The organism is Achromobacter sp. ACRQX (assembly GCF_022346505.1).
In the GTDB taxonomy this organism is placed as follows: Bacteria; Pseudomonadota; Gammaproteobacteria; order Burkholderiales; family Burkholderiaceae_B; genus Achromobacter; species Achromobacter animicus.
The window spans coordinates 1-54,939 of record NZ_JAKRML010000034.1; the positions used below are offsets into that span (position 1 = coordinate 1).

Here is a 54,939-nt window from a genome sequence, read left to right on the forward strand (position 1 = left end):
CCCGATCGCTTTCACCAGCGACAAGACCCGCGCTCAGGTCAAGCAAGAACTGGCTGCTGCCCGCGCTCAAGGTCTGACCGACGGTGGCGAACTGGACTACCCGCCCGTTCAAGGCTGATTTATTCGACCAAACCTCTATCTATAGATAGATAGCTTCAACCCAACAACGCAACACTGCATTTCAAACCAACCTGACTGGAGATTTCTCATGAAGACCCTCGTTTCCGCCCTGATCCTTTCCGCTTCCTTTATCGGCGCTGCCCAAGCTGGCGAGCTGGACTATCCGCCCGAGCTGAACACCCAAAGCACGGTGACCCGCGCTCAAGTGCAGCAAGAACTGGCCGCCGCTCGCGTCAACGGTGAACTGGCATTCGGTGAAGAAGGCTACGCCGCTGCCCCGATCGCTTTCACCAGCGACAAGACCCGCGCTCAGGTCAAGCAAGAACTGGCTGCTGCCCGCGCTCAAGGTCTGACCGACGGTGGCGAACTGGACTACCCGCCCGTTCAAGGCTGATTTTTTCGACCAAACCTCTATCTATAGATAGATAGCTTTAACCGACAACCACGCAGCAACTGCAGCAACTCAACCATTCTGGAGATTTCTCATGAAGACCCTCATTTCCGCCCTGATCCTTTCCGCTTCCTTCATCGGCGCTGCCCAAGCCGGCGAACTGGACTATCCGCCCGAACTGAACACCCAAAGCACGGTGACCCGCGCTCAGGTGCAGCAAGAACTCGCCGCCGCCCGCGCCAATGGCGAACTGGTGTCCGGTGAAGAAGGCTACGCCGCCACCGCCTTTGCCCACGCTGGCGACAAGACGCGCGCTCAGGTCAAGCAGGAACTGGCAGCCGCCCGCGCCCAAGGCCTGACCGACGGCGGTGAACTCGACTACCCGCCCGTGCAAGGCTGAAGCAGATGGCAATCAAAGCGGACCCCGGGGGCGGGACTCTTGTCCCGGCCGGAGTCCGCTGGCACGGTCGGTGACATGGAATGGCCCGCTCGGTAACTGCCGATAAGGGACCCTCCCAATGACGAACCGATCTATTAGTAGGTAATATGCCGCCATGGATACCCCGACTTCCAATACCACTCGCGAACTGCTTCTGGCGCACGCCGAGAAGCTGATCCGCATGCGCGGATGCAACGGCTTCAGCTACCGCGACCTGGCTGAGCATGTGGGCGTCAAGACGTCCAGCATCCATTACTACTTTCCAGGCAAGGACGACCTGCTGTACGAAGCGGTCGAGGCCTACAGCACGCGCGCACTTGGCGCGGTGCGCGGGATCGACACCGCGCAGCCGGCGCAGGCGCAGCTTGAAAAATATCTGTCGATGATGGAATCCGCCGCCTGCGGTTCCGGTGAACTCTGTCTGGGCGGCATGTTGGCCGCCGACGTGATGAGTTTGTCGGAACGGGTCCGCGGCGCGCTGCAGGGATTCTTCCGCGCGCACGAAGCGTGGCTGGCCCGCGTGCTGGCCGAAGGCGCGGCGCAGGGTACGCTGAAGTTTTCCGGGACGCCCGAAGCAGCGGGGCGGGCGGTGTTCGCGACGATCCAGGGCTGTTTGCTGGTGTCTCGCCTGTTCCAGCAGCCGCCCGCGTTGTGCGAAGCGATCAGCGCGCTTTACGTCGAATGCGAAGGCAAGACGGGACACGGCGCCTGAACGCCACGCGCTGACTTCGCTGTTCACCGTTTCACGGCCGCTTTGCTGACGCAAGCGGCCGTTGTGTTTGGGCGCGCCGACTGCGCGTCGCCGTCTTACGCCAGCGCGCGCGCCATGTCGGTGCTGGTACGTTCCTGCACGCCGAGATCCCGCATGCGTTGCAGAAAGCCCGACTGTGCGTTCGCAAAGCCCGCGACGGGACTCATGCAGTCCGTCAGCAGCACGATGCGCGACAGGTTGCCGCCGGGCAGGTGCTCGGCCAGGTGTTCGACGGTGGCCTTGACGCAGTGGCTGCCGGCCTCGCCCGCGATCAGGATCAGATCGGCGCGGTCCAGCGAGTCCAGCAAGCCGCGGTTGAGCTGGCTGCGCGGATCGTCGGCGTCGGGCACCTCGGCCATCAGCGCGCTGTAGTGTTCGGTCCAGGGATTGGCGCCCTTGGGCACCTTGCGCACGATGAACTGGCGCTCTTCTTCCCAACGACCATACGCGGCGCGCACGTCGGGATGCACGTTATGACCCCACGTGCCGATCTCGCAATGCACCGGCCACGCCATCAGCGTGTAGCGGCCGCGTGCTTCGAGTTCATCCAGATAGTTGAGCGTGCGCGGCAGGTCGTCGTCATGGCGCGGCACGAATTCGCCGGCGCGCAATTGCGCCGCCGTGATCGGCGTGAAGGGCGCGACCGGGTCGCCATTGCCCGCGCGCCAGAATGTGGGGTGCGCAATGTCCAGACGATGATGTGAATCCAGCGTGACCGTGATCGAGGAGAGCACGGGGGCCGTGGCGTCGATGAACCGCGCCAGCCGCTGCATGTCTGCGTGGGCGCCTGCGATGGGCAGCGCGGGCGCAACCGCCAGGCCGGTCAGCGGGTCGAGGGGCCGGTACGACTCGGGCAAGTCGCAGAAATCGTTTTGCGGGTCGACGATCAGCAGGTGAATGGTGCGCGGCATGGTGGGGGGGCGGGGTCTTAGAACAGCACGAGGTGTTCGGCGCGGTCGGGCAACTGGCGCAGCAGCAAGCGCCATTGGCGCCAAAGGATGGACGATACGCCTAACGCGCCTAACGGAATAAGAATCCACATGGCCTGCTCCTGTCAATATTCGCACGGTCGTGCGAAATTAATCGAAAGTAAAGCCGGCACAACGCCGGCTCCGGGGGGATTACTCGATGTACTTGAAGCTGCGATACGTGGAGATAAGACGTTCGTAGCCGGCCTTCACGCGTTCGTGCGCCTTCGGGTCACGCAGGAACCGGGCGTCGTGCATCAGGCCGATCATCAGGCTGTAGACCTCGAATACGAGCTGTTGCGGGTCTGTGTCGGGGCGCAAGTGGCCGGCTTCGAGCGCCTGGTTCACCGTGCGCACCATCGCGGCCCGCCAGCGCTTCAGGTTGTGTTCCAGCACCGACCGCAGCGGCGAGTCGACGTCGTCGTATTCAAACGCGCCGGCCACGTAGATGCAGCCGGTCAGCGTTTCGACATTGCTGGCGCGGTCGATCCACAGCGACACCAGCGCGTTCAGGCGCGGCAGACCGCGCGGGTAGGCCATGGCAGGCGTGAAGACCGCTTCGACAAAGCGCCGGTCGTATTCGTCCAGCACGGCCTGCTGCAGGGCTTCGAGCGAGCCGACGCGCGAGAAGACGCCGCTCTTGCTGATGCCGAGCCGCTTGGCGACCTGGCCCAGCGAGAGGCTTTCCATGCCTTGCGCGGCGGCCATGTCGAGCGCCGTGTTTACGATGGCCGCGAAGGTGAGTTCGCTTTTCTCGGTTTTTGCTGTCATGGCGGAAATTTAGCACGACCGTGCGAAAACCAAGGGGTTTTTAATCGGGGAGGGATGAGGCAGCAAGACACCCCCCGCCCGGATCCAAACCCAAACCCGAAAAAAAAAGCCGGACGGCATTGCCGTCCGGCTTTGGTCAAGCGTGGCGCTGAATCAGGCGCGCGCCGCCTTGTACTCCAGGCGGTACTTGTGCAGCAGCGGCTCGGTGTAGCCGTTGGGCTGGGTCAGGCCTTCGAACACCAGGGCGCACGCGGCCTTGAATGCCAGCGACGTGTCGAAGTTGCCAGCCATCGGCTGGTAGAGCGGGTCGCCCGCGTTCTGGCCGTCGACGACCTTGGCCATGCGCTTGAAGGTCTCGGTGACCTGATCGCGGTTCGTGATGCCGTGGCGCAGCCAGTTGGCGATGTGCTGGCTGGAAATGCGCAGCGTGGCGCGGTCTTCCATCAGCCCCACGTTGTGGATATCGGGCACCTTCGAGCAGCCCACGCCCTGGTCGATCCACCGCACCACGTAGCCAAGAATGCCCTGCACATTGTTGTCCAGTTCCTGCTGGATGTCGGCGGCGGACCATTTGGCGGGATCGCCGACCGGCACCGTGAGCAGGCCATTGAGCAGGTCGTCGCGCACGCTGTCCAGCTTCGTGCGTTCGAGTTCCTGCTGGACCGCCTGCACGTCGACCTGGTGGTAATGCAGCGCATGCAGCGTGGCAGCGGTGGGCGAAGGCACCCAGGCGGTATTGGCGCCGGCCTTGGGATGCGCGATCTTTTGTTCGAGCATGGCGGCCATCAGGTCGGGCATGGCCCACATGCCCTTGCCGATCTGGGCGCGGCCGCGCAGGCCGGCGTCCAGGCCCACCAGCACGTTGTTGCGTTCGTAAGCGGTGATCCACGCGCTGGACTTCATGTCGCCCTTGCGCAGCATGGGACCGGCTTCCATGCCGGAGTGCATCTCGTCGCCGGTGCGGTCCAGAAAGCCGGTGTTGATGAAGGCCACGCGCGAGGCGGCAGCTTCGATGCAGGCCTTGAGGTTGACGCTGGTGCGGCGCTCTTCGTCCATGATGCCCATCTTCAGCGTGTTGCGCGGCACGCGAATCAGGTCTTCGACGCGGTCGAAGAGTTCGCTGGCGAATGCGGCTTCGGCGGGGCCGTGCATCTTGGGCTTCACGATGTAGACGGAGCCCGTGCGCGAATTGAGCTTGTGCTTGCGGTCCTGCACCGCAGCCAGGCTGGTGACGACGGCATCGAGAATGCCTTCGGGGATTTCCTGGCCGTCGCGATCGAGCACGGCCGGGTTGGTCATCAGGTGACCCACGTTGCGCACGAACATGAGCGAGCGGCCATGCAGCGTCAGCGCCGAGCCGTCCGGCCGCGTGTAGTTGCGGTCGGCGTTGAGCTTGCGGGTGAAGGTCTTGCCGCCCTTGGTGACGTCCTCGGTCAGGTCGCCCTTCATCAGGCCCAGCCAGTTGCGGTAGATCTGCACCTTGTCGTCGCCGTCGACGGCCGCGACCGAGTCTTCGCAGTCCATGATCGTGGTGAGCGCGGCCTCGACCACCACGTCTTTCACACCCGCCGCATCGGTGGCGCCGATGGTGCTGGCGCGGTCGATCTGGATTTCGAAATGCAGGCCGTTGTTCTTGAGCAGGATCGCGGTGGGAGCGGACGCGTCGCCTTGGTAGCCGACGAACTGCGTGCCCGTCTTCAGGCCGGTCGCGCCCGTGGCAAGCGCCACGCGAAGCTGGCCGCCTTCGACCGTGTAGCCCTTGGCATCCGCATGCGAGCCCTGCGCGAGCGGCGCCGCGGTGTCCAGGAAGCTGCGCGCGCGGGCGATGACGGCGGCGCCACGTTCCGGGTTGTAGCCGCGGCCCGTGTCGCCGGGCGTGGCAGGGATGGCGTCGGTGCCGTACAGGGCGTCGTACAGGCTGCCCCAGCGCGCGTTGGCGGCGTTCAGCGCATATCGCGGATTGGACATCGGCACGACGAGCTGCGGGCCGGCCTGCTGCGAGATCTCGGTGTCCACGTTGTCGGTGGTGGCGCGCACGGTGGCAGGCTGCGGCAGCAGGTAGCCGATGCCTTCGAGGAACTTGCGGTAGGCGGCGGGATCCGTGATGGGACCGGGATGGGCGCGATGCCAGGCATCCAGTTCGGCCTGCAGGCGATCGCGTTCGGCGAGCAAGGCCCGGTTCTTGGGCGCCAGATCGTGCACCAGGGCCGCGAAGCCTTGCCAGAAGTCGTCGGCCTCCAGGCCGGAACCGGGCAGCGCTTCCTGTTCAATGAATTGACTGAGATTGGCCGCCACTTGCAGGCCGTGGTGCTGGATGCGTTGAGTCATGCGGTTCTCTGGCGTTGAGTCAGGCTGACCGGCGCGGCGCGCCGGGTGAGGGGTGCTGACATCATCGTCCGCGACCGCGCCGATGTCCATACGGAAACCCGCTGGTCATACCAGTTTGTGCGGCGCACCCCGGGCGGAACATAAATTTTTATGGTTTGATATCAGCCACTTACCAAGGCAAGGCCGATCCGCGAGAGCGCCGACCGCGCATGGTCATACCACTGGTCGCGGAGAATGCATGCACGCGGAAACTGAAGAAAAGCCCCGTCAGGTGGCCGATGAAGTCGCCGAACGGATCGAGTGTCTGATTCTGGACGGCGTCCTCAAGGCGGGCCAGGCCCTGCCGTCCGAGCGGCGCCTGACCGAAAAGCTGGGCGTATCGCGCACGGCGCTGCGCGAGGGCCTGAAGCTGCTGCGCGCCCGCGAGATCATTCACACGGCGCAGGGCAAGGGCTCGTTCGTTGCGCGCATCTCGAAGGTGGACGCCGGGCCGCTGATGCACCTGTTCAATTCGCAGCCGCGCACGCTGTATGACCTGCTTGAAGTGCGGTCGCTGCTGGAGGCCGAATCGGCACGGCTGGCCGCCATCCGCGGGACCGAGGCCGATTTCATCATGATCCGGCGCCGGTATGACGAGATGGTGTCCGCGCAGGGCGCCGCCACCGATACCGCCACCCACGCGCATCTGGACCACGCCTTTCATCTGGCGATCTGCGAGGCCTCGCACAACCCTGTGCTGGTGCATACGCTGCAATCGCTGACGGATCTGCTGCTGGGATCGGTGTTCGCGTGCGTGAACAACCTGTACCACCGCGAGCCCGAGAAGCGCCAGATCGACCGCCAGCACACGCGGCTGTTCAACGCGGTGATCGGGCGCCAGCCAGAGCAAGCGCGCAAGGCCGCGGCCGATCATGTGGACAGCGTGCGCCAAAGCCTGTCGGATATCGAGCAGGAAGAGCAGCGACTGGTGCGCGCGACGCTGCGTCTGGAAGGCTGGACGTAGCGCCGCGCGCTGGTGGCGACGAGGCCGGCTGTGATGACGGCGGTGATGACGGACTCAGCGATCGGCCACCGCGCACGCGGCCAGCGCCAGCGGTTTGCCCGCGTAAATGCGGCCGAATCGGTTGTTGAGCAATGCCTCAAGGCCAATCGCCTCTTGCCCCACGAAGCCCTGCTGCGGCAGAACGCCGTGCGCCACCAGATCTAGGGCCGCGCAAATGCCTGCGGCCGTGGACAACTGTATTGCGCTCAGGCGGTGGCCGTCGACTTCCGCGCCGAAGACACGAATCGGATACGACTCTTCTTCCAGACGGCCGTGGCGGTAGCCGGACGCCGATGCCTGGATCACGATCACGTCCTGTTCGGTAGTGGGGATGGCCGACTCGAAGATGTCCTTGAGCAGGTCGCGGCGGTCGCGCAGGCGCAGGTCAGTGAGCAGCAGCTTCATGATGTTGCAATGGCCGGGATAGCGCACTGACTTGTAATCGACGTTGCGCGCGCGGCCCAGCAGCGTCGCGGGCAAGGTGCCCAGGCCGCCGGAGGTGTTGAAGGCTTCGTACTCCACGCCGTCCAGCGCAAAGGTTTCGTAGCCTTCCAGTGCGGGCACGCTGGTCAGTTGGCCGTCCACGATCGCCTCGCACGGATTGCAGTATTCGTTGATTAGCCCTTCGGTGCTCCACGTCAGGTTGTAGCGCAGGCTGTTGGACGGATAGCGCGGGAGTGCGCCGACGCGCATGCGCAGATCGAGCAAGGTGTCGAAGCGGCGCGCCAGCGCGTTGCCGACGATGCCGATGAAGCCGGGCGCCAGCCCGCATTGCGGCATCAGCACGCTGCCGGTGTCTTTTCCCAGCGCCTGGATCGCGTGCGTGCTGGCCACGTCTTCGGTCAGGTCGAAATAATGTACGCCGGCCTTGGCGCACAAGCCCGCCACCGCAATCGCGCGATGAAAGGGCAACGCATTGACCACCGCGTAGGCCCCTTCGATGCAGCGCGCCACGCCGGCATCGTCGCCGACCTGGCGCGTTTCGCAGCCCAGTTCGGCAAGCACGGCCAGCCGGCTGGCGTCCTGGTCCGCGACGAGGACGGAATAATCGCCGCTGCGTTCCAGCATCAGCGCGATCGCAAAACCGATTTTTCCGGCGCCCAGCAGAACGATGGGCTTGGTGTGCGTGGACATGGTGCGGCTCCTGCAATGAGAGGGAAGGGAAGTGGCCCCATCCTATGCGGGAGTGCTGTCGATTTGTAGCGGCTAAACCGTCGAATCGGCTTCAAGTTACGTCGGTATGACCGTTGAAGTGGTCGAAGCGTCAAAGAAAAAGCCCTCTGGCTTGTGGCCAGAGGGCTGCCTGGTAGCGATTCACGGCCGGCGTGGCCCGTGGATTAGCTGCCCAGGTGGGGGGGATAGTCCAGGTTGCCGAAGGTCACCAGGCCTTCGGTCTTGGCTTGTGCCAGTTGCGATTCGACTTGGGCGCGGCTCAGCGACGTGGCGGAGGCCGAGGCGGCGACGGGCGGGTAGTCCATATTGCCGAAGGTCACTTGGCCGGCATTCTTGGCCTGGGCCAGATCGGCTTGAACTTGCTGCGAGGTCAGGCTGGAGTGTTGAGCGATGGGGGCGGGGTAGCCTTCTTCGCCGAACGTGTATTGGCCCGAAACCTTGGCTTGTTGCAGCTCGGCTTGAACTTGAGCGCGGGTGGGGGCTTGGTCGGCTTCGGCGGCTTGAGCGCCGGCAGCCAGAACGGACATGGACAGCATCAGTGCGGTAGCAAGGGTTTTCATGGCAGACCTCCGAGTCTTGTGAGCTTGGGATTCGAGCCCCAGGCCTGACTGCCTGGGGCTCGCTTGCTGTGTCCCGATGAGAGGCATTCTGTGCCTAAACAACCCTGGGATAAACCCTTATTACCTGAAAACATCTTTCCAAAATCATGGCTAATCGGTTTGGATTGTCCATGTTGGCGCCATGGGTGGCGATATTTCCATTGTGTGACGCGTCAGATTTCCGGGCCTCGGAGGTCGGCCCGCCGGCGAAGGGGAGGGCAACTGCAAGAATGGGCGCGCGGCCGGCTCGGGGCAGGCAGAGGCAGACATCGGAGGGGGCGCGGCGAGGGAGCGGCCGCAGGAGAGTGGGAGATAAGCGGCGGCCAGCGCGCGCGACGCCCTGGCTCGCGGGCACGTCAGGTCAGCGGTTCAGGTCGGCCAACGCGTCGTTGTATTCGGCCTGTGCTTCTTCAAGCTTGCGTTGGGCCTTGTCGATCTTGTCCTGCTTGCCCTTGGCTTTCGCCTCTGTCAGCTCTTGCTGGCGTTCGGCCACTTTGGATTGCTTCTCGCGCACGTCAGCCTCGCGCTGCGACTGCAGGCGGCTGTCGGTGCAGCTTGCCTTGGCTTCGGACAACGCCTTGCGCAGGCCCGCCTCGCGGCGCGAGTTGTTCTGCGCCTGCGCGGCGGCAATGTCGTTTTCGATGTGGCAGAACTTGGCCGCGCAACCGCGCAGCGGGGCGCAATCGGTGGCGGCTTGTGCGGGCAGCGTGGCGAAGAGGGCGCACACGGCGGCGGCGGTGGTCAGGGATTTGATCATTGCAGGCATGCGGTGACTCCGTGACGTGGGGCGGAAGGCCCATCATCGCCTGAGGCCGTCAATCCCGCAAATGCACGGCCCGAAAGTGCCGCCCGAAAGTACCGCTCGAAAATACCGCCCGAAAGTGCGGCTCGAAAGCGCGGGACGCGCAGACGTCGCCATGTCGCGTTTGCGCGCCGCTTCATCCGCGCCGCATCAGCGGATCAACGTGCCCGCCAATGCCGCGGCAACCAGCAATGCGCCCAGCCACAGGTTGGCGCGGAACAGCATGAAATTGCGGTGGGGATGCTGGATGTCGAACACCTTCAACTGCCAGGCCAGATGCGCGGCCACAGCGACCATGCCGACCTGATAGGCCCACGACAGGCCGATGGCATAACCGCCCCAGGCCCACAGCAACACGGTGCCCAGATAGAACCCGCCGATCCAGAGCTTGCCCTGATCGCCGAAACGCATGGCGGTCGAGTGCAGGCCCACGCTGCGGTCGTCGCGCACGTCGACGTAGGCATAGATGCTGTCGTAGCCCACCTGCCACAGCACCGCGCCCAGCCACATGGCGATGGCGGCGAGCGGCACGTGGTTCTGCGTGTCCGACCAGGCCATCAGCATGCCCCAGTTGAAGCAGATGCCCAGCACGACCTGCGGCCAGTAGGTGACGCGCTTGCACAGCGGATAGATGAAGACGAAGGGCAGCACGGCCACGGCCAGCCAGCGGCTCATGTCATTCAGGAAGAACAGCAGCGATCCGCAGACCAGCAGCTGGCCCAGCAGGAACCACACGGCGTTCTTCATCGACAGCTGGCCGCTGGTCAGCGGACGGAAGCGCGTGCGCTCGACGTGCTTGTCGAAGTCGCGGTCACACATGTCGTTGACGGTGCAGCCGATGCCGCGCATCAGCAGGGCGCCCAGCGAGAAGACGATAAGGCGTTGCAGGTCGGGCAGGCCGCCCGCGGCCTGGACCAGCGCGGCAATGGCCGGCAGCAGGGTCAGCCAGGTGCCGATGGGGCGATCCAGGCGGCACAGCCGCGCGTAAGGCCGCCACGACTTCGGCAGCCAGCGTTCGACCCAGTCGGTGAAGACGATGTCACTGAGATCGGCGGGGGATTGTTGCGAAGCGCTCACTGTCACGGTCACAAGTGGTCGGGAAAGCCGACAGCATAAAACAACGGCCGGGCATCGCGCCCGGCCGATCGGTCATCAAGGCATGCGCGCCGCCCCTTCAAGGGACGACGGCGGACGTTGTCATTCCGCCTTCAGCAGCTTGCCCAGGATGGCGATGCCGGTGCGGATCTTGTCTTCCGGCACGGTGGCGAAACTGAGGCGCAGCGTGTTGCGCTTGCCTTCGCCGCTGTAGAACGGCGCGCCGGGCACGAAGGCCACGTTCTGCGCGATGGCCTTTTCGAGCAGCTTGGTGCTGTCGATGTGCTCGGGCAGCGTCAGCCAGATGAACATGCCGCCTTCCGGCTTGGTCCAGGTGACGGTGGACGGGAATTCCTTCTGGATGGCGTCCAGCATGCAGCTGCCCTGGGCGCGGTAGATCTCGCGCACGTTCGGCAGGTGCTCGGCCAAGAAGCCGTCCTTGACGATCTCGTACACGGCCATCTGGGTCAGCGTGGGCGTGTGCAGGTCGGTTGCCTGCTTGGCCTGCACCAGCTTGTTGATGAGCGCGCGGCCGCCAGCGATGTAGCCCAGGCGCAAGCCCGGGGCCAGCACCTTCGAGAACGTGCCCAGACGCACGACGTTCGCGCCGTATTCCTTGGCCAGCGCGATGAGGCCGGGCTGCGGCTCGCCGGCGTAGCGCAGTTCGCCGTAGGGATCGTCCTCGACGATGGTCAGGCCCAGTTCGGCGGCGCGCTTGACCAGCGCGATGCGGCGCTCCAGGTTGAGCGTGCGGCCGGTCGGGTTCTGGAAGTTGGGCAGGGCGTACAGGAAGCGGGCGCCGTCAGCCAGTTCGGGCGTGATGGCTTCGGGGATCAGGCCGCCTTCGTCGGTGGGCACCGGCACGAAGTTCGGCTGGTACAGGCTGAACGATTGCAGCGCGCCCAGGTAGCTGGGGTCTTCGACCAGGACCTTGCTGTCCTTGTCGATCAGCACCTTGCCCAGCAGATCCAGCGCCTGCTGCGAGCCGGACACGATCAGGACCTGGTCCGGGGCGATGTCGGCGCCGGCCGCGGTCAGGTCATCGGCGACCCACTTGCGCAGCGGCGCGTAGCCCTCGGTGGGACCGTATTGCAGGGCCGCGCGGCCGTTGGTGGACAGGACCTTGTCGAATGCCGCACGCACCACTTCTACCGGGAAGCCGCCGGGCGCGGGCAGGCCGCCTGCGAACGAAATGACTTCGGGGCGCTCGGTTACCTTGAGAATCTCGCGGATGGCGGAGCTGGTGAGTTGCAGGGCGCGTTCCGAAAAGGAAAACGCAGGTTCGAGGGGCTTGTCCATGGAGTGCTTCTTGATCAAGAAGGGTGGGTCGGTTGATGCGTTTGACAACAAAGTATTGTCCCACACGGTAACAGCCCGGCCCTTTTATCGGGTGGAACCCCTAAAATCACCTGCATCGATAACCGCCAGTACAGTTACATTTTCATGTTCGAAGCCGCTCCCATCGTCGCCGATTCCAAGGCCGCCCTGTATGCCGAACTGACCGTGCAGGCGCGCGCGCTGCTGGAAGGCGAACCCGACCGCATCGCCAACGCCGCCAACCTGAGCGCGCTGGCGTTCCAGGCACTGCCCGACCTGAATTGGGTGGGCTTTTACTTCTTCGACGGCACGGAACTGGTCCTGGGCCCGTTCCAGGGCAAGCCCGCGTGCGTGCGCATTCCGCTCAATCGCGGCGTGTGCGGCGCGGCCGCCAGCCAGCGTCAGACGCAGCTCGTGCCGGACGTGCATGCCTTTCCCGGCCACATCGCCTGCGACGCGGCCTCGCGATCCGAAATCGTGGTGCCGTTGGTGCACAAGGGCGAACTGATCGGCGTGTGGGACGTGGACAGCCCCGTGCCCGACCGGTTCGACGAAGACGACCGCAAAGGCATGGAAGCGCTGTGCGCGGTGTTCCTGGCGGCGCTCAGCTGAACGCCTGCCTGCGGCGCGGCCGGCAGTACGGCGTGCCGCCGCGTTGACACCGCCGCGCCCGCCCGGTAGATTTCTGCATCCGCCGCATATCGCGTCCCGCTCATCCATGATTCATCAGGCCCACCAGACTGCTAGCCACCTCCGCGCCCTTGGCGTGGTGCTGGCTGCCGCCGGCCTGAAATCCAAAAAACAGCCGCTCATCTGACCGGAGCATGCTGTTCCGTCAGATGGGCGACGGAACAGCGGCCTCCTGGCGGCGCTTTGGCGCCTCCGCGCGCACCCCCTGACCTCCCGAGCACTTCTGTACGGTCCCCCAACGGTCCATACGAAGGAGTGTTCTCATGCAATCTCAACAATCTCTGTTCCAGGGCGTCTGGGTGCCGCTCGTCACGCCGTTTTCCGGCGGCCATGTCGACGGCGGGGCGCTGCGCCGCCTGGTGCGCCACTACGTGACCGCGGGTGTGGACGGACTGGTCGTGTGCGGCAGCACGGGCGAGGCCGCGGCACTGGACGATGCCGAACAGCTTGCCGTGCTGGATACGGTGCTGACGGAGGCGGGCGACCTACCCATCATGATGGGGCTGGCGGGCAATCATCAGGGTCACGTGCTGCATCGGCTGACGGCGTTTGGCACGCGTCCCCTGGCCGGCATCCTGGCGCCCGCGCCGTACTACGTGCGGGCGGGCCAGGAAGGGGCCGCGGCCTACTTCCGCTGCCTGGCCGATGCCTCGCGCTTTCCGCTGGTGCTCTACGACATTCCGTACCGGACCGGCACCACGCTGGAGACGCCCACGCTGCTGGCGCTGGCCGCGCATCCCAACATCTCCGCCATCAAGGATTGCGGCGGCTCGCTGGACAAGACGGTGGCGCTGATCAGCGATGGGCAGATGAATGTCCTGGCCGGCGAAGATCTGCAATCGCTGTCCGCGATGTGCCTGGGCGCCACCGGCATGATCGCCGCGGCCGCGCACGTGCGCCCCGATCTCTTCGTGGCGATGCACCGCGCGGTGCGGGCGCAGCGGCTGGACGAAGCCCGTTCGCTGTTCCATGCGCTGGCGCCGGTGATCCAGCTGGTGTTCGGCGAGCCCAATCCCGGTCCGCTGAAGGCGGAGCTTGCGCGGCAGGGGCTGCTGTCGAACGAACTGCGCCTGCCCATGCTGCCGGCCAGTGAAGCCCTCGCGGCGCGATTGGGCGCCGCCGTGGACGCGCTGGACCGCCAGTTTCCGGCGCAAGGCGTCACCCTGCGCGCGGCGTGAGCGCTTTGTGGCGTCCGGATTCAATTGGTAATAAATCGCCTACCGGGAAGCTGACGGATTGCTTATGATGCGGCCATTCTTCGGGGTGACATAAAACCTTCATGGGCCAAGCTTTTGAAGCCTTGTCCGCCTGGCAGGTCATGCTGGCGGGGCTGCTCTTCTTCGGCGGCATCTACCTGGTCTTTGGCGCGGCCACCTGGTTGCTGACCCGGCACATCCTGCCGGCTCTGGGGCTGGGCCGGCCGCTCGATCCGCGGCCGCTTGCGCCGGGCCAGTTGCGCCGCGAGCTGGCACAGTCAGGGCTGTCGATCCTGTTGTTCGGCACCGGCATGATCTTTCCGTGGGGCCTTCTGCAATTAGGGTGGGCGCGTCTGGACCCGGACGCGAGCTGGCAGCAGATCGTGCTGGAAATCTTGGCGCTGGTGGCCTGGAACGACGTGCATTTCTGGATCAACCACCGGCTGCTGCACACGCGGCTTCTGCGCCGCTTTCACCTGCCGCATCATCGCTCGGTCGTGACGACGCCGTTCTCGACGTACAGCTTTCATCCCATCGAGGCGCTGATGTTGGGCAACGTGATCCTGCTGCCCATGGTGGTGCACGATTTCAGCTTCTGGTCGTTGTTGTCGGTGCCGCTCTTTAGCCTGTTCTTCAATTGCATCGGTCACGCCAACTACGATTTCTTTCCCAAGGTCTCGTACGCGCACTGGTTCGCCGCCAGCCGCCGGCACCATCTGCACCACGCCTGCTACAACGGCAACTACGGCTTCCAGTTCACCTTCATGGATCGCCTGTTCCGCACGCGGCTGGGGGCGGAAGCCGCCGAGCGACAGCTGGAAGCCTACCGGCAGCGCGAGTCCGGCGCCGGCCTGCGAGGCTCCGCATAGTGGCGGCAAGGATCGGCCCGAATGGCCAGAGCGGCCCGCGGCGTGCGCTGCCCACGCTGCGCAACCGGCGGGACTGGCAGAGCCTGACCTATCTGGCTGCGCTGCCCCTGCTGGCGGCCTGGCAGTGGTTCAACGGGTTCTGGTGGCCGGCCTATGCGCTGATGCTGTTTCTGACGCTGGGCATCGGCGTCATCCATCACAACCACACGCACATCCGGATGTGGCGCGGCCGCTGGGCCAACCGCATCACCGACTTCTGGATCACGCTGCTGCAGGGCCATCCGACGTTCGTGTTCTATCCGGCCCATGTGGCCAATCATCACCGCTACAAGCATGGCGAGCGCGATGTGGCGCGCACGTACCGGTTTGGCGGCGACACCAACCATTTGTGGGGCTACGTCATCCATCCCGTGCAAGCGGCCTGGGTGCTGTATCCCCTGTTTTTCGCGTGGCTGGGCCGGCTGCGCAGACACTGGCCGGGCGCCTTTCGCTATTGCATGGCGCAGTACGGCGCGTGGCTGGGCCTGTGGGCCGGGCTGATCGCGGTGAACCCGGTCAAGGCGCTGGTGTTCGTGATCGTGCCGCAGCTGCACGGCCTGCATTGGCTGCTGGCCACCAATTATCTGCAGCACGCGCATGCGGACGGCGGACCGCGGCACGTTGCGGGCCTGAACTACGCGCGCAATTTCGAGGGGCTGGTCAATCCGCTGCTGTTCAACATCGGCCTGCACACCGCGCACCACGAGCATCCGCGCGCGCACTGGTCCGAGCTGACCGGCCTGCATCGTGACTACTACCGCAGCCGCGTGCGTGCTGAATTGAACGAGCGCGGCCTGGTGCCCTATATGTTCCGCACCTTCGTGCTGGGCGCTTTCGTGCCGCGCTTTCGCAGCCGTTCCTGCATGGCGCCCGAGCACCTCCGCTAGCGCCGTACACCCCCATTTCCCAACCAGAGATCCGTCATGCCCATTGCGTTTCATCGTGTCTACCTGGAGAGCGCCGGCTATTTCATGCCGGGCGAGCCCGTGTCCAACGAAGCCATGGACGACTACATCGCGCCGCTGAACCGCATGTCCAGCCGGATCAAGAGCCGCATCCTGGCCGAGAACGGCATCAAGCAACGCTACTACGCGATCGATCGGGATGGCGCGACCGTGTTCTCGAATGCGCAGCTTGCAGCCAACGCAATTCGCGATTGCCTGCGGCGCCATGACACCGACCTGTCGGCCGTGTCGATGCTGGCCAGCGGTTCGTCCGGCGGCGATGCGCTGATGCCGGGCTTTTCCAACATGATCCAGGGCGAGCTGGCCGCGCCGCCGATGGAGACGCTGTCAGTGCATGGCATCTGCGCCGCGGGCGTGTCGGCGATCCAGGCGGCCGCGCAAGGCGTCGAGTTGGGCGCGCATGCCAGCGCGCTGGCCGTGGCCAGCGAACTGCCGTCGCGCCTGTTCAAGCGCTCGCGCTTTGCAGCGCGCGGCTACGACGCCGACTTCGACGCGCACTTCCTGCGCTGGATGCTGTCGGACGGCGCCGGTGCGGTGCTGCTGGGAAATGGCCAGCGGCCGCTGCCCGGCGCGTCGCAGGGCGTGCGCCTGCGCTTGAAGTGGGTGCATCAGCGCTCGTTCTCCGGCGACTATCCGGTGTGCATGCAGTTGGGGCTGTCGGCCGACCGGAGCAAGGGGCATCTGGACTACCCGTCCTGGAACGAGGCCGAGGCCGATGGCGCGTTGTCGCTGCGCCAGGACATCCGCCTGTTGCCGCATCTGTTCGACATCGGCATCCACGAGTACGCCAAGCTGGTGCGCGACGGCTGGGTGGATCCGGACCAGGTCGATCACTTTCTGTGCCATTACTCATCGGAAAAATTCATCCCGGTCGTGGAAGACCTGATGGAGAAGGCCGGCCTGGTGATCCCGCGCGAGCGCTGGTTCAGCAACCTGGCGTGGCGCGGCAACACAGGCGCCGCCTCCATCATGATCATGCTGGCCGAGTTCCTGGAGACGCGGGAGGTCAAGCTCGGCGAACAGATCTTCTGCTACATCCCCGAGTCCGGGCGCTTCATGGCGGCCTACATGCTGCTGGAAGCCGAAGCGGTGCACGCCCAGCCGGCGGTGGCCGCAGACGTGTCGGGCGTCGCCACTCCGGGCGTCGTTACTCCTGGCGTCGCTACGCCGGGCGCCGCTGCGCGCGAAGACGCGGCGTCCGCCGACGCCGACGCTATCGCGCCGCCGCACGATCCCGACATGGCGCCGCAAGGCCTGGGCCAGCTTCTGACCGAACTCGCGGCGATCTGGCACGACTACCGCTCGCGCGTGTGGCGCACGCCGGTGGTCCGCCGCCTGCGCAACCGCCAATTCCAGACCACGGATTACCTGACGTGGATGGAGAACTGGATTCCGCAGGTGCGCGAAGGCAGCAAGTGGATGCGCGAAGGCGCCGCGTCGCTGACCGAGCAATACGCGCCGCTGGCCGCGCTGATCGACATGCACGCGGGCGAAGAGCAGAACGACTTCCAGATACTGTTCGACGACTACCGCACCGCGGGCGGCACGGTGGACAGCATTGATGCCCTGCGCCGCAATCCCGGCGGCGAGGCGCTCAATGCCTACCTGCACAGCCTGGCCGCCACGCGCGATCCGATCGGTCTTTTGGGCGCCATCTACATCATCGAAGGCACGGGGCAGCGCATCGTGCCGGCGCTGCTGCCGCTGCTCAAGGCCAGCCTGAAGCTGCCGCCCGACGCCTTCCGCTTTTTGGAGTACCACGGCCACAACGATGAACACCATCTGGCGCGCTGGCTGTCGGCCGTGGAACTGGCGCTCGATTGCGACGAGGATGGCCGCGCCGAGCAGCGCATCGTTGACACCGCGCGCCGCACGGCGGCGCTTTACCTGATGCAGTTTCATCACGTGATGGAGGCGGACGCGGCATGAACAAGGCGCCCGAATTCCTTGCCCGGGAGCACGATCCGGCGGATCCCAGCCCCTGGCTCGCGCTGTACCTGGACCGCAGCACGCCGCTGCCCGACAAGGTCAAGAAGGCCTGGCTGACGGATTCCAGCTGCGCGTCGCGCCAGTACCTGCTGCCGTTCCTGCGGCCGCTTGCGCGGGCCTTCATCATCCTGATCCAGATCGTCAAGACGTTCCTGCCGCGCCGCTGGTCGCATTCCCGGGTGCTGCACCGCATCCTGGCATGGGGCTTGAAGCGGTTCGTGTCGCCCGAGGCCAACTGGCTGATCCTGCGGCATTTTCATCTGGGGGCGCAGGCGCTGGCGTTCATCGCGGCGAACTCGCCGGTGCCGATCACCACGACGCCGCTCGAGCCGATGACGATCGACGACCTGAAGGACGATCTGTTCGTCAAGCACGACCTGAATCTCTTCAACTTCGTCATCCGGCTGAACCAGGCGCTGCGGGATGCGGGCGTGGAGATGCATGCGCCGCAGACCGTGGACTTTTCCATGCTGCGCGACCCGCCGATCCGGCTGGAGGACATGCCGCAAGGCAAGCTGAACTTCCTGGACCTGCAAAGCGCCATCGAGCTGTTCACGCCGCTGTATCAACTGCTGCTGACCGACAACGACTTCTGGCGCGCGGCCAATTCGCTGCAGCTCGATGAGACCGTGGGCATCTATGCGGCCAAGCTGCTGGGCGCGCCGCAGCACCTGATCCTGGTCAACAACAGCCATCCGCTGGTGCCGATGTCTACGCTGCGTGCAGGCTACCGGCTGGTGCTGCACGGCCTGTCCACCGAGATGCTGCACAGCCTGCTGATGGAGATGAAGGCGGCCCAGGCGGGCGCCGAACCGCCGGCCCCGATCGCGTAGAAAAGGCGGCAGGGATCAGTGTTGACCCTGCGTTACACCGGCCAGCCGCTGGGCTATATTGCGACGCTTGTCCGACAAGCCCGCCGGAACACCCCTCCGCCGGGCGTCATAGGAATTGCCGCAAATGCCCCAGACGCTAGAGGTCATCGCCACCATCCTGTTTGCCGTGGCGGTCCTCCACACCTTTTCGGTTCCCTTCTTTGCGCGCCTGGCGCATCGGGGCGGGCCGCACGCGGGCTTCTGGCATCTGTTTTCCGAGGTCGAGGCCGTCTTCGGCGTCTGGGCCTTTGCGCTGATCGTGACCATGGCCGCGCTGGCCGGACCGTCGGCCGCCATCGATTACATGGACACGCGCAACTTCACGGAGCCGCTGTTCGTCTTTGTCATCATGGTGGTGGCGGCCAGCCGGCCGATTCTTGAGCTGGTGGGGTTGCTGGTCCGCATCGTGGCGCGGGCGCTGCCCATGCCGCGCGAGCTCTCGACCTTTTTCGTGGTGATGGCCCTGGTGCCGCTGGGCGGCTCGTTCATCACCGAACCCGCCGCGATGACGCTGGCCGCCATCCTGCTGCGCGACGCGTACTTTCGCAGCAGCGGCCGGGCCGGGTTCAAGTATCTGACGCTGGGCGTGCTGTTCGTGAACGTGTCCATCGGCGGCGTGCTGACCTCCTACGCCGCGCCGCCCGTCCTGATGGTGGCGGGCACGTTCGGCTGGGATTCGGCCTTCATGCTGCAGCACTTCGGCTGGCGCGCGGCGCTGGCGGTGTGCCTGAATGCGGGCCTGCTGACGTTCATCTGCCGCAAGGCGCTGCTCGAAGGCGCGGTGGGCACGCGCGGCGGCGTCGATGCGCCGGACGGCGCGGGCAAGCGCGCGCCGGTGCCCGCCATCGTGATCCTGGTGCATCTGGTGTTCTTGGTCGCCATCGTGCTGACCGCGCACCATCCGGCCATCTTCCTGGGCCTTTTGATGATGTTCATCGGCTTTTCCGAGGCCTACAAGCGGCACCAGGACCGCCTGATGATCAAGGAGGGCCTGATGGTCGGTTTCTTCCTGGCCGGTCTTGTGGTGCTGGGCGGATTGCAGAAGTGGTGGCTGCAGGGACTGCTTGGCGGGCTGGAGCCCTTCGTCCTGTTCTGGGGCGCGACGGCCCTGACAGCTATTACCGACAACGCGGCGCTCACCTATCTGGGGTCGCTCGTGGAAGGCACCAGCGAGGCCTGGCGCTACATGCTGGTGGCCGGCGCGGTCACGGGCGGCGGGTTGACGGTGATCGCCAACGCGCCCAATCCGGCCGGTTTCGCGATCCTGAAGAACCATTTCCCGGATGGCAGCATTTCGTCCGGGCGCCTGTTCCTGTGCGCCTTGGGACCGACCCTGGTGGCCGCCGTGATGTTCCTGCTTCCCGTGTAGGGAAAGGCCGCCCGCACCGGGCAGGCCGTGCCCCGGGCGCCGGCTTGCGGCCGGCAGGGTGGGGCGGACACCGACGCTTTATGAAAAACCGCTAAAATTCAAGACTTTCCCGTATTTTTCCGGCCTTGCCCAGCCGCCGAGCCTTGCGCCCGCGCGCGGCAGCAGGCGGAATTTGATATGCCGGGCTTGCGCCTGGGAGCCCTCGATGCCCATCTACGCCTATAAGTGCAGCGCCTGCGGCCATGCCAAAGACGTCTTGCAGAAGATTTCCGACGCGCCGCTTTCGGTTTGCCCCGAATGCGGCCAAAGCACGTTTTCCAAGCAGGTGACCGCGGCTGGATTCCAGCTCAAGGGCTCCGGCTGGTATGTCACGGACTTCCGTAACAACGGCAGCGGCAATAGCAGCAGCGGCGCCAACAGCAGCAGCCCGGGCGCCGCCCCGGCCTCCGCTGAAAGCGCCACGCCCGCCGCCGCGCCGGCTGCCGCGCCTGCCGCAGCCCCCGCCCCGGCGACGCCTGCTGCCGGCAGCGCCGCTTCCTAGAGCGCATCGCGATGCGGATGCGCGTCATCAAGAAGTACTTCATCACCGGGCTGCTGATCTGGGTTCCCCTGGTCATCACGGTGTGGGTACTGGGACTGCTGGTCGCCACCCTTGAAGGGTTCGTGCCCGGCTTCCTGTCGTCCGAATCGCTGTTCGGACTGGACATTCCCGGTTTCCGCTTCGCCCTCGTGATCGTGGTGGTGCTTCTGACGGGCGTCTTCGCCGCCAACCTGATCGGCCGCACCATGGTCGACCAGTGGGAAAGCCTGCTGGGCCGCATCCCGCTCGTGCGTTCCATCTACAACTCGGTCAAGCAGGTCAGCGATACCGTGCTTGCCCCCAACGGCCAGGCGTTTCGCCGCGCGGTGCTGGTTCAGTATCCGCGGGCAGGCGCCTGGACCATCGCTTTCGTCACCGGCACGCCCAGCGGTGAAGTGGCCGCCAGCCTGCCTGGCGACCACATCAGCCTGTACGTGCCGACGACCCCCAACCCCACATCCGGCTTTTTCCTGATGGTGCCTCGCGCCGAGGTCGTCGACCTTCAGATGAGCGTGGACGCGGCCTTGAAGTACATCGTTTCCATGGGCGTGGTCGCCCCGGTCCCGGGGGCAACGCCCGTGGTCCGGCCGGCTGCGCTCTCTCCGGCGCCGGGCGTGCAGGACGCACCCCGCGCCGATTCGTAACCCTTACACACCAAGCACAAAACGGAGTCATCCCGCATGCGTACCTGCTACACCGGCCAGGTTTGCCGTGACCATCTCGGCCAGACCGTCACCCTGTACGGCTGGGTGAACCGCCGCCGCGACCACGGCGGGGTCATCTTCATCGACCTGCGCGACCGCGCGGGCCTGGCGCAGATCGTGTTCGATCCGGACAACGCCGCCTTCGCCACCGCCGAGCGCCTGCGCAATGAATTCTGCGTCCGCGTCACCGGCCTGGTGCGCGAGCGTCCGGCCGGCACGGCCAACGCTGAACTGGCCTCCGGCGAAATCGAAGTGCTCTGCAAGGAAGTCGAGATCCTGAACGCGTCGGTCACGCCGCCGTTCCAGCTGGATGACGACAACCTGTCGGAAACCACCCGCCTGACGCACCGCGTGCTGGACCTGCGCCGTCCGCAGATGCAGCGCAACCTGATGCTGCGCTACCGCGTGTCCATCGAAACCCGCAAGTTCCTGGACGAGCTGGGCTTCATCGACATCGAAACGCCGATGCTGGCCAAGAGCACGCCGGAAGGCGCGCGCGACTACCTGGTGCCCTCGCGTGTCAACGCCGGCCACTTCTTCGCGCTGCCGCAATCGCCGCAGCTCTTCAAGCAGATGCTGATGGTCTCGGGCTTTGACCGCTACTACCAGATCACCAAGTGCTTCCGCGACGAAGACCTGCGCGCCGACCGTCAGCCGGAATTCACCCAGATCGATTGCGAAACCTCGTTCCTGAACGAATTCGAAATCCGTGAAATCTTCGAAAACCTGATCCGCCACGTGTTCAAGGTGGTGCAGGGCGTCGACCTGCCGTCGCCGTTCCCGATCATGCCGTGGACCGAAGCGATGCGCCGCTACGGCTCGGACAAGCCCGATCTGCGTGTGCAGCTCGAGTTCACCGATATCACCGACGTCATGCGCGACGTGGACTTCAAGGTGTTTGCCGCCGCCGCCACGGCGCCCGGCAGCCGCGTGGTCGCCCTGCGCGTGCCCGGTGGCGCCGAAATGTCGCGCAGCGAGATCGACGCCTACACCCAGTTCGTCGGCATCTACGGCGCCAAGGGCCTGGCCTACATCAAGGTCAACGAAGTGGCCAAGGGCCGCGACGGCCTGCAATCGCCCATCGTCAAGAACCTGCACGACGCTGCCCTGGCCGAACTGGTCAAGCGCACGGGCGCCCAGGACGGCGACATCATCTTCTTTGGCGCGGACCGCGAGAAGGTCGTCAACGACGCCATCGGCGCGCTGCGCGTGAAGATCGGCCACAGCGAGTTCGGCAAGAAGACGGGTCTGTTCACGGCCGGCTGGAAGCCGCTGTGGGTGGTCGACTTCCCGATGTTCGAATACGACGAGGAAGACGGTCGCTACACCGCTGCCCACCACCCGTTCACCAGCCCCAAGGACGGCCACGAAGACTTCCTGGAATCCGATCCCAGCAAGGCGTTCGCCAAGGCCTACGACATGGTCCTGAACGGCTGGGAAATCGGCGGCGGCTCGGTCCGTATCCACCGCGAGGAAGTGCAGAGCAAGGTGTTCCGCGCGCTGAAGATCGGCGCCGAGGAAGCCCGCGAGAAGTTCGGCTACCTGCTGGACGCGCTGCAGTACGGCGCGCCTCCGCACGGCGGCATCGCCTTCGGCCTGGACCGCATCGTCACGATGATGACCGGCGCCGAATCGATCCGCGACGTGATCGCCTTCCCGAAGACGCAGCGCGCCCAGGACCTCCTGACGCAAGCGCCGTCGGAAGTCGACGAGAAGCAACTGCGCGAGCTGCACATCCGCCTGCGCAACGTCGAAAAGGCGTAAAGCGCCGGAGCGCCGTTGGCGCTCCCCCCCGGCGGCCTTCTTCACGGGGGCCGCTGGCGGACCGGCAGCGCCGGATCCGCGGCGGTCTGCTTGAAGCACGATCCGCACTGGGCGCCACGCCCGAATCATGAGCAGGTTTCAAGTGTCTGATCAGTCAGTCTGGCGTGACCGCATGCCGCAAAGATGGGAACACCCGGCTGAAATGGAGTAATCTGGCTAACGCCGCCAAACACGGCGGCGGCTGGCCAGAGGACCTACCGGGACCCGGCCGGTGGTTCCCAAGATTTGAAAGGCGCCATTGCTTCCATGTCGCTCATCCGAGTCGTCAGCTACAACATACACAAGGGCCGTTCGGCACTAGGCCGGCGCGACTCCCTGAATGAACTTCGCCTGGGCCTGTATGGCCTTCGCCCTGACCTGGTCTTCCTGCAGGAGGTCCAGGGCCGCAACGAGCAGAAGTCGCTGCTCGACGCTCAGCACGAGTCCCTGGCCGCGGCATTGCGGCTGGATGTGGCCTATGGCCGCAACGCCATCCGCCACGCCACCGACCACGGCAATGCGCTGCTGTCGCGTTATCCCATCCTCGACCACGAAAATCTCGACATTTCCGACCATCGCCTCGAGCAACGCGGGCTGCTGCACGCGCGCATCGATGTGGGCGATCGGGCGGTGCATTGCTTCGTGGTGCATCTGGGCCTCTTTGCCGGCAGCCGCAGCCGCCAGATCCTGGCGCTGACCGAGCGCATCAAGCGCATGGTGCCCGACGGCGAGCCCATCCTGATCGCCGGCGATTTCAACGACTGGAATGACCGGCTGGCGCCCATGTTCGTGCAGCAGCTTGGGCTGTACGAAGTGTTTTCGCACGCCCCGCGCAGCCATGGCGGCGACCTGCCGCGCCTGCGCGACTCGGTCAAGCGGCTGTCCAACGCCCTGCGCGGTTTGCCCAGCAGCGGCGTCTCGGTCATGGAGCGCAACAACCAGCTTGGCATGGACGGCAGCTCCCGGCTGCTGGCGCCGCCGCCGCGCACGTTTCCCGCCGTGTTCCCGTGGTTCCGCCTGGACCGCATCTACCAGCGCGGCTTTGCCGTGCGCAGCGCCCGGGTGCTGCGCGGCCGCGAGTGGGCCAAGCTGTCCGATCATTCGCCCTTGCTCGCGGAGCTGGAACTCCCGTGAAGGACGAGCAGGACAGGCTGGAGTGGGTGCAGGGCAACGATATCCGTCTGCTCCAGAACGGCGCCGACTTCTTTCCCGCGCTGTGCGCGGCGATCGACGCGGCCACGGTCAGCGTGCACCTGGAAACCTACATCTTCATGCTCGACCGCACCGGCACGAAGGTGCTGGAGTGCCTGTCGGCGGCCGCGCGCCGCGGCGTCAAGGTACGCGTGGTCCTGGATGGCTTTGGCAGCGCCTTGCACGGCGAGCGCGTGCGCGTTGCGCTGACCAATGCAGGCGCGCAGTGCCGCATCTTCCGGCCCGAGCCGCGCTGGTTCGCGCGTTTCGTGCCATCGCGCAGCCGCCTGCGGCGCCTGCATCGCAAGGTCACCATCATCGATGGCCGCATGGCCTTCATCGGCGGCATCAACGTCATCGACGACTACGATGACCTGGATCCCACCGACGGCCTGACCGGTCCGCGTTTCGACTTCGCCGTTCAGGTCGAAGGCCCGCTCGTCACGCAGGCGGCCCATGCGCAGGATCTCCTGTGGGTGCGCCTGAACTGGGCGCGCCTGCGGCGCCATCCGCGCGACTGGCATCGGTTGCAGCTGCTCAAGCCGCGCGATGTTCCTGCGCCGCCTGGCGGCATGCTGCGCGCCGCGCTGGTGCTGCGCGACAACCTGCGCTTTCGCAGGACATTCGAGCGTGCCTATCTGTTCGGCATCTCGCGCGCGCGGCGCGACATCCTGATCGCCAATGCCTACTTCTTTCCGGGCGTGCGCTTTCGCCGCGCGCTGGCCAAGGCCGCCGCCCGCGGCGTGCGCGTGCGGCTGCTGTTGCAGGGCAAGGTCGAATACCGGATGCAGTATCACGCCACGCGTTCGCTGTATGACAAGCTGCTGCGCGACGGCATCGAGATCTACGAGTACATGCCGAGCTACCTGCACGCGAAGGTCGCGGTGATCGACAACGTGGCGACGGTGGGGTCATCGAACCTCGACCCCTTCAGCCTGCTGCTGGCGCGCGAGGCCAATGTCGTGGTCGACAGCCAGCCGTTCGCCTGGGACCTGCAGGAGCGCCTGGAAACCGCCATCCGCGAGGGCGGACGCTTCATCCGGCCGCTGGATTACCAGCGCCGGGGTTTCGTGCGGCGGTGGATCGATGCGGCGTCTTATGCGTTGCTGCGGATTGGCGTGGCGTTCACGGGTACGTCGGACAAATACTGAACGCGGGCGCTCAAGTACGGGGTTTGAGAAGCCCCAGCGCCAGCGCGGTTCCCACCAGGATGATGGCCGCGCCAATCGCGATGGACGGCGTCACGGCTTCGTCCAGCAGCGTTGCGCCCCAGACCACGCCGAATATCGGCACGAGGAACGTCACGCTCACGGCCGCAGTGGGACCCACATTGGCGATCAGCCGGAAGAAGATGATGTAAGCCGCACCGGTGCAGACCACCGCCAGCAGTATGGTGGAGATCCACGCGGGCGCCGATGCCGGCGTCTCCGGCCAAGCCGGAATGGCCAGCGGCAACAGCACGAGCGACGCGGCGATCATGCTGCCGGTGGCGCTTGCCAGCGCGTCCACACCTGTCAGGAAACGCTTGGTCCAGTTGGCCGCGATGCCATAGAAGACCGGCGCCGACACGGCAGCGAGGACGGCGGGGCCTGTGCCGCCATCCTGGAAGTTCAGCTTGTCCCAGACCAGCACGACGATGCCGATCAAGCCGATGAACAGCCCCAGCGACCGCATCCACGGGAGCTTGTCCTTGAGCCACAGCCAGCCCACCACGGCGCCCCACACGGGCGTCACCGCATTGGCCACCGACAGGAAGCCGGCGCCGAGGGACTGTGCGGCATAGGCGTAAAGCAGAAAGGGCACTGCGGCATTGAGGGTGCCGACCACCAGCAACGCCTTCCAGTGGCGTCCGATGATGGGCAGCTTGCCGCGCCACATCGCGGCCGGCAGCAAGAACAGGGCGGCAAGTCCGACGCGCAGCTCGATCAGTGCGATGGGTCCGAACTCCTTGACTGCCACGCGCATGAACAGAAAAGAGCCGCCCCAGACGGCGGCCAGAAGCAGCAAATCCATCAGATTGCGTTGACGCATGATTTGTCTCGGGCGTACGCCTTATTTCCGGTTCGTGACCAGATTCTTCATCTTCACCCGGTGCGCCAGCAGCGCGCAGGTCAGGGACAGGACGATACACAGGATCAGCCCGGTCCGCACGCCGGAAAGCACCGTGCTGTGCGAAATCAGAATGCCGACCACGGCAGTGCCCAGCGCGCTGCCGATGGCGCGCGTGGTCTGCACCAGCGCCGAGGCCACGCCCACGTCGCGCCGCTCGCTCAGCATCTGCATGAAGAGCGTCAGGTTGGGCAACAGAAAGCCCAGCGCGCAGCCGTTGACGAAAAAGGCGGACAGGATCCACCACGCCGACGTGCCCGGTGAAATCAGCAGCACCATCAGCGAACCTGCGGCCAGCAGGCCGCCGCCGAACACCATCAGCCGCTGCGGCTCGGTCTGCTTGGGAAACATGCGGCCGTTGATGATGCTGCCGACCGAGATCGCGGCCACGAGCGGCGTCAGCAGCAGGCCCGCCTGGCTGGGCGTGTAGCCCAGCACCTGCTGCAACAGCAGCGGGCTGTAGAAGATCAGGATGAACATCACCGCGCCCACCATCATTGCTGCCACGTTCAAGAGGCGCGGGTCGCGGCCGGACAGCACGCGCAGCGGGAAGATCGGCGACTTCACGCGGCGTTCGGTCGGAATCAGGATGGCAATGGCGGCAGCGCCGACCAGCGCCAGCGTCAGGCCGAGCATCGGGTGCGCGTGTTCGCCGCTGGCGAAAGCAAGCTCCAGCGCGGCCAGCGGCGCGCCCACGGCCAGCACGAGCAGAATGGCGCCCACCCAGTCGATCTTGCGGCTGCCGTCGTGAATGGGCCGGATGCGCGGGAAATAGCGCGCCAACAGGAAGAAGGCGGCCGCCGCCGCGATCGGCGTGATGAAGAACGCCGCGCGCCACCCCAACGCCTGCGTGGCCGCCCCGCCCAGCACCGGGCCGATGCCGCTGGCCATGGCAAAGGCCGCGGACACCAGCGCCATCCATCTGACCCGCTGCTTGGCGTCGGGAAACAGATCCGCCGGCGCGGCGAACGCCGTGGCGATCATCATGCCGCCGCCCACCCCCTGCAGGGTGCGGAACACGATGAGTTGGGTCATGGACTGCGCCAGGCCGCAGGCGATGGAGCCCAGCGCGATGATCAGCACCGACACCAGCATCAAGGGCTTGCGGCCAAACATGTCGCCCAGCCGGCCGAAGATCAGGATGGAGGCCGCAGTGGCCAGCAGATAGCCCGTGCCGACCCAGGCGTAGAGCGCCATGCCGTTCAGCGCCTCGGCCACGCGCGGCAGGGTGGTGCTGATGATGGTGGAATCCAGGGCGGCAAGCACCACGGTGGCCGACACGCCTGCCATCGCCATCAGCAGGTCCCGTCGTGAGCGTGTGGGATCAGTGGCTGGCTGCGGGGGCGTCGGCGGCGGATTCATGCCGTCAAGGATATCACCGGCACCCTAGGGTTATCACTTGTAAAACGTGTGGTATCCCCAGAAAACCGCGATGACCAGCACAACCAGCATCCAGGACCAGCGCGAATTCGAAAGGCCGCGCGCTTCTGGTTCGGGAGGCGGAGGAGGGGGCGCGATCCGCGGCTGTGCCGCCATGTGGTCGATGAAGGAAGCGAAGAACTTCTCGATGATCTTCTCGCCGGCCTTCAAGAGAACGCCTTCTCCGCATTCGCCCAGCTTGCCGCCCGCCATGCCAGCCACCGTGTAGGCCACGCGGGTGCCCTGGTCCTTGGTGGTCAGGTTGACCTGCGCCGTGCCAATCGCCAGGCAGGCGGCGCGCCCCTTGCCTTCGAATACCAGCGTGCAGCTGTCGGGGGCGTTCATGTCGGAGAGCAGGATCTCGCCTTCGTAGTCGGTGTCGATGCCGGCGATCTTGGCGCGCAGCGTGACCGCATATTCGGTCGGGCTGCGCATGGCGACTTCGACACACCCCGGAATGCATTTCTGTAACACTCGCGGGTCGGTCAACGCATCCCATGTCTGGTGCTGCGTCGAAGGAATCCATTGGGCATCGGCAATGCGCATGGCTGTCTCCTTGTAGAAACGCTTTATGTGCATTCTGTGCCCAAAAGGCGGGTTTGGCTATCTCGGGGACAAAACCCTGCCAGGCCAAGCGGTCAATCGTGGTTGTCGCGGTCCTGCCGGTCGCCTGCCAGCAGCGAGATCCAGTGCCGTGTCGATTGGTCGTGCGACGGCGCCTGCGGTTCGCCATGGAGTTCGCGCAGGATGCCGCTGGCCATCTTCTTGCCGGCTTCGACACCCCATTGATCGAAGGGGTTGATGCCCCAGACCAGCGCTTGCACGAAGACCTTGTGCTCGTAAAGCGCGAGCAAGGCGCCAAGCGCCTCGGGCGTCAGGCGCGGAAGCACGATCAGCGTCGAGGGCCGGCCGCCCTGATGGTGGCGGTGGCGGGCAAGCCATTGCGCATCGGCTTCCGGCATACCTTGCGCCTTCAGCGCCGCCTCATCCGCGTCGATCGATGTGCCCCGCAGCAACGTCTGGCGCTGCGCGAGACAATTGGCCAGCAGCATGGCGTGTTCCTCGACCCATTGATGGTCGGCTTCGCGGCACATGATGAAATCGACCGCCGCGCCGTCCGTGCCTTGGTGCAGCCACTGGAAGAACGTGTGCTGCCCGTCCGTGCCCGGCATGCCCCAGACCGAAGGACCGGTGGGCACGCCCACAGGCCGGCCGGCAATATCGACGGATTTGCCGAGCGACTCCATGTCGAGCTGCTGCAGATAGGGGGCCAGGTATTGCAGGCGGGCGTCGTAGGCGGCAATGCTCAGTGAGCCGTAGCCGAGCACGCTGCGGTTGGCGATGCCGGCCAGCGCGAGCTGCACCGGGGCGTTGTCGGCGATGTCGGCCTGGGCGAAGTGATCGTCCATCGCGGCGGCGCCGGCGCGGATGCCCTCGATCACGTCCAGGCCCACGGCCAGCGCAACCGGCAGGCCGACAGCCGACCAAAGCGAGTAGCGGCCCCCCACCCAGTCCCAGAATTGGAAGGTCTGGTTTTCGGGAATGCCGATCTTGGCCGCCGCCGCCGGCTTGGCAGTGATGGCGACCACATGGTCGTAAGGATTCTCTATGCCCGCATCGGCCAGCCACTGCACGGCGCGCCGCAGGTTCGCCAGCGTCTCGGCCGTCGTGAACGACTTGGACGTCACCACCACGAGCGTTTCACGGGGGTCCATGCCCAGGACTGCGTCCTCGATGGCGTGGCCGTCGATATTGGCGACGAACTTGAGGTCACGGCGGCAGCCGTAGCCACCGCACGCGTCTGTGGCCAGGCGCACGCCCCAGTCGCTGCCGCCGATGCCGATATGGATGATGGACTTCCATTTGCCGTGCGCATCAGCGTCCTGCACGAAGTCGCGCACGCGCTGGTGTTCGTGGGCGACTTCCGCGATAGGCTGACGCGCGCGCAGCATCGTGTGCCAGGCGGCGCGGTTCTCGGTGACGTTGACGGAAGCTCCGGCCAGCAGGGCTTCCCGCGCGGCGTCAAAACCGCGTGCGCTTAGAAGCGCCGCGCCCGCTCGACGGGCGTTAGGGGAGTCGACGTGCGCGCTCAGGTCGATTGTCAGCCCGGCCGCATGCACCAGGTGCAGTTCGTCGGTGCAAAAAGAGGCTTCCAGCACAGCTTCGGAATATGCCTTCCATTCGGGCAGGTGCAACAGGCTTGCGTGGTCAGCGGGTTTGAAAGGATGCATATTCTCGAGAATGCGTCTTGATACTGCGGTGGTGTGGCGGCAGGCCGAACTGCCGGTTGATGGCATTTCGCCATCGATTCGACCCGCGAGTTTAGCCCTTCCGCCCGGCACGATGCAGGCCCTTTTTATTTTGCAAGTCCCGTTTCCGTTCTCTTGCAAAACTGTTGGAATTGCGTTCCTGGGCCGGCGACGTCTGACGCTACAATCCGGCCTATTCCAATAGGCGCCCTTCCATGCTGTACGTCCTCGTAGCGTTCCTGGTTTCGCTCATATCGACCATGCTGATTGTTCGCTATCGTTCCTGGCACGATGGCCTGACTGCTGATCATGATCTGGAGGGTGTGCAGAAGTACCATGCGACCCCGGTTCCAAGAATCGGCGGGTTGTCTTTGCTCGTGGCCAGCGGAGTTACCTGCGCCCTGGTCGCCGTTCGTGAGCCCGAAGTTCTACCCAATATGGTGCTGCTGTTGGCTGCCGGCATGCCGGCATTTTTGGGCGGATTCGCGGAAGACTTGACCAAACAGGTACGAGTGTTGGTTCGACTGGGGCTGGCCATTTTGTCTGGTGCTGCAGCCTATTATCTTCTCGGCGCTGCGGTGACGCGTGTCGACATTATCGGTCTGGATTGGCTGCTCCAGTTCAGCGTTGTTTCGCTGGTGTTTACTTCAGTGGCGATTGGCGGCGCTGCGAATGCGATAAACATCATCGACGGTTATAACGGCTTGGCTGCCGTGGTATCAGCAATGATATTGGCCGGATTCGCTTACGTATCGTTTTACCTTGGCGACCGTTTTCTTTTGATTGTTGCCTTGAGCACATTGGGCGCAGTTATTGGATTTCTGGTGTGGAATTATCCCCATGGTCATATCTTTCTAGGCGATGGTGGTGCATATTTCCTCGGATTCATTATTGGCGAGTTATCCGTTTTGATGCTTGCGCGGCATCCATATGTGTCCGCCTGGTTTCCGCTTTTGTTGTGCATCTATCCTGTGTTCGAGACACTGTTCTCGATCTATCGAAAAAAATGGCTGCGCGGTCGATCGCCGGGTGCGCCCGACGGCGTGCACCTTCATATGCTGATATACAAGCGTTTGGTCCGGTGGGCTATCGGATCGCGCGAAATGCGACATAAGACGCAACGTAATTCGATGACGTCGCCATATCTGTGGCTGTTGTCGTCGCTGGCTGTCATCCCTGCGGTCTTGTTCTGGCAGGAACCGTGGTTGTTGATGCTGTTTACAGGCATATTTTCGACAACGTACGTCGTGTTGTACCGTCGGCTGGTTTTATTCCGCATGCCAAAATGGATGATCGTGAAGAAAAAGAAGCGGCAATAATTCTTGTCTGGTCGCATCCGGCTCTCCGATCCCAGCGGTATGCGACGCGGCGTCGCGGCTTACGCAGCGATGGCCATAGTTGATGTAAAGTTCGGGCTGCGTTGAACGGCGTCCATCCCTCATCGGGTCGAGGGCGGCTCCAAGCACCAATCCTTGTCCATGCCCACACGAATTCTCATCGTTCGCACGTCCTCCCTGGGCGACCTCGTCCACATGCTGCCTGCGATCACGGATATCGCCCGGCACGTGCCGGACGCGCAGATCGACTGGGTCGTCGAGGAAGCCTTCGCCGAGATCCCGTCGTGGCATCCCGCCGTCAACGAAATCATCAAGGTCGCACACCGGCGCTGGCGTAAGTCGTGGTGGTCCGCCCAAGTGCGGGCCGAGCGGCGCGCGCTGCGCGAGCGCCTGCGCGCCGTGCGCTACGACGTGGTCCTGGACATGCAGGCCTTGCTGAAATCGGCGTGGCTGGTGCGTCAGACGCAGGGCGTCAAACATGGGCTGGACTGGCGGTCCGCGCGCGAGCCGCTGGCCTCGCTGTTCTACAACGTGCGTCATCGCGTCGAATTCTGGCAGCCCGCGGTGATCCGCCAGCGCAAGCTGGCCGGGCTGACGTTCGGCTATCAGCACGCCGGCTTGCCCGATTTTGGCTTGCAGGCGTTCGCGCGCCAGGCGACCCAAGCGCCCGAGCCGGTCGTCGAAGTCGGCAGCGGCGGTCTGAACGCCGCCGAGCTGCCGCGGCTGCATCATGTGGACACTGACCGCGGCTATGCGGTGATCATGCCGTCGGCCAGCCGTGACGACAAACTGTGGCCCGAGGAAGACTGGCGCGTGGTGTTCCGCCGCCTGCGCGAGGCCGGCTGCACGCTGAAGCTGCTGGCCGGCAACGAACAGGAAGCCGCGCGCGCCCAACTGCTGGTGGCCGGCATGGAGGGGGCCGAGGTCATGCCCCGCATGGATCTGTCCGCCGTGGCCAAGTTGCTGGCCGGCGCCCGCCTGATGGTGGGCCTGGACAGCGGCCTGACGCACCTCTCAGCCGCGCTGGGCCGTCCCACGATCGGCATCTACCGGGCCTCGACGCCCGTGCGCACCCCCCTGGTCGGGTCCAACTACACCGCCAGCCTGGGCGACCGCGGCGCCTCGCCGTCTCGCGAGGCCGTCATGGCCTCGGTCGAGCAGGCGCTCGCCGCGCAGTGACATGAACCGCGGCGTCTACACGCTGGGGCTTCGGGCGCTCGCGCCGCTGATCTGGCTATGGATGGCCCGCCGCGCCAAGCGCGCCGGGGGCCGCTGGGAAATCCTCTCTCCCGAACGCTTTGGGCGCCCTGATCCGGCCACCGTGCTGCCGGACAACCCGGTCTGGATGCATGCCGTCAGTCTGGGCGAGACGCGAGCCGCGCTGCCGCTCTTGAACGCACTGCTGGCGCGCGGCCTGCCGGTGTTGCTCACGCACACGACGGCGACCGGCCGCGCGGAGGGCGAGCGCCTGTTCAAGGATGCCATCGCGCGGGGGCAACTGCGGCAAGTCTGGCTACCCTACGATTTTCCGGGCGCGACCCGCCGCTTCCTGGCGGCGCACCGGCCGCGCTGCGGCCTCTTGATGGAACGCGAGATCTGGCCGAACCTGCTGGCCGCTGCGCGGCAGGCACGGGTGCCCATGGCGCTGGTCAGCGCGCGTTATTCCGCGTCATCGCTGCGCCAGGCGCGCCGGATGGGCAGCGTGATGCGCGAGGCCCTGGCCGGGCTGGACATGGTGTTGGCGCAGACGGCGGAGGATGCCGGGCGGCTGGCCGAGGCGGGTGCGCCGGCGGCCGTCGTGACCGGCAACCTCAAGTTCGATCTGGTGCTGCCGCCCGCTCAGGTAGAGGCGGGACGCGCGTGGCGGGCGCAGCTCGGGCGCCAGGTTGTAGCGGTCGCCAGCACGCGCGAGGGCGAGGACGCGCCGTTCATCGAGGCGATAAAACGTCACGCCTCCAAGCCCGGTGCGCCGTTGTTCCTGTTGATTCCACGGCATCCGCAACGCTTTGACGAAGCCGCCGGACTGTTGTCGGCCGCGAAACTGACGTTCTCCCGACGTTCAACGGGGGCGCTACCGGCGCCGGACGCCGCAGTGCTGCTGGGCGACACTCTGGGTGAAATGGCGTTCTACTACGCTGCCTCCGACGTGGCGATCGTGGCGGGCAGTTTTGCGCCGCTGGGCGGGCAGAATCTGATTGAAGCCTGTGCGGCGGGCGTGCCTGTAATCATCGGGCGCCATACGTTCAACTTCAAACAGGCAGCGGAGGAGGCGACTGCCGTGGGCGCAGTGATGCGGGTGGATAACGAAGGCGTTGCGGTGGATGCCGCCGTGGCGCTGCTGGCCGACGCCTTGAAGCGCAGAACGATGATCGGCTCGGGAAAGCAATGGTTTCGCAGCCATGCTGGCGCCACGACGCGCACTATGTTGGCGCTGGAGTCCCTCTTGCAGTGATGCGGGCCCGTCAGACCAGGCCTGCATCGCTTATCTAACGTGCGTCTCAGTGCTGCTCGCGGGGAAACTCATTGAGCCATGCTGCAACCACGTCGTCCGGGTAACCGCGGTGGAAGTGCCGGCGCCACGGGTAGGCTGTCGCCTGCGATCCATCTTTCAACTTGATCTTGCTGGTTTCGCAGATCAACTTGGCAGGGCTGCCGGCCACGACCGTGTCGGGTTCCACGTCGCGATTCACCGAACTGTGGGCCCCGACGAGCGCGCCTTGCTTGACGGTCACGCCAGGCAAAATGATCGACATCGTCGCGATCGCAACGTAGTCCTCAATCGTGCAGCCTTGCATGACGTCGCTAGGCGGGTGTGGGTCGTTGGTCAACACAACGTAAGGGAAAATCCACACAAAATTGCCAATCTTCGAGTGCTGGCCGATGTGCACATTGCTGTGGAAGCGAACGTAGTCGCCAATTTCGCAATGACCTTGAATGTCGCCCAACGTGCCGATCTGAAGGTTCTTGCCAACAACGGCACCCTCGCGCACCGTGACCCGATGCCCTGTGACCAGTCGCTCGCCGAAAGTCGAACCTTCATAGAACACGCTGTGCGAGCGAATTAAGCTGTTGGGACCAATGTCCAACGGCTGGCCCTGAGCCAAGGGGGTTGGGAAGCCAATCTCGCAATGAGAACCTATATTGGTATTGTCGCCAATCTGCACATTGTCGTGGACAATCGTGAATGCCCCGAGGGCGACGTTCTTACCGAGCTTGGCATTGGGGGAAACGATGGCGGAGGGGTGGATCATGGAAATCGTCTAGGGAAAATGCCAGACCAGAGGTGCACCGGCACTTGCACATGCACTGGGGTTGGCTGCAAGTTGGTGGTGCTAACGGTTGTCGCTGCCGCGGTCCGGACGGAAGACCAGTAATGCCGACAACACGTACATAAAGCCGCTATAGGTACAGGCGGCTATTGCCTGGGCCAGCAATGGCTTGACTTCATAGGCAAGCAGAACTTTCAGTACCGCGAGATTCAGGAGAAAACAAGCGATAAACAAGTAGAGATAGCGGAGGCCTTCCGCGCCGAGCTTGCCATTGCTGCGAAAGACGAATTTTTTGGAAAAGAAAAAGCTCTGAATGAAGCCGACCGTGTAGCCGATAATGTTGGCGAGAATAGGATGCACGCCGGCGCTCATCAATAAAAAAATGATGCCGAAGCCCACCAAGGTATTCAAGCCGCCGCTTAGGGCAAACCGCAGCATGCGGTAAGCCTCGTTCTTCCATATAGACATGGTTCTCGGTAGTGCGGATCGCTCTGGATATGAAGTTATTGAAAGGGGCAATACCGGCTTAAGTCGATGCAGAGTCCGGCGGCGATTTAAATGTAGTTCGCGCGACAACGAACTGCGGCTTGCGGTTGACCTTCAGGTACGTCCGGCCGAGGTATTCCCCGATCATTCCCAAGCACAATGTCTGGATTCCGCCCACCAAAAAGATAGCTGCAATCAGAGAGGCCCACCCGCGCGGGTACTCTGGATGCACGAACTTCTGAATCGTGATCACCACGATCATGATCAGGCTGAACACTGACATGCAAAAACCCACCGCTGTAGCAAAGCGTAGGGGCAAAATTGAAAAGCTGGTCAGCATCTTCAGCCACAACGACAGCGAGCGCCGCAAGTTGTAATTGCCTTCGCCCTCAGCTCGCGGCTGGTGTTCGATGTCGATAGTCGTAATCGAGTTGGTGACGTCCAGTATCAGGCCATCGACATAGGCGTACGGACCTTCGTAACGGATCACTTCCTTCACGACTTCCAGCCGCAACGCCTTGAAGGAGGAAAGATACAAGCCCTTGGGTTTGCGCAAAGCGTAAGTGGCAACCAGATCGTTGAACTTGCTGCCGGCCTTTTTCCACAGGGCATGCTGCCGGCCCACGTAATTCGTATAGCAAACGTCATAGCCGGAGCGAAGTGCGTCCAGTAACTGGCCGATTGCCGTAGGCGGATGCTGCAGATCGTCATCCATCAGAATTACAAATCGACCGCTGGCGTGGTGCATGCCAGCCATAACTGCATTGTGCTGACCAAAATTCTTGCGCAACGAGACGCCTTTGATATACGGACGTGTTTGTGCCTGCTCGCTAATTACCTTCCAACTGTTGTCCGGACTCGCGTCGTTAACCAGAATGAGTTCGAACCGTTCCGAAAGTCGCAGGGAACGCATTACCTCTTCGACCTTTGCGATCAGCTTGGGCAGGATGGATTCGCTGCGGTACACGGGAATTACGATGGAAAGCTCGAGGCCGCCGTCGACGGCGACCGGAGCATTGCTTTGTCCGGATGGGAAATGATGTCCAGTTGCGCTTGTCATGGCGTTAATCGCTCTATTGCGTCTTGCGTCTATGTTGTGCCATTAGCAAAACCACCCCGAGTGTTGCAATCAGCGTGGCATAAAGTTTGCCGAAATAGAAATACCGGACTTCGTACTGGTGCACCATGAATATCAGGTAATACGCCGACACGATGGTTGCATTCATCCAGTTGATGAGCGCCGCGTAGCTCGACTGACGCCTAGCTAGCGCGATGCCCAGCAGTAGCGCGCCAATGATTGCCAACAGGAAGTAGAAGTTCGCGGTGTAGTCCACCGCAGTGGGGTTGGTCTCGACCATTCCCAGGTCGTTCTGACTCGAAAAAAAGTACTTTCCGATGATCCCAAACTTGATGGCGTGCCATTGCAGAGGGTGCGTCAGAAGGGTTTGGATGAACAGCTTGGCCGCCTCCTTCGTGCGGCCGCAAGTCGACTCGTCGATGCGGCAGGCAAGGCCGCCACCGCCTTCAACGATGAATGCGCCGCCTTGGCTCAGCAAATGTTCTCGTGACATGACCGAGGTCTGGAAGGAAAGCTGCTCGGTATAGACCCACTTGGGACTGCCCATCGTAACTTGGTGGTAGATCCGCCACGGTGCCATGACGATGTGTGCAGAAAGAATGATGACAAGCGCGATGCTCATCCAGCCGCGTCTTTCCGGGCTTGGGGTACGGCGTATCAGACTCCATACCCACGCAACCAACAGCCAGAAAGTCAAACCCAGCACAAAAAGTTCGAACTGCGAGCGGAAGTATGCCGCGACTCCGATGCACAGGCCTGCCGCGATGGCTGGCTTGCGAGGACGTTCCGCGCCGTTCGCTTGCAAAGCGTAAAGTACGCCCAGGAAAAAGAAGGCGATCGAAAACGTTTCGCCAAAAATGACCCGGCCCGGCTCCAGCAGGAACGACCTGGCCATGGGGGGCAAAAAAAACAGCAGCGGCAAAAGCGAGGCAAGTGGGCCAGAGACAAATGCCCGCAGCACTCGGTTGAATTTGGCGAGCACAACGCCCCAGGCCGCACAGGCCATCAACTGAATCAGATACACGAAATGCGCGCTGTCCAGCCCGACTAGCTTGATCAGGCCGGCTTCCATGAGCAAGAAGCCGGGTGGCCAAAAGCTAATGATCCAGTTGTTTTCCGGCGAGATCCAGCCCTTGTCCGCGATGTTCATGGCTCCAGTAATGAAGCTGCCGGGATCGGAAGGAATGAACTTCAATAGATCCCGCGCGCTGGTCGCCATGCCATCGATCTGCCCCGCAGGATGATGGGCGATCGTTGCGTATGCGCCCAAAAGCAGGAAATAGCACAGGAACACGACCAGCGCGTGGAGGGTCGGCCTCTTTATCGTTTGGTTTACTGATGTCATCTTATTCCTTCACTGCAGACCCGGCATGGATCACAGGGCGAGAACAGAGAGCTTCGGGCGCGTACGTGGAGCCTGGATTCGCGCGCCGCGCAGCCGTGCACCTCGCGTCCGGCGGCGGCGCCATTCAAAATCGGGGGCGCAATGTTACGAACTCTGTCTGGGCGCCAACGTCACCGCGCCCGGATTCAATTCCTGGCTGAACCGCCGCCCATCGCGACCTTCGTCTTCGGGCCGGGCGCCCAGCCAGCCTTGTCCCAGCGCATAGACGCCCAGATTCGCCAACAGGATCAGGATGAAGAGCACGCGCATGCCGGACCTTCGTCAGGGAGTGGTGTTCAAGGTGGCGCGCGCCACGGCGGCCAATCCGTCCAGGACAGGGTGGTCCAGGTAAACGGGAACCGGCGTGGCGCCGAAAGCCCCGCCCGCGTCGGCCAGTAGCCGTTCGATTTCCTGGTGGACTTCGGGCCAGCCGCCGCCGGCCGCGTAGATCTGCGGGGTCTGGCCGTAGCGCTGGCGGCCCGCCAGCCATTGGCGCACGACCGCGCCGGCCTGCGCAGCGGCGATGCCGGAGGCGATGGCCTCGTGCGTGTCCGTGGGATAGGGCACGACCTGGCCGTTGGCGATGGGCAGGTTGGCCGTGCCGTGGGCAAGCGACGTGCGCATCATGGCCGGGCCGGGCAGGATCAGGCCGCCCGCAAAGACGTTGTCCGGTCCGACGGTGTCGATGGTGGTGGCGGTGCCGAAGCTGGCCAGCACGAACGGCGGGTGGGTGCCGGGCAGGCGCGACAGCACGCCGAGCAGCGAGGCCCAGCGGTCGGCGCCCAGTTGCGTGGGCGTGCGATAGCTGTTGACCAGGCCGAGCGTCGTTGCCTGCGAAGGCGACCAGTTGACGGTGCAGCCGTGCTTTTGCAGGATGGCCGCGATGGCGTCGCCGCGCGCCGCGCCAGCGACATTCACGCCCAGCGCGCGCCGCGGCGGCCGGGGCAGGGCGGCAAGCCAGTCATCCAGCGCGTTCAGGTCCAGGCCGTCGAAGGCGACGGCCGCGGGCTCGCGCGGCATGTCCGGATTGGTGGCGTCCAGCCAACCCACTTTGAGGCGGCTGTTGCCGGAGTCGATGAGAATAATCATGCTTGGCGTCGAATCGAAATTTCACCGACCGAGATCGGTGTGGCGCCCTCGGGCGTTTGCACCAGCAGGCGGCCTTGCTCGTCCACGCCACAGGCGGTGCCGCTTAAAAGAATAGCGCCCTTGTCCAGCACGTTCACCTTGCGGCCCGCCAGCGCGTCCACCTGGTCGAAACGCTGCCGGAATGCGCCGAAGCCGTCGCGTTCCAGCGTGCGGACCGCCTCGTGCCACGCCGCGGCGCTGGCGCAGATCAGGTCTGCGGCCACGGCGGCGCGGTCTGCGCCGGCCTGCACCTGCGTCCAGTCCGCAATCTCGCGGCCCAGCGCCAGCGACAGTTCGGCCGCATCGGCAAGATTGACGCCCATGCCGATCACCACGGTGTAGCCGGTGTCGCGGCCGCCCGGATTGCGGGTGGTCTCGACAAGGATGCCCGCCAGCTTGGCGTCGTGCCATTGAATGTCGTTGGGCCATTTCATGCACAGGCCATGCGAACCCGGCCCGGCGACGGTGCGCAGCGCTTCGCAGGCGGCCACGCCGGCAAGCGGCGATAGTGCCGCCAGCTGCATGGCGGGCAGGTGCACGTCAAAGGCGCACGAGAACATCAGCGTGGAGCCCGAGCGGTTCTGCCACGGGCGGCCCGCGCGGCCGCGGCCGGCATCCTGCTGATGCGTGCCCAAGAGCCAGGGCTTGCCCGCGCCGGCACCTGTGCGCGCGCGCGCCAGCAGGTCGGCATTGGTCGATCCGGTGCTGCCGGTCCAGGTGACGTCCTGGAAGGCGGGCATGGCCGCGATTGTAGGGCACGCGGGCCGCGCTCGCGGCCGCAGCCCCCCTGCGTTTATGATTGGCGATACATTTTTGCATCCGCACCCCGACGACATGCCGCATTCCGCATTGCTTGCGACCGCCGCCGCGCCTTTCCGCCATGAAGGCGGGGTCTGCCACGTCGGCGGCGACTGGAGCGTCCTGGCGCTGGCCGAGTCGGGCGAAGTGGAACGCAGACGCGCGGCGCTCGCGCGGGCGGCCAAGGAAGGCGCGCGCTGGGACATGCACGCGATTCACCGGCTGGACACGATCGGCGCGCTGATCATCTGGCAGGCGTGGGGCGAAAAGCTGCCCGAGCGCGTGCGCTGGGGCGCGGGGCAGCAGGACGTCTTCAACGCGCTGGCGATGAACAAGGGCGAGACGCCCGCGCCCGCCGCCAAGCCCGAAACCTGGACATGGGTGCGCGCCACGGGCGGTGCGATCCTGCGGGCCGCCGAGAACGGCAAGGCGCTGCTCATCATGCTGGGCCAACTGGTGCTGGACGTGGGCGCCATGCTGCGCCGGCCCTGGCTGGGACCGTGGCGCGAGATTTCCGCGCAGGTGTACCGGACCGGCGCGCAGGCGCTGGGCATCACGGCGCTGGTGGGCTTTCTTATTGGTGTGGTGCTGTCCTACCTGTCGGCGCAGCAGCTTCAGATGTTTGGCGCCGACCGCTTCATCGTGCGTCTTCTGGGCGTGTCCATCGTGCGCGAGCTGGGCCCCGTCCTGGCGGCCATTCTGGTGGCCGGGCGTTCGGGGTCTGCGATCACGGCGCAGATCGGCGTGATGCGGGTCACACAGGAACTGGACGCCATGCTGGTCATGGGCATTTCGCACGGCCAGCGGCTGATCCTGCCGCGCGTGGTGGCGCTGGCGATCACGATGCCGCTGCTGGTGCTGTGGACCAGCGCGATGGCGCTGCTGGGCGGCATGCTGGCGGCGCAGGCGCAACTGGGCGTGTCCGCGCAGTGGTTCCTGCAGTCGCTGCCTGATGCGATCACACTGACCAATTACTGGATCGGCATGCTGAAGGGCGTGACCTTCGGCATCCTGATCGCGCTCATCGCCTGCCATTTCGGCCTGCGCATCCAACCCAACACCGAAAGCCTGGGCCGCGGCACCACTACGTCGGTGGTTACGTCGATCACGGGCGTGATTCTGCTGGATGCGGTGTACGCGGTCATTTTCAGTTCGGTGGGCATCTGATGAACAACGCCACACAGAATCGGCTGTTCACCGAAGAGGGCGTGACCGTCGAGCCGGTCATTACCGTGCGCGGCCTGCGAACCGCGTTCGGCGACCATGTCGTGCACGACAATCTGGACCTGACGGTGTTTCCGGGCGAGATCCTGGTGCTGGTCGGCGGTTCGGGCACGGGCAAGACGGTGCTGCTGCGGCAGATCATCGGACTGGACGTGCCGGCTGCGGGCACGGTGAAGGTGCTGGGTCACACGCTGTCGGAATTGACGGCGGGAGAGCGCCGGCGCCTGTCATACCGCTGGGGCATGCTGTTTCAGGCGGGCGCGCTGTTCTCGGCGCTGTCGGTGTTCGACAATGTGGCGCTGCCGCTGCGCGAACTGCGCACGGTGCCGGAAGACCTGGTGCGCGACGTCGTCATGTGCCGGTTGGCCATGGTGGGCCTGTCGTCGCGCGATGCGGACAAGCGCCCGTCGGACCTGTCGGGCGGCATGGTCAAGCGCGTAGCGCTGGCGCGCGCGCTATCGCTGGACCCGGAATTGCTGTTCCTTGATGAGCCCACGGCCGGGCTCGATCCGCTGCGGTCCGACGAATTCGTGGACCTGGTGCGCAGCCTGCACCGGCAGCTTGGCTTTACCGTCGTCATGGTGACGCACGACCTGGACACGCTGCTGGCGCTGGCCACGCGCGTGGCCGTGCTGGCCGAGAAGCGGGTGATCATTTGCGACACGGTGCCTGAAGTCCTGAAGTTCGATCACCCGTTCATACATACATTCTTCCTGGGCGAGCGCGGTCTGCGCGCGCTGGGAGACCTGGCACCGAAGGGAATGCACCATGGAAAACCGTAGTCATGCGCTCATGGCCGGTATCTTCACGCTGGTCCTGCTGGCTGCCGCGACGCTGACGGCCATCTGGATCGGCCGCGACCGGACGCAACTGCAGCCATACGAAATCATTTCGGCCACGGCCGTCACGGGTCTGAATCCACAGTCGGCCGTGCGCTACCAGGGCGTGCCCGTGGGCCGCGTGCAATCCTTGGCGCTCAATCCCAACAAGCCCGGGCAGGTGCGCATCCGCATCGGCGTGGCGCCCAACACGCCGATCACCGAATCGACGTGGGCGGAACTTGGCGTGCAGGGCGTGACCGGCATGGCCAACGTGGATCTGCGCGACGACGGCTCGTCGCTCAAGCGCCTGACCTCCACCGCCGAGCATCCGGCAGCCATTCCGCTGCGCCCGGGCTTTCTGGACCGCATCGAGAAGCGTGGCGACCAGTTGATTTCCAACGTCGAAGTCGCGACCGAACAATTGAAGCGCGTGCTGAGCGAACAGAACGTGCAGGCGCTCACGGCCAGCCTGCAGAATGCCAACGACATCTCGCTGTCCCTGAAGGAAGCCAGCCGCGACCTCGCGCCCACGCTGGCCAAGCTGGGTCCGCTGATGGATTCGCTGAACAGCACCTCGCGCCAGGCCGATCGCGCCGCGCGTGAGATCGGCGATCTGGCCCAGCAGGCCCGCCAGTCGCTGGCGCGCCTGAATGCGCCAGACGGCCCGCTGGCGGTGGCCACGCGCAGCCTGAACGACATCGCCCTGGCCGCTGCGCGGCTGGATGGCGAGACCCTGCCGGCCTTCACCACCATGGCGAACGACGTCAGCACGGCCGCGCGTGGCGCCGCCATCACCCTGCGCCGTGTGGATAACACGCCGCAATCGTTCCTGTTCGGTCCCCCGCCCATCGCGCCGGGACCCGGCGAACCCGGTTTTGCCGGATTCCGGAGATAGACCTCATGAAGATGCGCAGCGCCATTCTGATTCTGACCCTGGCCCTTGCCGGATGCGGCATCGGCCGCGTGGACGCGCCGCCCACGCTGTTCGACCTGGGGCTGGACGCGCGGCCCGTGCCCGCCTTGCCGGCCCGCGATCCGATCGCGCTGACGTTCCAGTCGGCGCCCGGCCTGACCGACACCGGCATGATCTGGCGCGTGGGCGACAGCGCCGCGCCGCGTTCCTATGCCACCTACCGCTGGGCCGCGTCGCCCGCCGACCTCGTCCGGCAGCGCATCACCGATCGCCTGTCGCGCCAAGGCGCGGTGCTGAGCGACCGCGTCACGTTGCAGACGCCGCAACTGCAGGTCTCGCTGGCGCAGTTCGAGCAGGTTTTCTCCGAAGACGGCCAGTCGAGCCAGGGGCGCGTCCTGCTGCAGGCGGTGCTGCTGGATGGACGCAACGTCGTAGACCAGAAGCGCATTCTGGTGGCCGCGCCCGCGCCCACGCAGGATGCCGAAGGGGGCGTCGCGGCGCTGCGCCAAGCCACCGACGAGGCGAGCGATCAGCTCGCGCAATGGCTTGCCGCCACCTTGCGGCCGCCCGCCGCAGCCGCCTCGCGCGGAAAGTGAGCGTCAGCTCGCGCCGCTGCGCGCCGGTTGCGGTCAACCGGCATTTCGCCGGGCGGGCCGGGCGGTTAACATCGTTTCTTTTTTCCGCACGCTGAGTCCCGCCATGTCCGCACGCACTGAAACCCACGCTTTCACCGGCGCCGCCGGCCGCATCGATTGCGCCATCGACTGGCCCGCCGACACGCCGCGCGGCTGGGCGCTGGTGTTGCATCCGCATCCGCTGCAGGGCGGCGCGCGCGAGAACAAGGTGGTCACGACCCTGTCGCGCGCCTGCGTGCAGCACGGCCTAGTGGCGGTGCGCCCCAACTTCCGCGGCGTCGGCCAATCGGAAGGCACGTTCGACAAGTCCGTCGGCGAAACGCAGGACATGCTGGCCGTGGTTACGCAGATGCGCGAACTGCATCCCGAACTGGCGCAGGCGCCGTGGGTGCTGGCGGGCTTTTCGTTCGGCACCGCCGTCGCCGCGCAAACCTACGCCGCGCTGGCCGATGCGGGCGAAGTTGTGCTGCCGTCGGCGCTGATGCTGATGGGGCCGGCCGTCAACCGCTTCCAGTCGCACGAGGTGCAGGTGCCGGACGACACGCTGATGGTGCACGGCGAAGAAGACGAAGTGGTGCCGCTATCTGAAGCCATGGACTGGGCGCGGCCGCGCTCGATCCCGGTGGTGGTGGTGCCGGGCGCGTCGCATTTCTTCCACGGCAAGCTGCTCGTGCTGCGCCAGCTGGTGCAGGCCCGTTTGAAGGTTGCGCTGGACTGATCCGGCCTCCTGGCAGTTCGCAGGTTGCATCAGGTTGCATGTTTTAGGAGCGCAGGGAACCCCACGCGGCCGGGATGGGTCTGATCGACTGCCTATAATTGTCAGCCACTTGCCCCGCGCCGGCGGGCGTCATTCCTGGACCCACGTTGCCGATGAAGAAATTGCCTCACTCCGCTCAATCCCCCGTTGTCTTTACCCGTCGCATCATTTCAGGCGCGGTGTTGTCAGCGATGCTGGCGGCCTCCCTGCCAGCTTGGGCGCAGCAGGCGCCAGCCGCACCCGCCGCCGCGCCGGCCGCGACGGCACCGGCTCCGTCGCCGACCGGCGCGGTGCCCGTCGGCGACGTCTCGGCCGTCCCGGCGCCCACCATCGCGGCCAAGGCCTGGATCGTCGTCGATGTGAACAGCGGCCAGACGCTGGCCGCTTCCAATCCCGACATGAAGGTCGAGCCGGCCTCGCTCACCAAGATCATGACGGCCTACGTCGTGTTCAACGCACTGGAAGAAAAGCGCCTGACGCTGGAGCAGACCGTGCCGGTGTCCGAGCACGCCTGGCGCACGGGCGGCTCGCGCATGTTCATCGAACCGCGCAAGCCGGTCACGGTGGACGAACTGAACCAGGGCATGATCGTGCAGTCGGGCAACGACGCCTCGGTGGCGCTGGCCGAAGCCGTGGGTGGCAGCGAGTCCGCCTTTGCCGCGCTGATGAACCAGGAAGCCGATCGCCTGGGCATGAAGAACACGCACTTCATGAATGCCACGGGTCTGCCCGATCCGCAGCACATGACCTCGACGCGCGATCTGGCCACGCTGTCCGCGCACCTGATCACCGATCACCCGGACTTCTTCCACTACTACAAGCAGAAGAGCTACACCTACAACAAGATCACGCAGCCCAACCGCAACCGCCTGCTGTGGGCCGACCCGTCGGTGGACGGCATGAAGACCGGTCACACGGATTCGGCTGGCTACTGCCTGGTGTCGACGGCCGTGCGCGGGGATCGCCGCATCCTGGTGGTCGTGGTGGGCACCGACAGCGAAGCGACGCGCGCCGAAGAAAGCCTCAAGCTCCTGAACTGGAGCTTCCAGAACTTCGACACGGTCAAGCTGTTCGACAAGAGCCAGCCCGGCATCGACGCCCGCGTCTGGGAAGGCACCGCCGAAAACGTCAAGCTCGGTCCGCCCAACCCGGTGTCGATCGCCGTGCCGCGCGGCAAGGCAGGCGAACTCAAGCCGGTCGCGCAGCGCACCGATCCGCTCATCGCGCCGCTGGCCAAGGGCCAGCAGGTCGGCACGCTGCAATTCACGCTGGACGGCAAGGTTCTGCGCACCGAACCGCTGGTGGTGCAGGACGCCGTCGAACGTGCCGGCTTCTTTGGCCGCATGGTCGACACCGTCAAGCGCTGGTTCCAGTAAATCGGCGCCCCGCGGCCGCAGCCGCGGGTGTAAGCTAGCAGCGGGCGTTTCGTGCGCGAAACGCCCGTTTTGCATTCTTCGGGGGCGAGCCGCGCGGCTCGTCCCTGTTCCATTTCAAATTCAGGAGTGCCTCATGATTCCGGGCGTGCCGGGCGAAAGCCAGGTGTATCTCAACGGTGAATTCCTGCGCGTGGACGAGGCCAAGGTCTCCGTCCTGGACCGCGGCTTCATTTTCGGCGACGGCATCTACGAAGTCGTCCCCGTGTACCAAGGCAATGCGTTTCGCATGGCCGAACACCTCGACCGCCTTGATCGCAGCCTGGCTGCCTTGCGCATCGCGCCGCCGTTCGACCGCAGCGGGTGGATCGACCTGATCCAGCAGCTGCTCGACCGCTCCAACCTCGACACCTGCATCGTCTACCTGCAGGTGACGCGCGGCGTCGCCAAGCGCGACCATCCGTTCCCCATGCCGGCCGTCACGCCCACGGTGTTCGGCATGATCGCGCCCTGGTCCCCGCCGCCTGCCGCGCAGCGCGAACAAGGCCTGTCCGCCATCAGCATCCCCGACGAGCGCTGGCTGCACTGCGAGATCAAGTCCGTGTCCTTGCTGGGCAACGTGCTGGCCAAGCAGCAGGCCGTGGACGCCCACGTCGACGAGGTCCTGCAGTTCCGCGACGGCTACCTGACGGAAGGCGCGTCCACCAATATCTGGGTGGTCTCCGGCGGCAAGCTGCTGGCCCCGCCCAAGAACAACCTGATCCTCGAAGGCATCCGCTACGGCCTGATGGGCGAACTGGCCGCCGAGGCCGGCATCCCGTTCGAGTCGCGCCGGATCTCGCAAGAAGAGGTGGAGCAGGCCGACGAGCTGATGCTGTCGTCCGCTACCAAGGAAGTGCTGGCCATCGTGTCGCTGGACGGCAAACCCGTGGGTACGGGCAAGCCCGGCCCTGTTTTTGAGCAATTGCGTGCGGGTTATGATGCCCGCATCGCCGCGCTGTAGTCCTGGCGCGGGGCGGCCTGCGTGCAATGCATGCGGGCCGGCCGCCCGCCCCAACGGCGCCCGCCGGCACTTGCCGGCACGCCGCGTGCCCCCATATAAGAACATTCAGGGGCAACTCTTTTTAGGCACATCATGAACATTCCGCCCGAAGATTCTTTGATCGAATATCCCAGCGACTTTCCCATCAAGGTCATGGGCAAGCAGCATCCCGAGTTTGCGCAGACGCTGACCGAGGTCGTGCTGCAGTTCGATCCCGGGTTCGACGCCGCGACGGTGGAAATGCGCCCCAGCAAGGGCGGCAACTATCTCGGCCTGACCTTCACGGTGCGCGCCACCTCGCGCGAGCAACTGGATGCGCTGTACCGGGCGCTGCATGGCCACCCCATGGTGTCCATCGTCCTGTAAGGCAAGACCGCTGTGATCAAGTGGCTCGCGCGGCCGGCGGACTATCTGCCGGTCTGGCAGGACATGCAGGCGTACACCAGCCAGCGCGACGGCAACACGCCGGATGAAATCTGGCTGTGCGAGCATCCGCCGATCTACACGCTGGGCCAGGCGGGCCTGCCGGAACACGTGCTCAATCCCGGCAACATTCCCATCGTGCATTGCGACCGCGGCGGCCAGGTGACTTATCACGGCCCCGGCCAGGTCATGGCCTACGCGCTGTTCGACCTGCGCCGCGCCGACATGTACGTGAAGGAATACGTGGCGCTGCTGGAATCGGCCGTCATCGACACGCTCGAGCAGTTGGGCGTGGACGGGGCCTGTCGCAAGCCCGGCGCGCCGGGCGTCTATGTGCCGCATCCCGAAGGCGGCGAGCTGGCCAAGATCGCCGCGCTGGGCATCAAGATCCGCAACGGCCGCGCGTACCATGGCGTGTCGCTGAACGTCGAGATGGATCTGGCGCCGTTCCTGGGCATCAATCCCTGTGGTTACGAAGGCTTGCGCACCGTCGACATGGCGGCCTGTGGGGTGCGGCGCACGCCCACCGAGACGGGCGATGCGCTGGCGCAGAATCTTGCGCACGCCTGGCAACGCCGAAGGAACACAAATTGAAGACCTACACCGCGGCCGAGGTCGCCGCCACCACGCCCGAACAGCTTGCCCGTCTGCGCGAATCCGGACCGCCAGAGGAATACGCCGCATGGATCCGCGCCGCCGCCGACCTGGGGCTGACCGAGGCGCAGACCATCTACGGACAGATGCTGCTGGACGGCGTGGGCGTCGAGCGCCAGCCCGCGGAGGGACTGGCCTGGTTCAAGCGCGCCGCGCACGCTGATCACCCCATGGCCATCAACATGGTGGGACGCTGCTATGAAAACGGCTGGGGCGTGGCGGCCGACGATACGGTCGCGGCGTACTGGTTCCGCCGCGCCGCCGACACGGGGCTGGATTGGGGGCTGTACAACTACGCCCATATGCTGCGCACGGGCCGGGGCGGCGTGACGCAGAACCAGGCCGCGGCGTTGGCCCTGTACCAGCAGGCCGCGCAGGCCGGCCACGTGAAGTCGATCGGCGTCGTGGGCCGTTATCACGAGGCGGGTGACGTGGTCCCGCAAGACCTGGAACGCGCGTTCGACTGCTACCGGCGCTGCGCTGAGGGCGGCGACTTCCGCGGCATGTTCCACCTGGGCCGGATGCTCTTGCTGCAAGGCAAGAAAGAGGAAGCCGTGCAATGGCTGGTCCGCGTCCCGGAAACCGCGACGCCCGCATTTTTGAAGGAAGCCAACGGGATGCTCCAGGACTGCGGCTTTCCGGCGCTTTACGAAGCGTAGACCAGCCTCACGCGCCTCAGGTGCTCAGGCGCGCATCGAACACCACTTCCAACATGTCGTGCTGCCCGGCGCCTCGTTCGCCGTCCAGCCGGTCCAGCAACAGCTGACCGGCCCGCCGGCCCAGCTCGGCGGCGTCCACGCCCAGCGTGGTCAGGCCCTGCACCCACTGCACCGCGCTGCCGTCGTCGGAGAACCCCAGCACCGCCAGATCCTGCGGTACCTGCAGATCGCGGTTGTGCGCCTCCGACACGGCGGCGGCCGCCAGCAGGTCGGACGTGCAGAACACCGCATCGAAGATCGTATTGGTGGCCAACAGGCGCAGGAACGCCATGCGCCCGTCGTTCATGTGCTGGACTTCCGGTTGGACGATGTCCGCAACCAGTTCCAGTCCCAACGCGGCGGCGCTGCTGATGAAGCCCTCCCGGCGGGCACGCTCCCACGGCGTGTCGGCGCTGATGCAGGCGACACGCGGATGGCGCTTTTCGGCCAGATGCCGGGCCGCCATGCGGCCGGCTTCGGCGTTGTCGATGGCGACCGCGCTGTCTAGCGTCTGCGGGCAGGCGATCCAGGTTTCGACGATGGGGACCTCGAGCGCGCCAAGGGCGGTGCGCAGGGCGGGCGTGTCCACGGGACCAATCACCAGGGCCGCCGCCGGTCGCAGCCCGTCCAGCAGGGCGAGGCCGGCGGGCTCGTGCCAGGGGCCGACGGACAGGTAGTAACCCGCTGACGCGACGCGTTCACTGCAGGCCTGCAAAGCGCGGGCGGTCGGGCCGGCATCGAGACGGGCGGCAATCACGGCGATTGGGGCGGGCGAGGGCAGGGAAGGCATGGCAAAGGCTGGAAATACGTCAGGCCAGACGATAACCCAGGGCTGTTGGGGGCGCCGGACATACTGCAGCGGTTCCCCGGGCCGCCGGGAGTTCCCGCATCGGATCGCGCCGCGAAGGGTAAAATGCCCTTTTTCTCCCAGACCCGGCGCCTTCCCGCGCCGGTCACGAAGGTGTCCCATGTCCACGCTCGCCGAGTCTCCTGTGCCCTCGAACGAATCCGCCGCCGCGCCCGCGGAAGCGGTCTACGATCCGACGCAAAAGCAGAAATCGCAGGCCAAGACGGCGCGCATTCCCATCAAGATCATTCCGGCCGAGCGCCTGAAGAAGCCCGAATGGATCCGCGTGAAGGCCGCCGCGCCCGGTTCACGCTTCTACGACATCAAGCGCATCCTGCGCGAACACAACCTGCACACGGTCTGTGAAGAGGCCTCGTGCCCGAACATCGGCGAGTGCTTCGGCAAGGGCACCGCCACGTTCATGATCATGGGCGACAAGTGCACGCGCCGCTGCCCGTTCTGTGACGTGGGCCACGGCCGGCCCGACCCGCTGGACACCAAAGAGCCCGAAAACCTGGCGCGCACCATCGCCGCCATGAAGCTGTCCTACGTGGTGATCACCTCGGTCGACCGCGACGACCTGCGCGACGGCGGCGCCGGCCACTTCGTCGACTGCATCACGCATATCCGCGAACTGTCGCCTACCACACGCATCGAGGTGCTGGTCCCCGACTTCCGCGGCCGCCTGGACCGCGCGCTGACCATCCTGAACGCCGGTCCCCCGGACGTCATGAACCACAACCTGGAAACCGTGCCGCGCCTGTACAAGCAGGCACGTCCGGGTTCGGACTACATGCACTCGCTGAAGCTGCTGGCCGAGTTCAAGAAGCTGCACCCGGAAGTGCCCACCAAGTCCGGCCTGATGCTGGGCCTGGGCGAGACCGACGAGGAAATCCTGCAGGTGATGCGGGATATGCGTGACCACAATGTCGATATGCTGACGATCGGCCAATATCTGCAGCCGTCGGAACACCACCTGCCGGTGCTGCGGTATGTGCATCCGGACACGTTCGCGATGTTCGAGCGTGAGGCTTATGCGATGGGGTTCTCGCATGCGGCGGTGGGCGCGATGGTGCGGTCTTCGTACCACGCGGATGAGCAGGCGCATGCGGCTGGGGTGAATTGACTTCAAAGTGTCCGGGCAGAATGACCGTTTAATCGCGTTCTGCTCAAAAGATGCGCCTGAGAGTCATCACGGCGCGGAACTTGCCGCGCGTGTGAACACCGCCGTGCATCACGAAACCAACAGCGAGGCGCGACTCAGAGTGGATATGCAGAGCCCGGTTCCCCAGGTAGCCGTCGTCATACCAAGCTATAAGGTGTGCGCGCACATTCTTGGCGTCATAGACAGTATTGGACCGGAAGTCGGGCGTATCTACGTGGTCGACGACTGCTGCCCGGAAGGCTCGGGTGACTTCGTCCAGACTCACTGCACTGATCCTCGCGTAAAGGTAGTACGTAACGAGGTCAACAAGGGCGTTGGCGGCGCCGTAATGAGGGGCTATCGCGCAGCCCTTGAGGAGGGCGTGGAGATCATCGTCAAGATCGATGGCGACGGTCAGATGGACCCCGGGCTCATTTCCGAGTTTGTACTGCCCATCCAGGCCGGTGAAGCCGACTACACGAAGGGCAACCGGTTTTTCGACCTGGAAAAGATTCGCGAAATGCCACGGATCCGGTCGTTCGGCAATGCTGTGCTTTCGTTCATGACCAAGGTGTCTTCGGGTTACTGGGATGTTTTCGACCCCACCAACGGCTATACCGCGATCCATCGCGACGTGGCCATGCATCTGCCCTTCGACAAGATAAGCAACCGCTACTTTTTCGAAACGGATATGTTGTTTCGGCTGAATATTCTGCGCGCCGTGGTGGTGGATATACCCATGGACGCCAAATATGGCGACGAAGTGAGCAACCTGAAGATCTCAAAGATCATCGGAGAATTCGCAGCCAAGCACGTGCGCAATTTCTGGAAGCGTGTCTTCTATAACTATTACCTGCGTGACATGTCGCTGGCCTCAATCGAATTGCCCTTGGGTTTGGCCATGCTGGCGTGGGGCGCCGGCTACGGTCTGGTCCATTGGAGTTCGTCGGCGCATGCGGGCGTGGCCACGCCCGCAGGTACGGTCATGCTGGCGGCGCTGCCCATCATTCTGGGCGTACAGTTCATACTCGCGTTCATCGGATTCGACATCGCGTCCGTGCCCAAAAGGCCGTTTCACCGGCGCGTGAAGAGTCTCATGAAAAAAAACAAAAATTCGGTGGATGCCCGATGACTTACCTTGTTGCCATCATCTGCGTGATCGGCATTGCCGTAGGGCAGATTCTTTTCAAACTGAGCGCGCAGTCCCTGCACAAGACGGGCAGCTTCTTCGATCTCGGCACGCTGACCTTGCTCTTCTCCGCCTTCGCCCTGTATGGCCTGACAACGATTGCGTGGGTGTGGGTTCTGCAGAAGGCAGAACTGGGGCGGGTGTACCCGCTGATGGCCATGGCTTTTGTGCTGGTTCCCATCGGTAGCTACTTCTTCTTGGGTGAGCGCTTCAACCCGCAATATTTTGTAGGCGTGGCGCTGATTGCCGTGGGCATCGTCATCGCGGTCCGATCCTGACCATGGAAACGGGCCAGCCTGACGTCACTTTCACTCAGAAAATGCACGATGGTCGTTGCAGTCGAAGGTGGCTGATCGGTTTGTTCGTGCTGGTATGCATCACGATGGCCAAGCTCATTCCGTCGATGCAGTCACCCGACGAATTCGACCACGTCAAGCGCGCCTATTTGCTTGGCAAGGGAGCCTTCACGCTGCAAACGATCGGGGACAAGGGTTCGGGTGGCATGGTCGATACTGGCCTGCTGGCCTATTTCCATGCCTACGGCGTGTTGCCATATCGGCCCCATCGCAAGTTGTCGCTCGAGGAAAGCTATGCCGCAGAGGCGGCGCGATGGACCGGTCAACGCGAATTCAGTGCTGCGCCGGGAACCGGCTATTACCTGCCTGCCATTTATGCGCCGCAGGCGCTCGGACTCGCGATTGGCGAGGCTGCGGGGCTGACCATCGGCAATTCGTACGACCTTGCCGTGTTGCTGACCATCCTGAGTTGCGCGATGCTGCTTTGGGCCGCATTTGCGATCTACCCCGCGAATCCCGCGGTGATGGCATTGCTCATCTTGCCGATGAGCATTTTCCAGTTTGCTTCCGCCACGATCGACGGCCTGTCGATGGCGCTGACCGTGCTGTGTGTGTCGATATTCCTGCGTATCGCGCGTGACCGGCTTGCGGCGCCTGCCTGGATGGTTCCGGCCCTTGCTGTTGCGCTTGTCGTGCTGATTGGCAGCCGCATTCATATGCTTCCGGCATTGCTGCTGCTAGCCATGGCCTGTTTTTACGTGCGCAGAAAGACCACGTACGCGCTGTTCGTTCTTTCGGTACTTGTCATCGGGGCCTGGCTGATGCACGCCATGGGGACGACCGTCGACAAGCGCGTGTTGGTTGGCGCGAGCGTGTCCGAGGTGGGCTTGCACTACCTGAAGCATCCATTCGCGTTCTTGCAAGTGCTGCAGGCCACACTGAGCCGGTCGGATCTCGTGAGTTTCTACCAGCAGTCCTTTATAGGTGTGCTTGGATGGCTGGACGCAAGCTTCAGTCCGCGGACGTACACGCTTGCGTTGACGGCACTGGGCATCATCGGTGTGCTGTCACTGTCCTTGCGTCGACTGCGCTCCGAATGGCCGCCGCGGGCGTTGCTGCTTTTTTGCGCCTTCGCGTCTGTGCTCATGACCTTCCTAGCGCTGTTGCTGACCTGGAATAAGCATCCGGCGGATGTGATTCTTGGCGTGCAAGGTCGGTACTTCATGCTGCCGATGATCATGGTGGCATATGCCGTGGCGGCGGGCGAGGGTGCCTTTGAGGGCCTTGCACGCAAAGCTGCGGCGCTTGTACTGGTCATGCTGGCGTACCTTTCCATCAGCGCCACCATTTCGCTGCTGGTGGGACGCTATTACCAATCCTTCGAACCGATCGATACGGTCTCGATGTCGGTGAGTCCCACGCCGCCGCTTGGGCCGGAAAACCCGATCAGCGTGGGCATGAGCCAACGCTATCTGGCGCATCAACGCGAGATCAGCCGATTGGGCATCAATTTCGGCACGCATATGCGCACCAATCGGGGGACCGCTGAGCTTCAATTAACCACGCCGGATGGCGTGGTGGTTCGGGTTCCCATTTCCCTTCCCGAATTGAAGGACAACGAATACGCATTGTTTGATGTGCCGAAGGGTCGGTACGTTTCGGGCAAGATCGTTTCGGTGACTGGGGGCGGCGTCAGCGCCTGGCAAGCTACGCCAGCAAGCGGCGGCCCTCCCGCAACCTGCATGGTGTACATCTATGCCGATGGGTCCTCGCAGTTCACACAAGGATGCCCAGTGCCGAGCTTGAGGTGATACGTGACGCAGGCGCGGCCGCGTTAGTGTTTCTGCCGCGCAAACTGGATTGCAGCATCGAGGTCGTCTGCTGTGTCGACCTCAGCTAATTTCAGTCTGTGGGCTCTCAAAGGTAAATGCTCTTCCAGCCGTTCGTACACATAGCCGTTTGCGTCTCGCAGAAGGTCGTTGGGGCCAGAAACGATATTCGCCCATTCGTACTGCATGCGGGTGTCGCGCGTGAAACCGGTGATCGTGATCTCGTCGCCCGTGGCTTGGCTTTCGACGAACACCGCATTCTCGCTTTTGGCATCGGTCACGCCTACCAGGATATCCTCGTGCTTGGCCGCTTCGAAGAACCCAGCCAGGCTTGCAGGGTCGATCAATAGATCTCCGTCGATGTAGATGACCTTGCCTTTCAGATGCTCGGCACCCTTCGCGAAGCTGAATGCAGTGTTGGTCGAGCGGTAATCCGGGTTTCTAACCAGAACGACATCGCGATGATGCAGGGAGCAATACTCGACAACCATGTCTTCCCTGTATCCCACTACCAAATGAATTGTGGAGACGTGAGGCCGAATGGCATTGAGCAGCCGCGTCAGAATGGTCACTCCATCGATTTCGATCATGCATTTCGGCATTCCCAAACCGATACGGGATCCGAGGCCGGCGGCAGCGATTACAGCGCTTCCAACATTCTGCATAGCGCAGCTCCTTTATGAATGACGTAATCAGAAGAGGAAACCGCCGGTGGCACCGGCCGATGAACCCCTCCAAACGCGATCGAGACGTCCGCCTCGGCCAACATTGGGACATCGTTGGCGCCGTCTCCAACGGCGACAACCCGGTCATAGCCCTTGGCCCTGATCTTCGCAATTGCGTCCGCTTTGTTTAACACCTTGCCCAGTACCAGCTTTCCGTCCTCATACCTGCCTTGCGAGGAGTAGAGGTGACAGCCGCACTTGTCAGAGATCGGCTGCACCCAGATGTCGAGGTTTCCCGTCACCAAGAAACAATCTGTCGGATTGGAGCTGATGAAGGAAAAAATCTCGGGGTCCAACGGAATGTTGGAAACGATGGAGCGAACCAGATCCGGCGCGACTTGGCCGAGGATCAGGCAGCGCAGCCGAAAGGAGGGTTCAAAGTCGATGTGACCGTCCATCGTTGCGCGTGTCAGCGTTGCGATTTCATCGGATACGCCCAGTTCGGAGGCAATACAGGGCAGGATTTCCGTGGTGGTAAGCGTACCGTCAACGTCAAAACAAAAAGCAGTTCTCATGTCATCGCTCGAACAGGAAAAAGCGCTGCCTGGTATCGGAGCGGTTGTTGAGCGTCGAATCCAGGTACACATCGCCGGTTTCGATTAGGCGGAACCCTGACGTAATCAGCGTGCTGTCAAACATCGCCAGCAGTTCGGATTCGGTGCGATAAATCGCGCTGTAGAACTGGTCCATGTCGTCCGAATAATGCTCTTTGAGTGTCAGGCGCATGTCCACGCCCACAGGCTCCCGGAAAAGGATACGGCAGCTCGGGGCGGCGACCTCGGCCAATCGCTTTAGCGCTTGCAGCACCTCTTTGTCATTGAGATAGATGTAGACGCCGAACGATATGATCTTGGAAAACGGAGCCGATGCGCCAATCGACTCCAGCGTTATCTTGTCTATTGAGCACACCGTGAATCGCGACTCGTGCACCGAGTCGAACTGGCGTCTCGCAACGTCAATCAATCCCGGACTCACATCCACACCGTGATAAGCAGCGCCATTCGCAGTCAGCAGGCCAGTCCAGCGGCCGGTGCCGCAGCCCGCGTCGA

General features: G+C 64.5%; 57 protein-coding genes (1 of these 57 only partly in view). 34 read left to right on the forward strand and 23 right to left on the reverse strand.

The genetic code is table 11. The annotated features are described in order from the left end of the window. Positions 1 to 4: 4 nt before the first annotated feature. From MHZ91_RS23810 to MHZ91_RS23825, 4 genes are all read left to right on the forward strand, one after another. Entirely contained in the window at positions 5 to 118 is a 114-nt protein-coding gene (locus MHZ91_RS23810; protein ID WP_370647868.1) for a DUF4148 domain-containing protein, read from the forward strand. 90 nt (positions 119 to 208) lie between these two features. Next, complete coding sequence (locus MHZ91_RS23815) at positions 209 to 514, forward strand: DUF4148 domain-containing protein (RefSeq protein ID WP_175136911.1); 306 nt, start codon at positions 209 to 211, stop codon at positions 512 to 514. Between the two features lie 91 nt (positions 515 to 605). Next, on the forward strand, positions 606 to 911 hold the full coding sequence (locus MHZ91_RS23820; RefSeq protein WP_175124758.1) for a DUF4148 domain-containing protein: 306 nt from the start codon (positions 606 to 608) through the stop codon (positions 909 to 911). Positions 912 to 1,065: 154 nt separating this feature from the next. Continuing rightward, on the forward strand, positions 1,066 to 1,662 hold the full coding sequence (locus MHZ91_RS23825) for a TetR/AcrR family transcriptional regulator (protein WP_175124757.1): 597 nt from the start codon (positions 1,066 to 1,068) through the stop codon (positions 1,660 to 1,662). A gap of 95 nt (positions 1,663 to 1,757) precedes the next feature. On the opposite strand, the gene MHZ91_RS23830 is transcribed toward MHZ91_RS23825, so the two are convergent. The 3 genes from MHZ91_RS23830 to MHZ91_RS23840 form a co-directional block, all read right to left on the reverse strand. Then, positions 1,758 to 2,612, reverse strand: coding sequence for a cysteine hydrolase (locus MHZ91_RS23830; RefSeq protein ID WP_218342512.1), 855 nt, complete (start codon positions 2,610 to 2,612; stop codon positions 1,758 to 1,760). A gap of 210 nt (positions 2,613 to 2,822) precedes the next feature. Continuing rightward, positions 2,823 to 3,440, reverse strand: coding sequence for a TetR/AcrR family transcriptional regulator (locus MHZ91_RS23835; protein WP_056327123.1), 618 nt, complete (start codon positions 3,438 to 3,440; stop codon positions 2,823 to 2,825). Positions 3,441 to 3,593: 153 nt separating this feature from the next. Continuing rightward, positions 3,594 to 5,768: a malate synthase G gene (locus tag MHZ91_RS23840; protein WP_175136907.1), complete on the reverse strand. Its 2,175-nt coding sequence runs from the start codon at positions 5,766 to 5,768 to the stop codon at positions 3,594 to 3,596. A 238-nt stretch (positions 5,769 to 6,006) separates the two neighbouring features. Between MHZ91_RS23840 and glcC the strand changes: the two genes are divergently transcribed. Continuing rightward, positions 6,007 to 6,771, forward strand: a complete 765-nt coding sequence (gene glcC / locus MHZ91_RS23845; RefSeq protein ID WP_239216014.1) for a transcriptional regulator GlcC — start codon at positions 6,007 to 6,009, stop codon at positions 6,769 to 6,771. A gap of 54 nt (positions 6,772 to 6,825) precedes the next feature. Here glcC and MHZ91_RS23850 read toward each other — a convergent pair whose 3' ends face one another. The 5 genes from MHZ91_RS23850 to MHZ91_RS23870 all read right to left on the reverse strand — a co-directional run bounded on the left by MHZ91_RS23850 (position 6,826) and on the right by MHZ91_RS23870 (position 11,778). After that, on the reverse strand, positions 6,826 to 7,944 hold the full coding sequence (locus tag MHZ91_RS23850) for a saccharopine dehydrogenase family protein (protein ID WP_239216016.1): 1,119 nt from the start codon (positions 7,942 to 7,944) through the stop codon (positions 6,826 to 6,828). Between the two features lie 203 nt (positions 7,945 to 8,147). Further along, the gene (locus tag MHZ91_RS23855; RefSeq protein WP_175124752.1) at positions 8,148 to 8,543 is read right to left on the reverse strand and encodes a DUF4148 domain-containing protein; all 396 of its coding nucleotides are present in this window, start codon (positions 8,541 to 8,543) and stop codon (positions 8,148 to 8,150) included. A gap of 400 nt (positions 8,544 to 8,943) precedes the next feature. Then, positions 8,944 to 9,348, reverse strand: a complete 405-nt coding sequence (locus MHZ91_RS23860; protein ID WP_175124751.1) for a DUF1090 domain-containing protein — start codon at positions 9,346 to 9,348, stop codon at positions 8,944 to 8,946. 186 nt (positions 9,349 to 9,534) lie between these two features. After that, positions 9,535 to 10,461: a 4-hydroxybenzoate octaprenyltransferase gene (gene ubiA, locus MHZ91_RS23865; RefSeq protein WP_175136903.1), complete on the reverse strand. Its 927-nt coding sequence runs from the start codon at positions 10,459 to 10,461 to the stop codon at positions 9,535 to 9,537. A 120-nt stretch (positions 10,462 to 10,581) separates the two neighbouring features. Next, positions 10,582 to 11,778: a PLP-dependent aminotransferase family protein gene (locus MHZ91_RS23870; RefSeq protein ID WP_175136902.1), complete on the reverse strand. Its 1,197-nt coding sequence runs from the start codon at positions 11,776 to 11,778 to the stop codon at positions 10,582 to 10,584. Positions 11,779 to 11,922: 144 nt separating this feature from the next. Here MHZ91_RS23870 and MHZ91_RS23875 point away from each other — a divergent pair, with 144 nt between their 5' ends. The 12 genes from MHZ91_RS23875 (at position 11,923) to clsB (ending at position 25,214) form a co-directional block, all read left to right on the forward strand. Continuing rightward, on the forward strand, positions 11,923 to 12,408 hold the full coding sequence (locus tag MHZ91_RS23875) for a GAF domain-containing protein (protein WP_175136901.1): 486 nt from the start codon (positions 11,923 to 11,925) through the stop codon (positions 12,406 to 12,408). A 341-nt stretch (positions 12,409 to 12,749) separates the two neighbouring features. Further along, positions 12,750 to 13,664 (forward strand): 4-hydroxy-tetrahydrodipicolinate synthase, encoded by a 915-nt coding sequence (dapA, locus tag MHZ91_RS23880; protein ID WP_239216018.1) that lies wholly within the window; start codon positions 12,750 to 12,752, stop codon positions 13,662 to 13,664. A gap of 101 nt (positions 13,665 to 13,765) precedes the next feature. Then, a complete protein-coding gene (locus MHZ91_RS23885) occupies positions 13,766 to 14,551 on the forward strand; it encodes a sterol desaturase family protein (RefSeq protein ID WP_175136899.1) in 786 nt (261 codons plus the stop codon). Continuing rightward, positions 14,551 to 15,477 carry a fatty acid desaturase gene (locus tag MHZ91_RS23890; RefSeq protein ID WP_239216020.1) on the forward strand — a complete coding sequence of 309 codons (927 nt, stop codon included), beginning with the start codon at positions 14,551 to 14,553 and terminating at the stop codon, positions 15,475 to 15,477. Before MHZ91_RS23885 ends, MHZ91_RS23890 begins: the two co-directional genes overlap by 1 nt. A gap of 36 nt (positions 15,478 to 15,513) precedes the next feature. Continuing rightward, the gene (locus MHZ91_RS23895) at positions 15,514 to 17,484 is read left to right on the forward strand and encodes an iron-containing redox enzyme family protein (RefSeq protein ID WP_239216021.1); all 1,971 of its coding nucleotides are present in this window, start codon (positions 15,514 to 15,516) and stop codon (positions 17,482 to 17,484) included. Beyond that, complete coding sequence (locus MHZ91_RS23900) at positions 17,481 to 18,377, forward strand: hypothetical protein (protein ID WP_239216022.1); 897 nt, start codon at positions 17,481 to 17,483, stop codon at positions 18,375 to 18,377. Before MHZ91_RS23895 ends, MHZ91_RS23900 begins: the two co-directional genes overlap by 4 nt. A 124-nt stretch (positions 18,378 to 18,501) precedes the next feature. Continuing rightward, positions 18,502 to 19,785, forward strand: coding sequence for a putative Na+/H+ antiporter (locus tag MHZ91_RS23905; protein ID WP_218342519.1), 1,284 nt, complete (start codon positions 18,502 to 18,504; stop codon positions 19,783 to 19,785). A 205-nt stretch (positions 19,786 to 19,990) separates the two neighbouring features. Continuing rightward, on the forward strand, positions 19,991 to 20,326 hold the full coding sequence (locus tag MHZ91_RS23910; protein ID WP_218342520.1) for an FmdB family zinc ribbon protein: 336 nt from the start codon (positions 19,991 to 19,993) through the stop codon (positions 20,324 to 20,326). Positions 20,327 to 20,343: 17 nt separating this feature from the next. Then, complete coding sequence (locus MHZ91_RS23915; RefSeq protein ID WP_370632979.1) at positions 20,344 to 21,009, forward strand: DUF502 domain-containing protein; 666 nt, start codon at positions 20,344 to 20,346, stop codon at positions 21,007 to 21,009. Positions 21,010 to 21,045: 36 nt separating this feature from the next. Then, complete coding sequence (gene aspS, locus MHZ91_RS23920; RefSeq protein WP_175124740.1) at positions 21,046 to 22,833, forward strand: aspartate--tRNA ligase; 1,788 nt, start codon at positions 21,046 to 21,048, stop codon at positions 22,831 to 22,833. A 306-nt stretch (positions 22,834 to 23,139) separates the two neighbouring features. After that, entirely contained in the window at positions 23,140 to 24,006 is an 867-nt protein-coding gene (locus tag MHZ91_RS23925) for an endonuclease/exonuclease/phosphatase family protein (protein WP_175124739.1), read from the forward strand. Continuing rightward, complete coding sequence (gene clsB / locus MHZ91_RS23930) at positions 24,003 to 25,214, forward strand: cardiolipin synthase ClsB (protein WP_175136895.1); 1,212 nt, start codon at positions 24,003 to 24,005, stop codon at positions 25,212 to 25,214. Before MHZ91_RS23925 ends, clsB begins: the two co-directional genes overlap by 4 nt. A gap of 10 nt (positions 25,215 to 25,224) precedes the next feature. On the opposite strand, the gene MHZ91_RS23935 is transcribed toward clsB, so the two are convergent. The 4 genes from MHZ91_RS23935 to pgi form a co-directional block, all read right to left on the reverse strand. Then, the gene (locus tag MHZ91_RS23935) at positions 25,225 to 26,094 is read right to left on the reverse strand and encodes a DMT family transporter (protein ID WP_239216023.1); all 870 of its coding nucleotides are present in this window, start codon (positions 26,092 to 26,094) and stop codon (positions 25,225 to 25,227) included. A gap of 21 nt (positions 26,095 to 26,115) precedes the next feature. Continuing rightward, positions 26,116 to 27,468 carry an MFS transporter gene (locus tag MHZ91_RS23940; protein WP_191577564.1) on the reverse strand — a complete coding sequence of 451 codons (1,353 nt, stop codon included), beginning with the start codon at positions 27,466 to 27,468 and terminating at the stop codon, positions 26,116 to 26,118. A 99-nt stretch (positions 27,469 to 27,567) separates the two neighbouring features. Continuing rightward, positions 27,568 to 28,137, reverse strand: a complete 570-nt coding sequence (locus MHZ91_RS23945) for a carbon monoxide dehydrogenase subunit G (protein ID WP_175124869.1) — start codon at positions 28,135 to 28,137, stop codon at positions 27,568 to 27,570. Positions 28,138 to 28,229: 92 nt separating this feature from the next. Beyond that, on the reverse strand, positions 28,230 to 29,822 hold the full coding sequence (gene pgi, locus MHZ91_RS23950; RefSeq protein ID WP_239216024.1) for a glucose-6-phosphate isomerase: 1,593 nt from the start codon (positions 29,820 to 29,822) through the stop codon (positions 28,230 to 28,232). 233 nt (positions 29,823 to 30,055) lie between these two features. Here pgi and MHZ91_RS23955 point away from each other — a divergent pair, with 233 nt between their 5' ends. From MHZ91_RS23955 to MHZ91_RS23965, 3 genes are all read left to right on the forward strand, one after another. Next, complete coding sequence (locus MHZ91_RS23955; RefSeq protein WP_175136890.1) at positions 30,056 to 31,159, forward strand: glycosyltransferase; 1,104 nt, start codon at positions 30,056 to 30,058, stop codon at positions 31,157 to 31,159. A gap of 159 nt (positions 31,160 to 31,318) precedes the next feature. Next, on the forward strand, positions 31,319 to 32,356 hold the full coding sequence (gene waaC, locus MHZ91_RS23960; RefSeq protein WP_239216025.1) for a lipopolysaccharide heptosyltransferase I: 1,038 nt from the start codon (positions 31,319 to 31,321) through the stop codon (positions 32,354 to 32,356). 1 nt (position 32,357) lies between these two features. After that, positions 32,358 to 33,629: a 3-deoxy-D-manno-octulosonic acid transferase gene (locus MHZ91_RS23965; RefSeq protein ID WP_239216026.1), complete on the forward strand. Its 1,272-nt coding sequence runs from the start codon at positions 32,358 to 32,360 to the stop codon at positions 33,627 to 33,629. Between the two features lie 46 nt (positions 33,630 to 33,675). Here the strand turns inward: MHZ91_RS23965 and MHZ91_RS23970 are convergent, their stop codons facing one another. The 7 genes from MHZ91_RS23970 to MHZ91_RS24000 all read right to left on the reverse strand — a co-directional run bounded on the left by MHZ91_RS23970 (position 33,676) and on the right by MHZ91_RS24000 (position 39,262). Then, positions 33,676 to 34,428, reverse strand: coding sequence for an acyltransferase (locus MHZ91_RS23970; protein WP_239216027.1), 753 nt, complete (start codon positions 34,426 to 34,428; stop codon positions 33,676 to 33,678). Between the two features lie 81 nt (positions 34,429 to 34,509). Beyond that, positions 34,510 to 34,884: a GtrA family protein gene (locus MHZ91_RS23975; RefSeq protein ID WP_239216028.1), complete on the reverse strand. Its 375-nt coding sequence runs from the start codon at positions 34,882 to 34,884 to the stop codon at positions 34,510 to 34,512. A gap of 88 nt (positions 34,885 to 34,972) precedes the next feature. Beyond that, positions 34,973 to 35,992 (reverse strand): glycosyltransferase family 2 protein, encoded by a 1,020-nt coding sequence (locus MHZ91_RS23980; protein ID WP_239216029.1) that lies wholly within the window; start codon positions 35,990 to 35,992, stop codon positions 34,973 to 34,975. Positions 35,993 to 36,005: 13 nt separating this feature from the next. Then, complete coding sequence (locus MHZ91_RS23985) at positions 36,006 to 37,355, reverse strand: hypothetical protein (RefSeq protein WP_239216030.1); 1,350 nt, start codon at positions 37,353 to 37,355, stop codon at positions 36,006 to 36,008. Positions 37,356 to 37,499: 144 nt separating this feature from the next. Next, positions 37,500 to 37,664, reverse strand: coding sequence for a hypothetical protein (locus MHZ91_RS23990; RefSeq protein ID WP_239216031.1), 165 nt, complete (start codon positions 37,662 to 37,664; stop codon positions 37,500 to 37,502). Between the two features lie 12 nt (positions 37,665 to 37,676). After that, positions 37,677 to 38,483, reverse strand: a complete 807-nt coding sequence (locus MHZ91_RS23995; RefSeq protein ID WP_218342526.1) for a type III pantothenate kinase — start codon at positions 38,481 to 38,483, stop codon at positions 37,677 to 37,679. Next, the gene (locus MHZ91_RS24000; protein WP_239216032.1) at positions 38,480 to 39,262 is read right to left on the reverse strand and encodes a biotin--[acetyl-CoA-carboxylase] ligase; all 783 of its coding nucleotides are present in this window, start codon (positions 39,260 to 39,262) and stop codon (positions 38,480 to 38,482) included. The genes MHZ91_RS23995 and MHZ91_RS24000 overlap by 4 nt, the downstream gene beginning before the upstream one ends. A 94-nt stretch (positions 39,263 to 39,356) precedes the next feature. Here MHZ91_RS24000 and MHZ91_RS24005 point away from each other — a divergent pair, with 94 nt between their 5' ends. The 10 genes from MHZ91_RS24005 to MHZ91_RS24050 all read left to right on the forward strand — a co-directional run bounded on the left by MHZ91_RS24005 (position 39,357) and on the right by MHZ91_RS24050 (position 47,821). Continuing rightward, positions 39,357 to 40,487 (forward strand): ABC transporter permease, encoded by a 1,131-nt coding sequence (locus tag MHZ91_RS24005; RefSeq protein WP_175185921.1) that lies wholly within the window; start codon positions 39,357 to 39,359, stop codon positions 40,485 to 40,487. Next, positions 40,487 to 41,326 carry an ABC transporter ATP-binding protein gene (locus tag MHZ91_RS24010; protein WP_175124877.1) on the forward strand — a complete coding sequence of 280 codons (840 nt, stop codon included), beginning with the start codon at positions 40,487 to 40,489 and terminating at the stop codon, positions 41,324 to 41,326. Before MHZ91_RS24005 ends, MHZ91_RS24010 begins: the two co-directional genes overlap by 1 nt. Next, positions 41,313 to 42,260, forward strand: a complete 948-nt coding sequence (locus MHZ91_RS24015) for an MlaD family protein (RefSeq protein WP_175124878.1) — start codon at positions 41,313 to 41,315, stop codon at positions 42,258 to 42,260. The genes MHZ91_RS24010 and MHZ91_RS24015 overlap by 14 nt, the downstream gene beginning before the upstream one ends. Before the next feature lie 5 nt (positions 42,261 to 42,265). Next, on the forward strand, positions 42,266 to 42,874 hold the full coding sequence (locus MHZ91_RS24020) for an ABC-type transport auxiliary lipoprotein family protein (protein WP_218342528.1): 609 nt from the start codon (positions 42,266 to 42,268) through the stop codon (positions 42,872 to 42,874). Between the two features lie 103 nt (positions 42,875 to 42,977). After that, entirely contained in the window at positions 42,978 to 43,631 is a 654-nt protein-coding gene (locus tag MHZ91_RS24025; protein ID WP_175136882.1) for an alpha/beta hydrolase, read from the forward strand. Between the two features lie 152 nt (positions 43,632 to 43,783). Further along, complete coding sequence (locus tag MHZ91_RS24030) at positions 43,784 to 45,046, forward strand: D-alanyl-D-alanine carboxypeptidase family protein (RefSeq protein WP_175124881.1); 1,263 nt, start codon at positions 43,784 to 43,786, stop codon at positions 45,044 to 45,046. 133 nt (positions 45,047 to 45,179) lie between these two features. After that, complete coding sequence (locus tag MHZ91_RS24035; protein WP_175124882.1) at positions 45,180 to 46,046, forward strand: D-amino acid aminotransferase; 867 nt, start codon at positions 45,180 to 45,182, stop codon at positions 46,044 to 46,046. Between the two features lie 129 nt (positions 46,047 to 46,175). Further along, positions 46,176 to 46,451 carry a YbeD family protein gene (locus MHZ91_RS24040; protein WP_175124995.1) on the forward strand — a complete coding sequence of 92 codons (276 nt, stop codon included), beginning with the start codon at positions 46,176 to 46,178 and terminating at the stop codon, positions 46,449 to 46,451. Positions 46,452 to 46,463: 12 nt separating this feature from the next. Further along, positions 46,464 to 47,102 carry a lipoyl(octanoyl) transferase LipB gene (gene lipB / locus MHZ91_RS24045; protein WP_239216033.1) on the forward strand — a complete coding sequence of 213 codons (639 nt, stop codon included), beginning with the start codon at positions 46,464 to 46,466 and terminating at the stop codon, positions 47,100 to 47,102. Further along, complete coding sequence (locus tag MHZ91_RS24050) at positions 47,099 to 47,821, forward strand: tetratricopeptide repeat protein (RefSeq protein WP_175136879.1); 723 nt, start codon at positions 47,099 to 47,101, stop codon at positions 47,819 to 47,821. Before lipB ends, MHZ91_RS24050 begins: the two co-directional genes overlap by 4 nt. Before the next feature lie 16 nt (positions 47,822 to 47,837). On the opposite strand, the gene MHZ91_RS24055 is transcribed toward MHZ91_RS24050, so the two are convergent. Then, positions 47,838 to 48,650 carry a LacI family DNA-binding transcriptional regulator gene (locus MHZ91_RS24055; protein WP_239216034.1) on the reverse strand — a complete coding sequence of 271 codons (813 nt, stop codon included), beginning with the start codon at positions 48,648 to 48,650 and terminating at the stop codon, positions 47,838 to 47,840. Positions 48,651 to 48,828: 178 nt separating this feature from the next. Between MHZ91_RS24055 and lipA the strand changes: the two genes are divergently transcribed. From lipA to MHZ91_RS24075, 4 genes are all read left to right on the forward strand, one after another. After that, complete coding sequence (gene lipA / locus MHZ91_RS24060) at positions 48,829 to 49,833, forward strand: lipoyl synthase (protein ID WP_175124886.1); 1,005 nt, start codon at positions 48,829 to 48,831, stop codon at positions 49,831 to 49,833. Between the two features lie 145 nt (positions 49,834 to 49,978). After that, on the forward strand, positions 49,979 to 50,983 hold the full coding sequence (locus MHZ91_RS24065; RefSeq protein ID WP_239216074.1) for a glycosyltransferase: 1,005 nt from the start codon (positions 49,979 to 49,981) through the stop codon (positions 50,981 to 50,983). Continuing rightward, positions 50,980 to 51,318, forward strand: a complete 339-nt coding sequence (locus MHZ91_RS24070; RefSeq protein ID WP_239216035.1) for a 4-amino-4-deoxy-L-arabinose-phospho-UDP flippase — start codon at positions 50,980 to 50,982, stop codon at positions 51,316 to 51,318. The genes MHZ91_RS24065 and MHZ91_RS24070 overlap by 4 nt, the downstream gene beginning before the upstream one ends. A gap of 2 nt (positions 51,319 to 51,320) precedes the next feature. After that, on the forward strand, positions 51,321 to 53,147 hold the full coding sequence (locus MHZ91_RS24075) for a DUF2142 domain-containing protein (protein ID WP_239216036.1): 1,827 nt from the start codon (positions 51,321 to 51,323) through the stop codon (positions 53,145 to 53,147). 23 nt (positions 53,148 to 53,170) lie between these two features. Here the strand turns inward: MHZ91_RS24075 and MHZ91_RS24080 are convergent, their stop codons facing one another. The 3 genes in view from MHZ91_RS24080 to MHZ91_RS24090 are tightly spaced (at most 50 nt apart) and all read right to left on the reverse strand, a layout consistent with a single transcriptional unit that may run on beyond the window. After that, positions 53,171 to 53,755, reverse strand: coding sequence for an NTP transferase domain-containing protein (locus MHZ91_RS24080; RefSeq protein ID WP_239216037.1), 585 nt, complete (start codon positions 53,753 to 53,755; stop codon positions 53,171 to 53,173). Positions 53,756 to 53,805: 50 nt separating this feature from the next. Next, complete coding sequence (locus MHZ91_RS24085) at positions 53,806 to 54,405, reverse strand: HAD family phosphatase (protein WP_304505275.1); 600 nt, start codon at positions 54,403 to 54,405, stop codon at positions 53,806 to 53,808. 1 nt (position 54,406) lies between these two features. Beyond that, a protein-coding gene (locus MHZ91_RS24090; protein ID WP_239216039.1) for a class I SAM-dependent methyltransferase crosses the window boundary here: on the reverse strand, positions 54,407 to 54,939 show its 3' portion. 220 nt of this gene lie beyond the right edge of the window; the window shows 533 of its 753 coding nt (coding positions 221–753); its start codon lies beyond the right edge, outside the window — the gene reads right to left on this strand; its stop codon occupies positions 54,407 to 54,409.

What these genes read in the sequence shown, in the direction of transcription:
- MHZ91_RS23815 (WP_175136911.1), top strand. Translation starts at nt 209, where the DNA reads ATGAAGACCCTCGTTTCCGCCCTGATCCTTTCCGCTTCCTTTATCGGC.
- MHZ91_RS23820 (WP_175124758.1), top strand. Translation starts at nt 606, where the DNA reads ATGAAGACCCTCATTTCCGCCCTGATCCTTTCCGCTTCCTTCATCGGC.
- MHZ91_RS23825 (WP_175124757.1), top strand. Translation starts at nt 1,066, where the DNA reads ATGGATACCCCGACTTCCAATACCACTCGCGAACTGCTTCTGGCGCAC.
- MHZ91_RS23830 (WP_218342512.1), bottom strand. Translation starts at nt 2,612, where the DNA reads ATGCCGCGCACCATTCACCTGCTGATCGTCGACCCGCAAAACGATTTC.
- MHZ91_RS23835 (WP_056327123.1), bottom strand. Translation starts at nt 3,440, where the DNA reads ATGACAGCAAAAACCGAGAAAAGCGAACTCACCTTCGCGGCCATCGTA.
- MHZ91_RS23840 (WP_175136907.1), bottom strand. Translation starts at nt 5,768, where the DNA reads ATGACTCAACGCATCCAGCACCACGGCCTGCAAGTGGCGGCCAATCTC.
- glcC (WP_239216014.1), top strand. Translation starts at nt 6,007, where the DNA reads ATGCACGCGGAAACTGAAGAAAAGCCCCGTCAGGTGGCCGATGAAGTC.
- MHZ91_RS23850 (WP_239216016.1), bottom strand. Translation starts at nt 7,944, where the DNA reads ATGTCCACGCACACCAAGCCCATCGTTCTGCTGGGCGCCGGAAAAATC.
- MHZ91_RS23855 (WP_175124752.1), bottom strand. Translation starts at nt 8,543, where the DNA reads ATGAAAACCCTTGCTACCGCACTGATGCTGTCCATGTCCGTTCTGGCT.
- MHZ91_RS23860 (WP_175124751.1), bottom strand. Translation starts at nt 9,348, where the DNA reads ATGCCTGCAATGATCAAATCCCTGACCACCGCCGCCGCCGTGTGCGCC.
- MHZ91_RS23870 (WP_175136902.1), bottom strand. Translation starts at nt 11,778, where the DNA reads ATGGACAAGCCCCTCGAACCTGCGTTTTCCTTTTCGGAACGCGCCCTG.
- MHZ91_RS23875 (WP_175136901.1), top strand. Translation starts at nt 11,923, where the DNA reads ATGTTCGAAGCCGCTCCCATCGTCGCCGATTCCAAGGCCGCCCTGTAT.
- dapA (WP_239216018.1), top strand. Translation starts at nt 12,750, where the DNA reads ATGCAATCTCAACAATCTCTGTTCCAGGGCGTCTGGGTGCCGCTCGTC.
- MHZ91_RS23885 (WP_175136899.1), top strand. Translation starts at nt 13,766, where the DNA reads ATGGGCCAAGCTTTTGAAGCCTTGTCCGCCTGGCAGGTCATGCTGGCG.
- MHZ91_RS23895 (WP_239216021.1), top strand. Translation starts at nt 15,514, where the DNA reads ATGCCCATTGCGTTTCATCGTGTCTACCTGGAGAGCGCCGGCTATTTC.
- MHZ91_RS23900 (WP_239216022.1), top strand. Translation starts at nt 17,481, where the DNA reads ATGAACAAGGCGCCCGAATTCCTTGCCCGGGAGCACGATCCGGCGGAT.
- MHZ91_RS23905 (WP_218342519.1), top strand. Translation starts at nt 18,502, where the DNA reads ATGCCCCAGACGCTAGAGGTCATCGCCACCATCCTGTTTGCCGTGGCG.
- MHZ91_RS23910 (WP_218342520.1), top strand. Translation starts at nt 19,991, where the DNA reads ATGCCCATCTACGCCTATAAGTGCAGCGCCTGCGGCCATGCCAAAGAC.
- MHZ91_RS23915 (WP_370632979.1), top strand. Translation starts at nt 20,344, where the DNA reads ATGCGCGTCATCAAGAAGTACTTCATCACCGGGCTGCTGATCTGGGTT.
- aspS (WP_175124740.1), top strand. Translation starts at nt 21,046, where the DNA reads ATGCGTACCTGCTACACCGGCCAGGTTTGCCGTGACCATCTCGGCCAG.
- MHZ91_RS23925 (WP_175124739.1), top strand. Translation starts at nt 23,140, where the DNA reads ATGTCGCTCATCCGAGTCGTCAGCTACAACATACACAAGGGCCGTTCG.
- MHZ91_RS23935 (WP_239216023.1), bottom strand. Translation starts at nt 26,094, where the DNA reads ATGCGTCAACGCAATCTGATGGATTTGCTGCTTCTGGCCGCCGTCTGG.
- MHZ91_RS23940 (WP_191577564.1), bottom strand. Translation starts at nt 27,468, where the DNA reads ATGGCGATGGCAGGCGTGTCGGCCACCGTGGTGCTTGCCGCCCTGGAT.
- MHZ91_RS23945 (WP_175124869.1), bottom strand. Translation starts at nt 28,137, where the DNA reads ATGCGCATTGCCGATGCCCAATGGATTCCTTCGACGCAGCACCAGACA.
- pgi (WP_239216024.1), bottom strand. Translation starts at nt 29,822, where the DNA reads ATGCATCCTTTCAAACCCGCTGACCACGCAAGCCTGTTGCACCTGCCC.
- MHZ91_RS23955 (WP_175136890.1), top strand. Translation starts at nt 30,056, where the DNA reads ATGCTGTACGTCCTCGTAGCGTTCCTGGTTTCGCTCATATCGACCATG.
- waaC (WP_239216025.1), top strand. Translation starts at nt 31,319, where the DNA reads ATGCCCACACGAATTCTCATCGTTCGCACGTCCTCCCTGGGCGACCTC.
- MHZ91_RS23965 (WP_239216026.1), top strand. Translation starts at nt 32,358, where the DNA reads ATGAACCGCGGCGTCTACACGCTGGGGCTTCGGGCGCTCGCGCCGCTG.
- MHZ91_RS23970 (WP_239216027.1), bottom strand. Translation starts at nt 34,428, where the DNA reads ATGATCCACCCCTCCGCCATCGTTTCCCCCAATGCCAAGCTCGGTAAG.
- MHZ91_RS23975 (WP_239216028.1), bottom strand. Translation starts at nt 34,884, where the DNA reads ATGCTGCGGTTTGCCCTAAGCGGCGGCTTGAATACCTTGGTGGGCTTC.
- MHZ91_RS23980 (WP_239216029.1), bottom strand. Translation starts at nt 35,992, where the DNA reads ATGACAAGCGCAACTGGACATCATTTCCCATCCGGACAAAGCAATGCT.
- MHZ91_RS23985 (WP_239216030.1), bottom strand. Translation starts at nt 37,355, where the DNA reads ATGACATCAGTAAACCAAACGATAAAGAGGCCGACCCTCCACGCGCTG.
- MHZ91_RS23990 (WP_239216031.1), bottom strand. Translation starts at nt 37,664, where the DNA reads ATGCGCGTGCTCTTCATCCTGATCCTGTTGGCGAATCTGGGCGTCTAT.
- MHZ91_RS23995 (WP_218342526.1), bottom strand. Translation starts at nt 38,483, where the DNA reads ATGATTATTCTCATCGACTCCGGCAACAGCCGCCTCAAAGTGGGTTGG.
- MHZ91_RS24000 (WP_239216032.1), bottom strand. Translation starts at nt 39,262, where the DNA reads ATGCCCGCCTTCCAGGACGTCACCTGGACCGGCAGCACCGGATCGACC.
- MHZ91_RS24005 (WP_175185921.1), top strand. Translation starts at nt 39,357, where the DNA reads ATGCCGCATTCCGCATTGCTTGCGACCGCCGCCGCGCCTTTCCGCCAT.
- MHZ91_RS24010 (WP_175124877.1), top strand. Translation starts at nt 40,487, where the DNA reads ATGAACAACGCCACACAGAATCGGCTGTTCACCGAAGAGGGCGTGACC.
- MHZ91_RS24015 (WP_175124878.1), top strand. Translation starts at nt 41,313, where the DNA reads ATGGAAAACCGTAGTCATGCGCTCATGGCCGGTATCTTCACGCTGGTC.
- MHZ91_RS24020 (WP_218342528.1), top strand. Translation starts at nt 42,266, where the DNA reads ATGAAGATGCGCAGCGCCATTCTGATTCTGACCCTGGCCCTTGCCGGA.
- MHZ91_RS24025 (WP_175136882.1), top strand. Translation starts at nt 42,978, where the DNA reads ATGTCCGCACGCACTGAAACCCACGCTTTCACCGGCGCCGCCGGCCGC.
- MHZ91_RS24030 (WP_175124881.1), top strand. Translation starts at nt 43,784, where the DNA reads ATGAAGAAATTGCCTCACTCCGCTCAATCCCCCGTTGTCTTTACCCGT.
- MHZ91_RS24035 (WP_175124882.1), top strand. Translation starts at nt 45,180, where the DNA reads ATGATTCCGGGCGTGCCGGGCGAAAGCCAGGTGTATCTCAACGGTGAA.
- MHZ91_RS24055 (WP_239216034.1), bottom strand. Translation starts at nt 48,650, where the DNA reads ATGCCTTCCCTGCCCTCGCCCGCCCCAATCGCCGTGATTGCCGCCCGT.
- lipA (WP_175124886.1), top strand. Translation starts at nt 48,829, where the DNA reads ATGTCCACGCTCGCCGAGTCTCCTGTGCCCTCGAACGAATCCGCCGCC.
- MHZ91_RS24065 (WP_239216074.1), top strand. Translation starts at nt 49,979, where the DNA reads ATGCAGAGCCCGGTTCCCCAGGTAGCCGTCGTCATACCAAGCTATAAG.
- MHZ91_RS24070 (WP_239216035.1), top strand. Translation starts at nt 50,980, where the DNA reads ATGACTTACCTTGTTGCCATCATCTGCGTGATCGGCATTGCCGTAGGG.
- MHZ91_RS24075 (WP_239216036.1), top strand. Translation starts at nt 51,321, where the DNA reads ATGGAAACGGGCCAGCCTGACGTCACTTTCACTCAGAAAATGCACGAT.
- MHZ91_RS24080 (WP_239216037.1), bottom strand. Translation starts at nt 53,755, where the DNA reads ATGATCGAAATCGATGGAGTGACCATTCTGACGCGGCTGCTCAATGCC.
- MHZ91_RS24085 (WP_304505275.1), bottom strand. Translation starts at nt 54,405, where the DNA reads ATGAGAACTGCTTTTTGTTTTGACGTTGACGGTACGCTTACCACCACG.